The organism is bacterium (genome assembly GCA_024228115.1).
Classification (GTDB): Bacteria; Myxococcota_A; UBA9160; order UBA9160; family UBA6930.
The window spans coordinates 1-57,671 of sequence record JAAETT010000177.1; the positions used below are offsets into that span (position 1 = coordinate 1).

The 57,671-nt window shown below is 67.7% G+C and carries 5 protein-coding genes (1 of these 5 running past the window's edge); all 5 read right to left on the reverse strand.

What is annotated here, in order from left to right:
- Positions 1-538, reverse strand: a 538-nt coding sequence (locus GY937_09100) for a tryptophan 7-halogenase (protein MCP5056866.1), incomplete at its 3' end; no start/stop codon positions are given.
- A 58-nt stretch (positions 539-596) separates the two neighbouring features.
- On the reverse strand, positions 597-50,957 hold the full coding sequence (locus GY937_09105; protein MCP5056867.1) for an LEPR-XLL domain-containing protein: 50,361 nt from the start codon (positions 50,955-50,957) through the stop codon (positions 597-599).
- Between the two features lie 453 nt (positions 50,958-51,410).
- The gene (locus GY937_09110; GenBank protein MCP5056868.1) at positions 51,411-52,088 is read right to left on the reverse strand and encodes a hypothetical protein; all 678 of its coding nucleotides are present in this window, start codon (positions 52,086-52,088) and stop codon (positions 51,411-51,413) included.
- Between the two features lie 180 nt (positions 52,089-52,268).
- Positions 52,269-56,150: a hypothetical protein gene (locus GY937_09115; protein MCP5056869.1), complete on the reverse strand. Its 3,882-nt coding sequence runs from the start codon at positions 56,148-56,150 to the stop codon at positions 52,269-52,271.
- Between the two features lie 1,004 nt (positions 56,151-57,154).
- On the reverse strand, positions 57,155-57,671 hold the 3' portion of the coding sequence (locus GY937_09120; protein MCP5056870.1) for a PEP-CTERM sorting domain-containing protein. 191 nt of this gene lie beyond the right edge of the window; only the last 517 of its 708 coding nucleotides appear in the window; its start codon lies beyond the right edge, outside the window — the gene reads right to left on this strand; its stop codon occupies positions 57,155-57,157.

Genomic DNA, 57,671 nt, shown 5'->3' on the forward strand with positions numbered 1-57,671 from the left:
CGGGTGGGGGGGCCCCGCGGGGGGCGGGGGGGCCCCCCGCGGCCCGGGCGCGGGGCGGGGGGGCGGAGGGAGGGGCGGGGGCCCCTGGGGGGGGGGGGGCGGGGCCCCCCCCCCCCCCCCCCCGGGGGGGCATGGGCCCACGCCCCGCCTCACAGAGGGCCACCTGCAGGGAGAAGTCCGTGAAGCGGCGGGCCTCCCCGGAATCGGCGCGCTGGCGGACCCAGTGGTGGAAGAAGTCGACCTCGTCGATCGCACCGCCGATCCGGCCGAAGGGATGCCAGAAGCCCACCGGCGAGGAATCCACGGTCCACCCGTCGAAGCGAATGGCCAGTTTGAACGTCGCGTCGCAGGCTTCGAGCCAGCTCCGCTCGTCGATTCCCAACGCACGAAGGGCCCGGACGAGCGTCGGGACGGACGCTTCGCCGACGCCGATCGTGGGCACGCCGGGAGACTCGACCAACGTGATGTCGTGCCGATCCCCGCCGAGGTGACGGCGAAGCAGGCTGGCGGTCAGCCAGCCGGCCGTCCCTCCGCCCACGATGAGGATCCGGCGGATCCGTTTGTCTGCGAGGCTATGAAGTCAAGGCCTTCGGCCCTTAGTGCAGCCAGCGCTTCCACCAGCGGGTTCCTCGGTCGTCCTCGCCGTGATCGCGCCCGCTCCCGTTCGATCGTTCTCGGTCGCCCGCGCGGTCGACCACCTGCGGGCGGTCGTCGTCAAAGGGCTTGCGCGGGTCCTGCGGCGCATTCGTCTCCTCGCGGCTCCAGAAGCGGCGCGGATCGGCCGCCACCGCCTCCAGGGTCGCGCCGGCCGGCAGGATCGCCCCGTCCGGAACGACCGTGCGCGGACCGATGCGGACCCCGTCACCCACCTGCGCGCCCGCGCCGATGACGGCACCGCGTCCCACGTGGACGTCGGCACCCAGCGAGGCACCCTCGCCGACCTTGGCGCCCGACTCGACGCGAACACGGTCGCCGAGCATCGCAGATGCCGAGACGTCGGCCGTCCTTGCGATCTTGACGGCCTCTCCGCGAATCGGCGCCGCCGGGGTCGCGTCCGCGGGCTGCGGCTCCGGCAACGCGGGACTGGGGATCAGCCGAGCGCCCGCGGCCAAGGCCGGGTCGAACCCGGTCAATCCGTCGTGCTCGAAGCCGATGATGTGGGCGAGCTCGTGGGTAACCACGGTCAGCAGGTCGATGCCTGCCACTTCGAAACCATCCGCAGTCTCGACGTCGAATTCACCGTCGTCCGCGGGCGTTTCGTCGATCCACCAGCCGTGGCCAGCCGCATCGATGTCGATCTCGACGAGCTGCGAAGAAGCCTGGCCGAGCAGCAGCCCCGGTAGATCGACGATCTCGAACCGAACCTCGCTGAGCTCGGCGACGGCGTCTTCGCCGAAGTTCTCGGCCAACCGCGCGATCGCTTCCTCGACCACCGGCGCCAACGCGGTGGGCTCCAGCGAGCCAACCGACGGGCTGTCCGACTGCGGCGCAGAAGCCGCGAGCAGCGGGGAAGGCAACGGCACCGCGGGCGGCGCGACATCCCCCGCCCGAACCTCGGCGAGCAACAGGTTGAAGTCGTCGATGTCGACGTCCCCGTCTCCATCGAGATCGCTGCCGATGCCGCTGTCCTGACGGTTTCGCAAGTCTGTCGTGAAGAGCGCGAAGTCGGCCTCGCCGACGAGCGCGTCGTCGTTCAGGTCCGCGAACACGTCACCGATCGTCGACGCCAAGGTCGCCGTCTCGCCTTGGACGGCGGCCAGCGCATCCTCGACCCAGACGCGCGCGGGGCGATCGTCGGCCGCAGGCGGCGTCGCCTCCGTCGGGTCCAGGAAGGAGAACTCCTCGAGCGAGGTCTCGGACGCAAAGGCGTCGAAGAAGGCGCGCAGCCCGACGAGACCGATGCCCTGGTCTTGCTCACGCGCGACGTCGAGGGCGTTGCCGAGCAGCAAGTCGACGCCGCCACCGCCCTCGAGAATGTCCCTTCCGGTGCCACCAATCAAGGTGTCGATGTCGTCGCCACCCAGCAGGATGTCGGCTCCGCCCTCGCCGTTCAGCAAGTCGTCCCCGGCCTCGCCGGCCAGCAGGTCGTCTCCCTCGCCGCCATTGATCGTGTCCGCTCCCGCACCGCCGAGGATCAGATCGCGGTTCTCTCCGCCGAGCAGTTCATCGGCGCCAGCGCCGCCGTCGAGGAGGTTCGTGCCCGACCCTCCATCGAGGGCATCCGCGCCCTCCCCGCCCAGCAGCAGGTCGTCGCCCGCGCCGCCGTTGACGACATCGGCGCCGAGGCCGCCGATCAGGATGTCGGCACCGGTTCCGCCCACCAGGAGGTCTGCGCCGAGGTCGCCGAAGGCGAACACCGAGCGTGTCGCGTCGCTGGCGTCGACGACGTCGGCGCCCGCGCCGGCCCCGATCCGCAGGTCCTCGATCCGCGCGTCGTGGAAGATCGACTGCAGCACACCCTCGGCCTGGTTCACCGCGACGACTCCATCGTTGATGGCGAACCGCTCCGCACGGTGCGTGCCGAGTACCGTCAGCGAGTCTGCGCTGCCGGCATCGTCGGACACCTCGATCGCTGCCTCCACGCTTCCGTCCCGCGAGAGCTGGACGAGGTACGCGTCGTCGCCGCCGAGACCTCGGAGGGTCACGGTGTCCACCGCGCCGGCCGCATCGGTCGTCGTCAGCGACGGGAGCTCCCGTACCTCGATCGTGTCCGCACCGGAGGTACCGACGAGTTCGACCTCGCCGGCGAGGGCGTCGGGGGCGAACGTGATCGACGTCGAGGTCAGCGTGCTGCGCGGCGCCGTGAGCGATCCCCCCAGGTCGATCTGCGAACCGGAGATCTCGACCGAGCCGAGGGTCAGCTCCCTTGCCCAGAGCGCGTCGGCACCGGCCCCGTCGATCAGCAGCGACGCCGTCCCCGTGGACGGATCGTATTCGATGACGCTCCCGGCCCCGAAGGACAGCCCGCCGAGCGTGTTGTCCGACGCGGTCGCGAGAAGCAGCCGGCCATCCGAATAGGCGTGAACGGCCGTCACGTCGTCCGCGGTTCCGAGCAAGTCCTGCGAGAAGAACAGCGACGTCGCTCCCGTGCTGGAGTCGAGTTCGAAGACGTCGCCCGCCCGGTAGGTCTCGCCGTCGATCGTCGCGGTCTGATCCAGCGACAACAGCGGATTGCCGTTCGCCAGGATCGTGACCGCGTCGAGATTGGCGGTCGTCCCGAGCACGAACTGCGTCGAGAAGAACGGCGACGCAACCAACGTCTCGGGGTCGAACCTGAAGATGTCGCCCGGCTGTACCGTGAGCCCCTGGAGTGTCGCCTCCGTCTCGGTCGACATCAGGAAGGTGCCGTTCTCGAGGCGGTGGAAGGCATCGATGTCTTCGTCGTTGCCCGGCCCGAACAGCGATTCCTCAAAGAGCAGTCCGCCCTGCCCCGTGCCCGGGTCGATCAGCGCGACGTCCCCGTCTGCCGCGAACACGAGCCCGACGGGCCCGACCTCGCTGCGGGAAACGGCGACACCCGGGAAGCGGTCCAGTGCGGCCTCCTCGGAGGCCGTGATGTCGCCGTCGAGCTGCAGCGTCGTGTCCGCCGTGATCGTCAGCGAGTCCCCGGCTTCGAGAGAGGTGCCTTCCGCGAAGGTCGCCGAACCGACGTCGATCGACAGCGACTCGTCTGCGCGGAGGCTCACTCCATCCGTGACCGACGCATTCCCTGTGACGCTCCACTCGAGGTTCGAGGCTGCTGTCGCGCTCGAGTCTCCGGACGCGATCGCCGAACTCGCCCCGGTGACCGACACGTCTTCACCGGCGAGCTCGAAGCCATCGACGAGGAAGAACAGTCCACCATCCACGTCGACGTTGACGTCCCCTCCGACGGAGACCAGGCTGCCGAGCCCTTCGTCACCGCCGTCCAGCACGACCCCTTGCGCGTCGATCCGGATGCTCGCACGGGCCGGCGCAGAGACGGCATCGAAGAACGAGCCCTCGACCAACTCCGTGAGCTCCGACGTCGCCGGATTCCACTCGAGAATGGCACCGCTGTCGATGATCGCGACGCCCGGATCCAGATAGCGTGCGGAACTAACAAAGAGAAGCCGACCGTCCTCGTAGGCGTGTACAGCGTCGATGGAGCCTTCGCCGATCAGCTCGTACCTTGACGCGTTCGCGATCGCGTCCTCCGCGAAGAACAGCGAGGCCGTACCGGTCACGATGTCGTACTCGAACACGTCACCCGCCTGGAAGACCTGGCCATCGATCGTGCCGTCGAGCTGTGACGAGATCAGCAGATTCCCGCTCGGGGCGACGCTGACCGCGTTGACGCCGAAGGTGTCACCGATCTCACCGAGCAAGAGCGCCGTGTCGTCGTTCGGGTCGTAGAGCACGACGGCCCGGCGATTCACCGTCAGCCCACCGATCGTCACGAGGTTGTTGGCGCTCGAACCGCTGAACGAGAGGACGTATCGGCCGTCGGGCAGCAGGTGGAAGGCGTCGAGCCCACGGTTGAAGCCCAGCGTCCCGGGGTCGAAGAGCAGCGACGCGGAGTCCGCGACCGGGTCGTAGAAGACGGCCTGGTCGTCGTTGAACAAGAGCCCGCCGAGCGTCGCCGTACCCGCACCGGCAATCGACAACGCGAGGCCCGGGTCCATCTCGACCGCTTCGGCGAGAAGGGTCGCCCCTCCATCCACCACCACGCCGACCGAGGCCGAGATCTCGATGTTGGGCGCGGTGATCGCGGCCCCCTCGTCGAACCCTACGTTGGCCCCGTCGATCGAGACCGATGCGCTCTCGAGGGAACCACCGACCACTCGCAGATCGTCGCCCGCCGCGTAGTCGGTTCGCCAAGCGACATCGAGCGTCGAACCCTCGATCGTGAGGTCGATGTCCGCATCGAGCCGGATCGCGACGGCGTCGACCGCGGTGTTCGTGACCGAGAGGTCGTCGTCCTGCGCTTGGATCTCGATCAGCCGGGCTTGAAGCGCGCTGTCGGCCACGTCGACCGGACCGGCCGGTGCGGTGACCGTGAGCCTGTCCCCGACGGTCACGCTCGCGCCGTCCATCGAAACGCCCACGCCCGACGGGCCGACCAGGCTCGTGATCGCGAGAGAATCGGACGCCTCGATCGCCGAGCCCGTTCCGAATTCGACGAAGGCTCCCTGAACCGTCAGCGATCCCTCGGTCGTGACTGCTGCGCCATCCGTGACCGACACGTCACCGGACACCGACAGGGTCAGGTCCCCTACGATGTCGAGTCGCGTCTGCTCGCCACCGATCGTGATGTTGTCCACGGTCAGCGACGCGTCGTCGGCCGAGACCTGGAAGCCATCGAGGATCGAAAGGTCGCCGCCTCCCGACGCCACGAGGCTGACGTCCGCGCCGAGTACCCGGAGATCGCCCTCCCCCGACAGCGTGATGTCGCCCGCCGTGGCCTCGAAGTCCGCATCGATCGCGCGCAGGGAACCGCCGAACGAGACGTTCTGTCCCGTCAGCGCGACGCGGCTCGCGTTCGGGCTCAGCGACAGCGCCCCCCACGACCCGGTGATCAGACCCGCATCCAGCACCAGGTTGCCGACCCCGGTGGAGGGATCCCAGCGCACGACCGCGCCGGTGCTCCAGCTGACGCCCGGAAGCGCGCCGTTGCCGATGGTCGTCATCAGCAGGCTGCCGTCGTCGAGCGCGTGGAGCCCGAAGATGTTCGAGAACTGATCGCGCGTGAAGGTCTCGCGCGCGAAGTACTTGCTGACCTCGCCCGTCGTCGGGTTCCACTCGAAGGCGTCGCCCCCGAGGAAGCGAATGCCGTCGATGTTCGACGTCAGCCTCGACGACATGACCAGGTTGCCGTTCGGCAGCATCGTGACCGCGTCCACGTCCTGGTTCTCGAAGTCGCTGAACAGGTCCTGGTCGAAGACCAGCGTCGCCGTATCGGTGCGCGGATCGTACGACACGACGTCGCCGTTGCGGAAGTCGAGGCCCCCGAGGGTCGCGTCCTCAGTCGTCGAGAGCAGGTAGGTCCCGTCACCGACTTCGTGGAACGCATCGATGTTCTCGCCGAGGTCGGCGAATGCCTGTTCGCGGAACAGGATCGAGCTCTCGCCCGTCACGTCGTCGTGCAGGATCACGTCACCCGCCCCGTAGGGGAGCGTGCCGATCGTGCCGGCGGTGGAGGCGGACAGCGCAAAGCCGTCGCCGTCCCCGCGCCAGGTCGAGCCTTCCTCGACGCTGACATCGCCACTCGACGTGATCTCCACGTCGCCCACCGCGACGTCGGCGGTGGCCAGCACCTGGACACCCGCCGCCGTGAGATCGAGCGTGCCTCCGGCGAAGCCCTCGGTCGCCACCACCTCGCCGGTGACGTCGAGAATGATGGTTTGCGCCTCGATGCCGTCCGAGCTGTCACCTGCGAGTGCCGTCGTCACTCCGCCGACCCCGAGGTCCCCGGCGCGGTACACGTGGAAGACGCCCTCCGAGCCACCTTCCAGGTGGTCCACGTCGATCAGGAACGCCTCGCCGGCGGTGCCGATGCCGTCCCGCGCGTACAAGGCGGCGGCCTCGCCCCGAATCTGGGCGCTCCCCCCTCGGTTCAGGATCCGACCCGACGAAGCGTTCAGCACGATCGCGTGGAGGACCGCGTCCGTATCGACGCCATCCGCAACCGCCTCCGCGACGCTGAGGTCCTGAGTACTCGCGCCGCCGTCGGCCGCGACTTCGTTGACATAGCCACTTGCGAGTGCAGTTCGGAGCGTCACCGCCCCCTCGCCGGAGTAGCCACTGTCGAGATCGAGCGGGTTCACCACCCCGCCGATGCCGCCGGCCCCGGCCGTCCCTGCGATCAACGTGATGTCGTTGCCGACGACGTCGGCGGCGGGAAGGCTCGGATCGGTTCCGGCCGTCTGGCCGCTGGCGACCGGATCTTCGGGATCCACCGCATCCGCGCCGTCGAGGATGAACAGCGCCGACTCGAGCCACACGTCCCCGGTTCGAGACAGGATCGTGTCGACGAGCAGGTTCGCCGAAGTGCCGACGAGCACGACGTCGCCGTTCGCGACCGCCGTGACCCCGCCGAACTCGATGAGCTCCAACGGGTTGTCGACGCTGCCAATCGAACCGCTCTCAGCGACCAGCACGGCGCCGGAGCTCTGCAGATTGGTGAAGTCGTGATCGAGCCCGTCGACGATGGACCCACCCGTGGGCGCGGTCAGATGGACGACGCCACCGGAGTAGATCGTCCCGATCTCGAGATCACCAGTCGGTGTGGTCAGATGGATGTCGCCGCGGGCGCGCGCGTTCACCAGGCCCGACTGCGGGTCGACGATGAAGGGAGCGAGCGCCGTGCCGATCGAGCCGTTGGCGGCTTCGAGCACGAGCTCCCCGGTCGTCAGCGTTCCGGTCAACGCGAGGTCCCCATCGACCTTCACCCGGACGCTGTCCGTCCCGGCGTCGATGCCGGCCAAGGTCACGTCGTCCTCGGAGCCGAGGTCGACGCGTCCGTCGGCGGTGATCGTGACCTCGCCACTCGCTCGGATGTCGAAGTCCTCGGCGAGCTGGATCCGCACCGTTTCGATCTGGCCGATCTGGGAACTCGGATCGACGATTGCGGGGCTCAGCGAGACGCCCGTCGCGCTCTCCGGCACCAGGTCCGTCGCCACCGTGATGGACGTCCCGTCGATGGCGACGATCTCCAGCGCTTCGCCCGCCGTGTCGTTGAACGACGTGCCTTGGATCTCGAGGAAGCCGCCGACGGCGAACCCGCTGCCGAGCGTCGCACCCGACACCTCGAGGGTGCGCAGATCGGTCACGAGCACCTGGATCGCCGCGCCGGTCACGCCGTCGAACGCGATGTAGGTCACGTCTTCGCGCTCCGCCTGTGCCAGCACACCCCTCTGCTCTTCGGTCAGGGTGATCGGGTCCACCGGACTCGTGTCGATGTCGAACGCGGCTTGCTGTGAGCCGATGCCGGCGCCGTCCACGTCGATCGTCACGTCGACGCCGACGACGTTCGGATCCTCGATGTCGACCGTCGTGTCACTGGTCGCGAGCAACAGGCCCGCGCTGTACGTGGTCAACAGCTCGTCCGCGGTCCACTCCCGCGTTCCGCTCTCGAGGGCGGCAGATTCCTCGGCGGTGAGCGTGTAGGTGAAGTCCGGATCGAAGCTGTCCCCGAAGCTCCCGTAGAAGGCATGCAGCGCGTGGTAGGCCAGCGTCTCGGCCGCCTCGAGGTCCTCGACCTCGGTCTGCGAGAAGCCGAGGGCGAGCAGGTCGGTCACGGTCGCGTCCGGGAAGGAGAGGACGTGATCCGGGTCGTAGACGTTGACGCGATAGACGAGCTCGTCGCCGACGGAGAGTCCGGCTGCCGGCAGCGCGTCGCCGACGAGGCCATCGACGGCATCGAAGGTCAGCAGCTCGCCCGTCGACACGACCGTGAGGCCGTGGTCGCCAGCGATCTCGCTCGCACGGAGCTCGAAGGCTTCGCCCCCGATGCGGTCCGACACCTCGATCGTCGACCCGTCGCTCGAGACCACGAACAGCGTCGCGCCGTCTTCGAGGTCCGCGGGTTCGACGCGACTGATGGGGGTGGCGCCGGTCTCGGCCACGAAGGCCACGAGATCGCCCGTCTCGAGCCCCGCACCCTCGAGCACGATCGTGTCCGCAGCCGGGTCCAGGTCCGCTCCCGGGTCGAACAGCGTCACGGGCAGGAGCGTCTCGGTCCCGACCAGGTTCAGCAGCGCGAGGCGATCGGAGCCGACCGTGTCCACCGCCAGCGAGAACTGGTCCGTTCCGACGTCGCGGGCGTAGTAGATCACGCCGCTGTCGAGGCCGACGCCACCTCCCGAATCGCCGCCCCCGTACGCGAGGGCCTCGCCTTCGCTGAAGCCGTGGTCTTCGAGCGTCACGACGCCGAACGAATCGAGTAGCGCGACCGCGTCCAGGTCCTCGTCCGCCCCGTCGAAGGATGACCCGTCGAACACGAGGATTGCCGTCGCGGTCCCGTCGGCGTCATAGGCGACCACGTCGCTGCTGCCGAACGAGAGACCGCCCAACGTGGTGTCGTCGAGGCCTTCGACGGTCAGCAGCAGCAGTTCCGTGTCCCCCACGGTCAGCACCGACACGCCGTTCACGTTGCGGTCCTGATCGGTGTTGACCGCGGGATCGCTCCCGAAGAGGTCCTCGTCGAACAAGATCGTTGCGGATGCCGGGGAGCGGTCCCACCGCGCCACGTCGCCATCGCGGATCGTCGCCGACGAGAACTCCAACTCGCCGAGCTCATTGAACCCGATTCGGACGGCGCTCCCGGCGAGCTCGCCGAGCGTGTCGTCCAGAGTCCCGCGCACCTGGTCGTAGAACTCGTTCAGCGTGTACGTCGTCTGAGGGATGTCCAGACTGCGGCCCGCTCCGGCGGCGAAGACCGAGAAGCCAGCATTCGGCGTCACCTGGATCTTGTGATTCTCCTTCACGAAGGCGTCGAAGATCGCTCCCCACCCGTCGATGATCGCGTCAGCGCCGGCCGGACCGCCCTCGAGCCGGGCCTCGATGCCGGTTTGCGTGAAGTCGAGCTGAATCCGAAGCCCGAGGTCGCCCGCCAGGAGAGCCTGGTTGATCTGCCCCTCGATCAGTTCGGCCATCTGCTGGCCATCGTTGACGGTGTCGCGGAAGATCGCGTTGCCGATCGTGAACCCGGACACGCCGAGGCGGCTCGCGGCGAGTTCGATCTCATCGCGCAGGTTGATCACGCCCGTCCCGCCCGTTAGGCCGGTGAACTCGAGGTCTTCGTCGGGCACCAGGTCGAGCAACTCGAAGCCCGCGAAGGTGTGCAGGGAGACCACCCAGATTCCTGTGTTGATCTGCCCGACGCTGGCGGTGATCGTGTCGTCGGCAGAGAACAGAACCGAGCCGTCCGCACTCGTGTGGAACGCATCGATGTTCCAGAGGCCGCTCCCCGCGAAGCGGATTTCGGCTGTTCCGGCCGACGGGTCGTAGGCCACGATGTCGTCGGGTCCGAACGAGAGCCCCGCCAGGGTCGCGTCGCCGTCGGTCGAGAGCAGGATCGTGCCGTCGTCTTCGACGAACACCGCGTCGACCTGAGCGCTGCCCGACAGCAGCGACGTGTCGAAGAGCCGCTCATTGGACTCGGCGCTCTGATTGACCTCTCGCAGACCGCCGGTCGCGACCGAGGTGTCCCCGAAGAGGGTCGCGGCGTCGGTGGTCGACAGCGCCAGGACGTTGGACAGCTCGATGTCGCCGCTGGCGAAGGACGACCCATCCGCGATCACCGCGAAGCCCTGCCCACCGCTCGCGTCACGGCCGTCGACCTCGAGGAACTCGTCCGCCTCGAAGCGCACCTGGTCCTCGGCGAACTGGACCGCGCCGCCGTCACCCACCGAGACGACGAAGGTCGTCGCCGGATCGATCGGGTCACGGGCGTTCAGCACGTCGATCCCGTCGTAGGGCTGGGTGTCGCGCAGGTTCCAGTAGCGCCGATACTCCGCCTCACGCACGGACGCGAACTGCTCCTTCAGCGCGGCGACCTTGTCGTCCACGTCGTCGCCCGTGAGCTGCAGATCGGCCCAGAGCCCACCCTCCAGGTCGGCCAGCGTTCGGTCGTCCACACGCTCAACCGCGTTGACGTCGATCAGGCTGCCGCCGCCGGCCACGCTGATGCCGACGTTCCCGCCGGCGACGATCTCGCTCACCGGGAAGTCGAACCCGCCGGAAGAGGAGTCGTAGTCGAGGAAGACGTCGCCCGCCGCGAAGACCTCGAGCGGTGCCATCTGCTCGAATCCGGCGACGCCGTCGCCCGCATCGCCGTCGATCGTCACGGGAAGCTCTGCGCTTCCGACACCGCCCCCCTCGGCCACGATCAGCAACCGATCGAGAGCGCGCACCGAATCCGCCTCACCGCTCCCGACGAAGCCTCCCGCAGTCGAGACTTCCACGGCGCCGAGCACGGACGAGGCCTGGTCGAGCTCGATCGTGCCGTCGCTCACGTTGGTGAGGAAGACGTCGCCACCCTGGGCGCCAGCCTCGAGGCGCCCGCCGTCGCTGACGAGCGTTTGGAGGGGCTGCTCCTCCGTGCCGATTCCGCCGACGGTTTCGTCGACGCCGAAGAGGCGGACGTGATCGCCACCGACGCTGACATCGGGAGACGCGGTGATCGTCTCGCCCACCACGTGGGTCACGCCGTCGGGATTCCGAATGCCGCCCAGCAGGTTGACGGAGCCCTGGCCGGACTGAATCGACACGTACTCTTCGGCCTCCGGATCGACGGCACCGAAGAACGTGATCCCGATCGGGCGGTCGGCCTCGATGCTGTGCGTGTGGAGGTTCTGCGTCGTCTGGCGAGTTTCGTAGGTCGACGTGTAGGTCGTCGAGATTCCGAAGGGGTCGTTGTCCGTCTGCGACGACGAGACCAGCACGGCTTCGCCGGTCGTCTCGACCGACCGCGTGTTGAACGCGTAGCCGCCCGTCACGTCCGGGTCGAGCACGAAGTAAGGCGCAGTATCGGTCGGCGTGCCGACGGTCAGCACCGTCTCGTCGCCCTGGGTCGTGATCTCCGAGGGGTCCGGCTCGGCGATGTCGAGCCAGTTCTCCGTCGTCTCCTGGGTCAGCGTGAAGACCGAGCCGGTCTCGACGGCGACGGACCAGTTGTAGCGCCAGCCCTCGGCCGGCTGATAGTCGAGCGTCCCGGAGCTCGACTCGGCCAGCGTGACCGGGTAGATCCGATTGTGCTCCGTCCCTTCAGGCACCTGGAAGAACAACTGGTTGCCCGCCAGCGCGTCGGCTTCCGTCGCAGCCAGTTGGAAATCCTGGTAGAGAAGGGAGCCGGGGAGCGGGGGAAGAATGATCGCCCAGAGGATCGTTCCGTCCTCGATCGGCGTGCCATCTGCGTAGCGGAACGGTTCGTTGCCGTCCGAGTCGAACACCACCGCCGAGGAAACAGACACGTCATTACCCAGTCCATGGCCAGAGTGGCTTTCGAAGGTCCCGGTCAGGGGATCGTAGAGATGCTCTGTGGTGCCGTCTCCGTTGCCGATGATCGACCTGGGACTTGCGTCGGCGGCGAACAACGACTCCCGCACGCTGCCGTCCGGGAGCCGGGAGAAGGTCGTGACCGACACGTTCTGGACGTCGATATCGAGCTCGCCGTCCGAGCCGAAGTACACGTCGACCCGAGCGCCGTTCGCGGCGCCCACTGCAGCTGCGATGGAATCCCGGACGTGGGCCCGATATCCCTCCCAGCTAAAGGTCCCCGCCTTGACGGTGAGGGGTGTGATCACGCCCTGTTGCACGATCGTGAGGTCGACATCCTCCGTGAGCGTCACGTTGATTCGCTCGGTGAGGACCTCCGACACCCAGTCTTCCAGGAGGACGCGCCGCGCGAAGCTGAGCGAGGGGCCATTCAAGGAGATCTTGAGGTCGATGCCCTCTCGATCGAAGTCCAAGTCCGCCCCTCCATCGATCGTGTACAGGGGGTCCTCCGGGAAGCCCGGATCGACGTAGGAGTTGAAGCTGTTTCTGAGTTGGGCGAGAAGGCCTGTTCCCTCGCTGGCAGTTCCCGCGTTGACCGACCACTTCAACGGGACCGGGGGCTCGAGCGGCATTCCGCTCTGGTCGAACTCCTGGACGATTCGCGCGTCGGCAAGACGCGCACCGATATCGAAGTTGTTCCCGAAATTCACGCGGCGCACGACGCCGTCCGCCAGGTCGATCAAGTCGTCGATCCCGTCGAACGAGAACGTGGTCTTGGCCTTGAGGGCGTTCTCGTCTCCGAACTGGCCGGAGATGCTCTCCCCGAGAGCGGGGTCGCGGAACCGGACCACCCCCACACCGGGGTTGGACAGGTCGATCTCGCCCACCGTAACGTCGAAGGTGGTCGAGTTCACGATGTCGACGATCGGGTAGCCACCGAGCACCCGCACTTCGCCGTTGCCCGTATTCAGCACCCGGCCATCGATCTCGACGAGTCCGCCCGTGCTCCGGATGTCGCCGATCAGCCAGCTGTTCGCGCCCGCGTCGAAGCCGACCGAGACGCCGTCGACCACGGTCGGGCCGTTCGTCAGGATCTGGCTGCGCAGCCCCGTCGTCAGATCGAGGTCGTACCGCTCACGCCCGCTCTCGATGATGCCGTTGAGGTTCAGGTATTCCGCGCGGATGAAGATCTGGCTGGCGCGAATCGCCGTCGCCTCGGACGGCTCCTCGGCCAGCACGTTCGCGATGGTTTCGGCCGCCGCCGGCGCCGTGACGCCGGGGAGTCCGTCGAGCGCGGACCGCTCGGAGGCCGTGAGGGCCCGGTTCGTATGGGAGCCCGCGAGTCCGCCCGGGAAGGCAGCCCGTACCGCATCCTTGACCGAGTCCGCGTAGCTGAGGCCGAACGAGGCATTGAGCTCGGAGTTGGTATCGGCCCCACCCAGAAGGGTGTTGGCGAAGGTCTGCCACGCGGTCTGTTCTGCCGACGTGCCTTCGGCCACCGCTCCGATCGGGGTGATGTCCGCGAGTTCCATCCCGCTGACGATCTGGAACGAGGGCCCGGCCGTCGCCGCGGCCCACGGCTCGAAACCGACGCCATCGATATCGAACTCGGTAACCCCATCCACGATCAATCGACCGCCCGCGGTGATCGTCAGGCTGGCCGACGAGATCGTGCCCTCGACGATGATGTCGCCGGTGCCCTGAGACGCGGTCTCGAGCGTCACATCGGCCGACACCGCATCGATGCCCTGCCCGCCATCCTGCGCGCCCAGGATCGTCAGGTCCGGCCACGTGTAGCGCGTGCCGTTGGCGACGTTGTAGATCGCGACGTCGAGCGTGTTCTCGATGACGATCTGCGGCACGTCGGTCGCGGTGTTCGGAATCGTGTCGAAGTCCGCTGTCACCGTGGTGTCGTCGAGCGTGACGCCACCCGAGGTCTCGTTGCGGATCGAGATCGCGTCGTTGCTCTCGACCGGCAGCGCGTTGAAGAAGAGGCCCCCATTGGTCGGCGGGATGGTCATCCCGGCGATCTCCAGGAACGCCGGGGTCTCGTTCGTGACCGTGATACTCGCATCTCCGGGCGCGTCCCAGACACCGGAGCCGACCAGGTCGCCGGTCCGCACCAGCACCGGCCCGGCCTCGGCCGTCAACGCGCCGATTCGCGCGATCAGTACGTCGACGGTGACGGGAAGGCGGTCGCCGTTGCCCGCGATCGGGGCCCCCAACAGCTGCTCGACGCCGAGTTCGGTCTCGAGGCGCTCGATCTCTCGCAGATAGAAGTCGCGGAGCTGGATATCGCCCCCCCCGACGGTCGCCAGCCGGGACCTGGCGTCGTTCAACTCGCCCACCAGCAGGGACGTGTAGTCGCCGCTGGAATTCGACAGGAAGGAGCTGTCGCCGAGCGTGTGCGCGTCGCGCTTGGACGCATCGAGGGTGAACTGAAGGCGGCCGTCGACCGACTGCACCTCGACCGTGCTCGCCCCGAGAATCGCATCGATCGCTGTCTGCACGTGGGCCACCAGCAAGGCCTCGGTGGCGAAGCTGCCGGATACGACTTCGATCGTCGAAGAGGTGCCATCGTAGATCAGCTCGAAGATCACGTCCGTCAGCAGTTCGCTACCGCTGACGACCGCGTTGAGGGCGCCCTCGGCGACGCCGTCGCTGTAGACCCAGCCCGTGACGCCCAGGCCACCCGCATCGGGCGACGTCGTGTCCCAGCCGGTCAGCTCGACCCGCTTGAAGCGCTCGGTGCCGGTCCGCACCGTGCCGTCCATCCGAACGATGCCGACCGTGTCGTTGTCGACGTTGCCCCGGGCGATGCTGGCCGCTCCGTTGAACTCCCCGCTCAACGAGAAGCCTCCCGCCGTCTGCTCGGCGTTCGCGTACGCGTCGTGCAGCGCCGTCTTGTCCGCCCAGAGGCGAGCGACGCCGGCGCTCTGCACGAGCGCGTCCGCGGCGACTTCGATGAAGTTCGTCGCGGTCAGCGTGGCGGTCGCATTCAGGTTCTCGCTCGAAATGAGGCTACCGGAGAAGCCGTCGTGCCGAGCATCGACAGACAGGTCATCCAGGCCGAAGGCTCGATCTGTGCCCGCCAGCAGCGAGACGTCGCCGCGCGCCGACAGCACCGCGCCCTGCCCCACCACGATCTCGTTGTCGGGCGTCAGCGTCGCAGTGACGGTTCCGTTCACCGGAGTCGCACCGCCATACGTCTCGGTGCTCGACGTGACGTCGAGCGCGCCGTCGGTCCGTGCCTCGAGGACCAGCTGGCCGGGGCTCACCAACGTCGCGTCCTCCGCGATGTCGATGCGCGCCGTGACGTCGTCGGCCTCGACCGAGGTGGTCGTGTCATTGACCGCGACACCGCCGCCGGTGCCCAGCACCACCGAACTCTGGACATCGATCTCGTTCTGGACGTTCAGCGTAAAGACGTCGTCGTCGCTGACGGCGCCAATCACTTCCAGCACCGCGTCGGCACCCACCTCGATCACGGAGTCGAGTTCCAGCGTCGTCGAGGTATCAACCCCCCCGCCGGTCAGCGCTCCGCCGCTCGCAGCCCAGAAATTCGCCCGGACTGCACCGACGCCATCCGAAACCGGATCGAGCTGCGGCTGCGTCAACCGATTGGTGGCATCGAGATCGATGTTGCGGGCCTCGATCGTCGACCCGTCGCCGATCTTCGTGCGCACGGTCGGCCGGATCGTGTGCTGGATCGTCGCTCCGCCGCCACTCAAGAAGCCACCGGCGATCGCGCGCGTCCGCGAGTTGAACTCGGTCTCCTGCGTCGATTCAACGTCGAGCTGGCCGTCACCGCTCCCAGCCGTCGTCCCGGAGACCAGGTCGATGTCGACGTTGTGGCCGATTTCGGCGCTCGTCACGGTGGTGAAGTCGAACTCGGGCTCCGCGGCGGCGATCCCGCCGAGGATGCCTCCGGCCGCGATCAGCGCTTCCATCTCGCCGGTGTGGTTGCCGTCTGCGTTGACCGTGACGTTGTCCGCGACGACCGTCACCGCACCGGGCGTTCCCGACGCCACGTCCTCTAGATCCGCACCCAGCCGAGCACGGGTGACGGTATCGACTTCGACCGTGCCCAGGACCCGCCCGACGCCCAAGGCGATCCCGATGCCGATCCCATCCGGGTTCGCAGACAGGGTGGCCGTGTTCGTGGCATCGACGAGCACATCGCCGTCGATCGTCAGTTCCGGGCCGGGCTCCACCGCCGCGACGACTTCGCCACGGTCTCGCGCGTCGGCCGAGGTGCCGACCAAGCCCAGCAGGCCGCCGCCGGAGCTCGCAAAGGCGTTGGATTCCGCTGACAGCTCGTTGGCCGCCGCCGTCTGGGCCCCTTGGACCGTCAGCGAGGATCCGGTGACATCGCCGGACACACCCGCGAAAACCGTCGCATCGAGATTTGCGTCGGAAAGGGATGCGCCGATCGCGAGACCGACCGCCACCGACGCACCGTACGCTTCGGCCACCGCACGCGGAGACACTGCGGTCGCGAGCACCGAGACGTCCCCGCCGGTGACGTCGCCGCCCACCAGGCTTGCGGTCACCGTGGGATTGACCGTGGCTCGCGGCCGCGCCGCGTTCAGCGACGCACCGACGCCGCCGGTCGCGGCCCAGGCATCCGCGTCTCCATGGATGTCGGCTTCGGCCTCGATCACCACGTCGCCGCCGGCCACCAGCGTCGCATCGTCGACGATGGCCTCGGAGCTGCCCCCGGCATCGACGAACGCGAACATCGCGCCGACGCCCAGTCCGAGCCCCACGGCACCGCCGTCGGTCTCGGCCTCCGCGCGGGCCGCGGACTGCGACCGCACCGTCACCGAGCCAGCCGTTGCCGTGATCGTCGGAGAGACGCTCGACGTCGAGGCGTCCCCGATCAGCGCGCTGACGTCGGCGTTGGCCGTGGTCTCGGACCAACCACCCGCCGCGGCGAGCGCGAGCGCCCCGGAACCACCGATCGCCTCCGCGCGAGTGGCCTCCGTGACGACCGTGCCGTCGACGAGCACGTTATGCAGCGCTTCGACCAGGATGTCACCCGTGGAGGTCAGCACGGACGCATCGGCAATGGATGCCCGCACCGTGGGCGTGTTTCGCGACAGCGCCACACTCGCGCCGAGCGCCGCGGTACCCGCAACCGCGATGCCGACCGAGAAGGCCTCGGGGTCCGCCTCGCTCCGGGCTCGCACCAGCAGGTCACCCGTCGCGTCGATGTCGGCGCCGCTGTCGATCGTCGCGGTGACCGTCGGCGTGAACTCCGCGACCGCCCCCGCGCCGGTGAGTGCGAACAATCCCGGCCCGCCAGAGCCCATCTGCGCTTCGACCTGGTCGAAGTCGCCGACCGAGGCGGCCTCGACCGTCACGTCGCGGACGGCGCTGTCCTGACCAAAGTCCGTGTCACCGAAGGTGGCCGTCGTCGACCCGGCGAGGAAACCGGCGCCGTACGAGACGCCGACCGCACCGAGCAGGCCGAGGTTCGCCCCGACGGCCTGGGCTCGGTCGATCGTCCGATCGGCCTGCGCCCGCAACGTCAGATCACCACCGCCGAGGTCCAACGTCGCGCCATCGCCGATCGTCGCGGCCTGGGAACTGCGATCGTTCACGACGGCGATCACCGCGCCACCGGCCGTGCCGGCCGCCTGCCCCTGGAAGGCCAGGGAGTACAGCGTCGACTCGTACAAGGCCTCGACGACCAGCGCCTCCCCGGCACCGCCGCTCAGCGTGACGGTCGCACCGGCCCCGACGAAGGCATCGACCGAGTTGCGCAGCGTGCCGATCGCGACACTTCCGCCCGCGGCGATCACACCCACGCCGACCTGGCCGGAGATCTGATAGACGTCCGCGACGTCGACGGCTCGCACGTTCAGGCTCGCACCGGAGCTGACCGAGGCGCCCGACCCGACGAAGGCGGTCGTGCCCTGGACCGCGCCATCGCTGGCCAGGGCGCTCGCCGACGAACCCGACGGCACCTGCAGCAGGCCGTCGCGCAGGCCGTCGGTCAGACTCCCGAGGAAGCTCTCCGTGTCCGTCGATCCGAGGGCCGCGTAGTCATCGATATTGCCGGCCAGGGTGCTCCCGGCACTCGTGGCCTCGCTGTACTCGGAGGACAGCGCATCGGCCGTCACCACGGTTTCTTCCGATGAGTCCGCCGTGTTTCCATCCTCGTCGCGCTGCTCGATCTCGATCGACGAATCGAGTCCGGACCCGATCAACCACACCGAGACGGCGCCGGTGATCGTCCCGATGCCGGCGCCGAAGCTCACCGCGTAGCTCTCGACCACCTCGTCGGACAACGCCAGCACATCGACGTCGTTGAGAGCCGCCACGTCGCCGAGAATCGACGCGTTCGTGTCATTGCGGATGAGGCCGACGTCCACGGCTCCGGCGACGGAGACGAGGCCACCCGCACCGCCTCCGGCGGCGCCCAGGGCCTGAACCTCGTTGGCCGCAACGACGCGGACCTTCTGATCGGAGGCCGCACGGGTCCCGTTGTCCGCCCGCCGGTTGACGCGCGCGTTCGCTTCGATGGATGCGGTCGTGTCCGAGTCGATTTCTTCGTAGGTCCAACCGCCCGCGAGCCCGAAGTAGATGCCGCCGTTGGCCGTCGCGCCGATCTGGAACAGCTCCTCGCTCGAGGTCGCCTGCACCGCGACGCCCGCGAAGTCGGCATCCGTCTGATAGATCGAACCGTCTGCGCCGTGGTTGGTCAGGGTTCTGCCTGCCGTATCGCGCTCACCGGAGAGGACGTTGGTGAGGCCCGTCGACTGGCCGAGTGCATCGACCGTCGCGTAGTCCCCGATGAAGGCCTGTGTGTCCTTCTCGATCTCGGCGTAGGCCCAGCCGATCCCCAGGCCCCCGTACTTGCCACCCGAAACGCCGCCGCCAAGCGCCCAGTGCTCGGTCGCATCGTCGGCGTGCACGAGCACGTTGCCACCGGCGAAGACCAGCGCACCGTCCTGGACGGCCTGGCCCTCGAGCGCCGTGGCGTCATCGCCGATGAAGGCCTTCGTCGACGTGGTCAGGAACGCGAGCGTGCCAGAACCACCGCCGCCGCCGGCTCCGCCCCCCGCGAGGGTGGCACCGACCATCACGTGGTCTTCGATCGCACGGGCCGAGACGACGACATCCTGCTCGGCGTAAACCTGCGCTCCGTCATCGATGTAGGCCTCGGTCGTCGCGTCGAGCAGGCTCGTGTCGATCGCGATCGCCGCACCCAGGCTCTTCTGCGCGGTCGCGGCCGCGACCGCGGCACCCAGGCCTTGGCGGAAAAAGTCGTTCCCGGCTGCAACGAGCACGCTCTGCGCGTCCCCCGCAGTCGCCGAGCCATCGTCGTCCGGATCCTCGTTGATGATCGCGTCCTCGGCGACCCGGGCCGAGGTCAACGTCGTGAAGTCCGTCACCACGCCACCCACCGCGGCCGCGAAGAGCCCCTCCTGCGCCGTCGACACGGTCGCCGACATACCCATGACGGCGAGGTCGTCCATGTTGATCGCGGTGACCGCGACACCCTGGATGGCCGTCGTTTCCACCGCGGACTGGCGTTTCTGGGTCAGCGACTCCTCATCCGCCTCGCTCGCGTTCGAGGTGTTCTGCGGTGTCAGATCGACATCGTCGAAATCGCCCGGCGCACCGATGTCGAAGGTGGCGAGGTCGGGGATCTGGTCGCGATCTTCGACATCCACGGCGACATCGGAGGCGAGCTCCGTATCGACGAAGCTGACGTCGAATTCGCCCGTCGCGACGGAGACGCCGCTGCGCGTCGCGAGCCCGACGACCTTCGCGTTCTCGCCGACGACGGCTTCGGTCACTTTGCGGAACTGACCCGCGGTGATCCCAATCCCGATGCCCGAGCCGTTGTCCGAGTAGGCCACGTTGCCGGCGAGGAAGTCCAGTTCGGTGTCGTCGACCGCAGACACGATGACGTTGCCCTGGGCGACCAGGGAGGCACCGCCAGCAGGTGTCGTCGCTCCGGCGATCAGCGCCTGCGTCTCGATCCCACCTTGGAAGAAGGTCGCATTGCCGAGGAAATTCCCCGAGAGGCCCAGCCCCCCTGATGACCCGCCGCCAACGTCGGCCGACGCACCGATGGATACGGCGACTGCGAATAGATCTTCGCGGGAATCGGCCTGAACTTCGATGTTGTTGTCAGCCTCGAGGTCGGCTCCTGCACCGACGATCGCCTGCGTGACCTTGTCGAGCACGACGCCACCGACGCCAACGACGCCCGCTGCGCCCTGCTTGCTGCGCGCGACCGAGACGCCACCCACGACGGACGTCATCGTCGTTGCGCTCGCAGCGAGCAAGGTCAGACTCGCGTCCGAGACCAGCAGGTCACCATCGCTGGCGGCAATCTGGGCGTTCTCACCGACTTCGGCCACCGTGACCTCGGTCAGGATGCTGCCCCCGAGCTGAAGCGAGGCGGCCGAATCGCCGAAGGCGCCCGTGAAGGCGATCGGGAACATCTCCTCGAATGAGGTCGCGACGATCGCGACCCCGGTGACGCTGGCGGTCAGCTTGTTGCCATCGCCGTCCTTCTGTCCGGTGAAGACCGAGCTCGAACCTTGCTCACCCTTCGCGGTGATCTGGGCGAAGTCACCCACGGTCGCGCGGGTGTCATCCACGCGATCCAACCACGCGACGGCGAAGCCAAGCGCGATGGAGTCGCTATTCGCAAGCGCGGCGTTCCCGTCGATGACGTCGAAGTCGAAGTCGCTGTCGGCGGCGATCACGACGTTCCCTTCGGCCGTGACCTTCGCGGCGCCCGCCGCCGAGGTGGCGTCGTCACCGATGTACGACTGTGTGTCGACGTCGATGTCGTAGAGCCCCGCGGAGCCGACGAACGTGATCTCGTCCCCCGAATATCCGCCCGCGATCGCGAAGCCGGACACGCCGAGTTGCGAGAAGGCCCCGACTCCGACATGCACACCGGCGTTCACCGTCACGCCATCATCGATGAAGGCCGTGACGTCCTGGTCGACCCGAAGGATGTCGAAGGCGCCCGCCACGGATGCGTTGTCGGACGAGATCGCCAGCGAACCTGCGATCTTGAGCGACTCGATCTCGCTCTTGCTCTCGACCGACACGCTGCCACCAGCATTCACTGTGGCATTGGAGATCGCCGCGGTCGCCCCGGAACCCTCAATGGAGTCGTCGAAGCTCTCAGAGAAACGACCACTCGTCTTGCCCGAGATCCCCGAGGTGAAGAGGTCGACGATCGCGCTGAACGCGGCAGGGCTCGCCTCGCCGAACTCGGTCGCGACGGCTGCGACCGCTTCGTCGCTGGCGTCTGCCGCCGAGAAGGTGTCGTCAAAATCATCGCTCTCCAGCGCTGCGTCGGTGCCGGTGAAGCTGATGGCGCCGCCGATTCCCCAAGCGGTCGCGGACCCCGCGAAGGCGAGCTGAGCCGAAGCCGTGCTGTCTCCGAGCTCGACGGCACCTCCGACAGCCACGCTGTCGATCTCCGTCAACGAGAGCGCCGCAACGTCCACGTCGCCCCGGGCCGAAACGTCTCCTTGAAGGATCGCCGTGACATCGTTCTTCGACGTGCCCACGTCGGCGGCTCCCGCCAAGGTCGACCCTCGCCCGAAAGCCAGGGTGCCCGCGAAGGTGAAGGCCTGGAGGTCGTTCGCCGCGTAGACCGCAACGCCCTGGTCTGCATGGGCTGCGGTAGCGTTCTCGGAGCCTTGATGGATCGATGCGGAATCGGCGACCCGTGCGACCGTGTCCGAGTCGATGAAGTCGTAGGTGACACCGCCGGCCAGCGTCTTGTTGTCTGGGTTGTTCGCACCGAAGGTGGCTGCCCCCGCGAACGACACGACGATCAGCTCTTCGCTTGACGTCGCCTGCACCGCGAGCCCCCGGAAGGCGTCGCGCGCCGTGAACGGGGTGTCATCTCCGTTTCGCAACGTGCTCGTCTGACCTTGATCGACGGATCCGTCGGCCACACCGACGAGCGTGGAGCCCTTCCCCCACGCATCGATCCGGGCGTTCGCTCCGACCAGGGCCTGGGTGTTCTTCTCCACCTGGACGATGGAGAGCCCGACCCCTGCGGCCACCTGATCGAAGGTCTGCGGACCGAAACCGACCGCGGTCGCAAGGGCGCCGGAGACGTCGAAGATCTCGGTGTCTGCGTTCGCCGACACCAGGACGTTTCCGGCTGCGCTGACCACGGCGCCGGACGCGGCATCGGCCGCATCGTCCCCGATGAAGGCTGAAGTCGTGCTGTCGATCTGCGCGTACGAAGCTGCGCCTCCGAGAGCGCCGATCTTCTTGATGTCAACGAGAGCCTCCAGGGCTTCCAGGGAACCGGTTTGCGGCGCTTGCGAGCCGTTCACGGTCACGGCAAGCGCCGCTCCGATCGACAGGACGTCCTCCTGCGCGTTGGCATGGACGACCACGTCCCCCTCGGCCGTGACCGACACGCCGTCATCAATGTACGCCTCGGTTTCTGCATCGAAGAGAGTGACCTCGGCCGAGAACGCGCCCGCTGCCTTCTGACTTCCACCGACACCCGCGGCGACACCGAGCTTGGCGAAGTCGTTTCCGGACGCGACGAGCACCGAGCCGTCGCCGCCGTCGGTCGGCAGACCGCTGAACAGTCGACCGCCGTCTCGCACGGCATTGATCGCGCCCGCACTGCCCGACAGCGTCCCGGTCGAACTCGTGAAGCCGACGCCGGTGCCCTCGTCCACAGCGAGGATGTCGCCCTCCGAGAATCCGTTTGCGACGAGCACATCGTCCAGGACGACCTGCAGCTGCGCGAGCAGTGCGGACAGGTCCGCGTTGTCGACCGTCTCGAGCGGGTCGATCGACACGTCGAGTGCTACCCCGTCGAGCGTCAGCGTGAAGTCGATCGGCCCCGCGCCGGTCGCGGCGAAGACCTCGGCCCCCTCGTCGACGTGGGCCGACGTGCGCACATCGTGGTAGGTCGCCGTGCCGGAAAGATCCCCGGCGCCCTTCTGCGCAAACGCCCCCGCCACGCCGACGATGGCCACGTCGTCACGATTGACTGAGGTGACGGCGACGCCCTTGAGTGCGGCGGTCGTGAAGTCCGACTGGCGTTGCTGCGTCAGGGAATCGTCGACGAGTTCGTCCGAACTCGAGTCGTCGTCCGGTGTCAGATCGACACCGGTGAAGGCACCGGGTGTGCCGACGTCGAAGAGCTCGAACGAGTCGTGGGCATCCAGCAGGGTCGCCTCGTCGTCGCCGGACACGGAGGGGTCGGTCATCGCTTCGGCGTCGCCGAAGGTGACCGCGACCTCGCCCGTCGGAGCCGCGATGGCATCGCGCTCCGCATCGGCCGTCACCAAGGCGAAGCCGCCGATGAAGGACTCCGTCGTCTTGAAGAATGCGGCGCCCCCGAGGCCGATGCCGGCCGCATAGCTTCCGCCGTCCGAAGCGAAGGCCCCGCTCAGACTGCCGGCGAAGACATCGAGCTCGGTGCGCTGCTCGGCGGCGATCAACACGCTTCCTTCGGCGTGCACCCGCGCACCCTGGGCCGCGCTCTCAGCCGCCTCGACGAAGGCCCGCGTGGTCAGGTCGCCCCACAGGAACGCCCCGCTGCCCTCGACCGCCAGGGTCCGCTTGTCGTCGTCGCCGCTGTCCGGGAGCCTGATGAGTCCGTAGTCCTCCTCGAGCTCCAGGTCGAGAACGTCGTCGTCGGGGTTGTCCTGGCCGAAGTTGGCCGCGATTCCGACGGCGGCCACGATGACCGCGATCTGCTCATCGGAATCGGCACGGACCTCGACGTTTTCGTCCGCACGCACGAAGGCTCCGGCGCCGACCCGCGCCTCGGTCGTCTTGGTCAACGCAGCGCCACCCAGACCGGCGCCGTAAGACTTCGTATCGCCTTGTGAGAACAGCGACGCGATGTCGACGGCCCCCACCACGGTGGCGAGCCGGGTGTCGTCTGTCGCGAGAACGCTCACGCTCCCTCGAGCACCCGTGGCGCCGAGCGCTCGAACCGTCGCACCGCGCGCAATCGTGGCGAAGGTGTCGTCGAGGAGCACGATCCCGCTCAGGGCACCGTTCTCGGAGATCGCGATGTCGAACAGACCCGCATTCGAACTCGCGACGACCGAGACGCCCACGATCTCGGCCGTGCCGCGGTCGTCGCCGCTCTTCTCACCGGTGAGGACCACGCTCGTGCCGGCCGCGGCGGCGGCCGTCACGTCTGCGTTTTCACCGATGAAGGCCGAGACGGCGTCGTTGCGCGAGACGACGACCCCCGCCACACCGAAACTGGTACCGCCTCCGGACTTGGAGATCGCCACGGCGCCGTCGATGCTCTCGAACTCGAAGTCGCTGTCGGCCGCGATCACCACGTTGCCGCCCGCATCGACCGTTGCGCCGCCACTCTGCGTGACGCCGGCCAGATCGTCGTAGGAGCCGTCATTGCCGATGTAGGCGTTCGTCGCCTGGTCGACGTCAAAGACGCTGCCCGAGGCTGCGGCGTTCAAGGTCTTGCCGGAGCCGCTCGAGTAGGTGGCGGCCGCGGCGAGGGTCAAGACCTCGACGCGATTCAGCGCAACGACATCGACGTCCCCGGTCGCGGAGACCCAAGCACCGTCTTCGATCGCAGCGGTCGCCTCGTGTTCGACGAGCGCCACCGTCCCCGCCAGGCCCGCGGCCGTACCGCCGGTAAAGCTCAACGCGCCCGCGGCCGACACGCGAACCGAGTCGCCAATGGCGCGCAGCCGAACGTCCTGGTCCTCAGCGGCCCCGGCCGCCTGATTGACCTGCGCACCGTCTTCGATCGTGGCCTCGGTGGTCTCGCGGCTCCAGTCGAAGGTACTGCTGGCCCAGAGACCGAAATTCCCGCTGTTGAGCGTAGTGCCGGTGATCGAGCCCCCTGCGGCGACCGCGTAGGTCTGGCCGAGAGTCGTGGCGTCGAGAATCACGCCCTTGCCGCCGAAGGCTTCGCCGTCGAAGCCCGAAACCGCGGTCGGCCCGCCCGCATCGGACCAGCCGGCCCCCTGCGCGAGACCCGAGACGCTCGCGCCGGCTTCGACCTTGGCGCGGGTCGTTCGGCTCACGACGGTCGCGGTCGCCGCCGCACCCGCTGCGCTCCTCTCCGCGGCCCCGAGGCCGCCCGCCACGGTCACCAGCAGAAGATCGTCCTCGGCGTTGATCACAACGGTATCGCTGGCGAGCACCGAGGCACCGCTGCGGACCGTCGCGTCCACGTCCACGTCGTAGACCAGGTAGCCGAGCTGACCGACCAACACGGTGGCTGCATCGCTCGCGTGGGGGCCGAGGCCGAAGGCGAAGTCGACGTTGATCCAATCCATCTCGTGGAGCGCGGCGATGATGACATCGTCGCCGCTGGTCACGACGGCCCCTTCGTCGACGTAGGCTGCAACATCGGCGGTGGCGTCGACGTAGGTGGCGGCAGCGCCGACACCGAGCTTCGATTCCCTCGCGGCGACCGCGATGCCGCCCATCACGCCGAGCGTGAAGGCGTCGTGGTCCGCGATGACCTTGACGTCGCCCGAGGTCGTGATGACCGCGCCGTCTCCGAGGAAGGCCTCCGTCCGAACCCGGCGCACGCTGTATTCCGCTGCACCGGCTACAGCGGGCCCCTTCTTGGCGCCCGTGCCGCTTGCCCCGAAGCTCCACAGGTCCGCGGTCGAGCCGGCCCGAACGTCGAGCGCCTCGACGTCCAGCGTCGCGTCGTCGACGTAGGCGAGCACGACCTGGTCGTGGTCGTTCTTGATGAAGGTTCCGCCGATCCCCGTGTGGTTCGCCGCGACCCACGCGCCGCCGCCCGCGACCGCGAGAGTCTCGCTGTCTGCGTGAACGTCGACCTTGCCGTCGATGGTCGAGCCATCGCCGAGGTTCGAGATGTACGCCCGCACCTCGGTGTGCAGATCGTTCCACACCGCGTCGCCCGAAATCGCCACGCCGAACTCGGTCTGCTGCTGGACACCGCCGTTGCCGCTTCGTCGGAGCGCATTGATCGCCGACGCCGACCCGGAGAGCAGGCCCGAAGCATCGCCGGCGCCCCCGCCGGACCCTTGCGCACCCGAGACGTTCTCGGCGCTTTGCTCGAAGGCACTCTGGTTGTAGTTCTGGCTGTTGACGCCCTTTCGGTCCTGGGCGCCGATCGTGCCGGCCAGCGCGACGGCGATGACCTGTTCACTGGCCTCGGCGTCGACCCGCAGATCGTCGCCGACGACGAGCTGGCCAGTTGCCGTTTCGGAGACGGCGACGATGTCGCCAGCCGCGAAGCCCGCCGCGGAAAGGCCCGCGTCGAGCTGCTGCTGGACATAGACGACCAGTTCGGCGCCAGTCTCGAGATCGGCCATCTCCGCCGGGTCCAGCAGGACCTGGACGCTCGTGTCGGACAACGACAACGTCAGCGTCGCGGGCTCGAACGCACCGAGGGCTGCACCGAGACGATCCTCGAGGGCCGTCCTGACGTCGAAGGTATCGGCGAGCACGATGCCGCCGGCGGCGACGAAGCTCACGCTCCCGCTGTCCAGCGAGATCGTCACGTCCCCGGTGTTCAGACCCGCGCCTGTCAGCGCGGCGGAGATCGCGCTCTGGAGCTGCGCTTCGAGCTCCGCCTCGGAACGGTTGTTCCAGGTCTCCGAGGGCTCCAAGGACACGCTCACGTCGCCACCCTGGACCGTGAGAACGAAGCTCAGGGTGTCGCCGCCCAGGACGCCAGATTCCATGCGCGCGGCCAGCGCTGCGTTCGCCGCCTCCTCCCCGCTGACCGAGCGGGGTCGCGCGTTGATCTCGAGCTGCCCCGAGGCCCCCGAGACGACGACGTCACCCTCCTCGAGCCCTGCCTCGGTCGTCGCGCGGTCGAAGGCAGTCTGGAGGTCCGCCACGAGGTCGTCGAGACTCTCGTTGTCGGACGTATCGGCGGGGTCGACGAACGCGAGGAGCTCGACGTCCTGCCATGTGAACGGCAGTGCGAGCGGTCCCGTCGTGAAGCCGGTCCCACTCGCATCGAGGCGTTCATTGAGGACCAGATCGGCGATTCCGGTGTCCTGAAGAAGCCGCGCACTGCCCTCGGGCAAGGCGACGAACAACTCGTCGAGATCGCTGACTCCGATCTCGATCTCGCCCGCCACGAAGCCAGCGGCGACCAGTGCGGTGTCGACGACCCCCTGCACGTCGGCGGCCAGTTCTTCGAGCGTGGTGTTTCCGGCCAGCGATGACGGGAGCATCGTCACGCCGATCGCAACGCCGTCCAACGTCACCTCGAACGCGACCGCGGTTTCGAGTTCGGTGAGCACGGACGCCCCGGCTTCCGCAGCCCGGATCGCGTCAAGCGCAGCCGCCGCGGCGACCGCGTCGAGCGTACGCGTGCTTCCCGCAGGCAGACCGAAGACCACCTGGTCTCCATCGCTGCTGAACTCGATGTCTCCCGCCGCGAATCCGTTCGCGACGAGCAGGTCATCGACCACCAACTGGAGGGTGGCAGCCCGCGTAGGGGCATTCGCCGAGGCGCTCAGCGGGGTGCCGCTGAAATCGACCGCGAAGCTGACGCCATCGAGGGTGAGACTGAAGCTTGGAGCGAACGCCTGGCGCCGCTCGTCGACCAGCTCGACCGCCTCGTCACCTCCCCCGAGTGCGGGCGACGAGCTCGCGGCGGCGAACCCGACGGTGCCGAGCAGATTCGTCACGGCGATGTCGCCGGCATCGAATCCGGCGGCCTCGAGCGAGGTGTCGACCGCCGCTTGCAACGTCTCGACGAGCTCGTCGGGCGAGCCATGCGCGACCGTATCCACCACCGGCACCGTGACCGAAATGGCGGTCTCGTCCACGACGAACTCGAAGGTGGGGTCGCTCGGCGCCAGGTCGAAGGGACTGAGCGTGCCGAGGGAGCGGAAGGCCGGGCCCAGATTCGGACCCGCCAAGGCCTGGTCGAGCGCCTCCTCGGCCTCCGCATCGAGATCGAGCACGTCACTACTGCCGCTCGGCAGCTGGAAGTCGACTCCGTGCTGATGCGCCTCGCCGACGAAGGCTCGGACCTCGTTGTCGAGGAGGGTGTACGACACCGCACCGCCGACGCCGAGGCGCTTCGCCTTGAGCAGCGTCCCCGCTCCCGTCGCGACGAAGACCTCGCCGCCTGCCAGCGTGTCGACATCCCCACCCGCGGTCACGAAGGCATCGTCGTCGACGTAGGCCACCGCATCGAGATCGAGGTCTTGGATGTTGACGGCGCCGCTCACGCCGGCCGACACGGCCGATTGAGCCTGCGCAACATTGATCAACCACGAGAAGGTGTCCGCTGCGACGCGGACCTCGTCGGCGGCTGTCACGACGGCGCCCTGGTCGATGAAGGCCGTCGCATCGTTGTCGTAGTAGACGACGTTCGCACTGCCGCCGGCGCCGAAGCCGGCCGGGCGGCCCCCCAGCGCCACCAGGTCCGCGATGGAGGCTTGCCCGCCGACGTTGAGCGTTTCGAGCCTTGCGACGGCCTCGACGTTGACGTCCTGAAGGGCCGGCTCGGACAGGCCCGCTTGGAACACCGCGTCCTGATTGACCTGCGCGCCTTCGGCGATCCACGCGGTGGCGTGGTTGCCGTAGTCGAGGATCTGCACCCCGCCGCCGACCTGCAGCCCGTTCTGCTTGCCCGTGTTCGCGATCGAGTAGACCGTCGAGTTGACGAACGTGCTCAAGAAGAAGTCCGGCAGGGCAAGGACGAAGATCGCGTCGATGATGAGATCGCTGGTGGTAAAATTCCGCTCCGCGATCTCGGTCTCGTCTTCGATGCGATCCGCGCCGGTCGCGGTCGCGCCTCCGTTGTCGACCGGCTCGAGCGGGACGCCGAAGAACAGGCGGTCGGAGAAATCGATCTGATGCGGCTGTCGCGCATCGGCGACGACGTTGAGCTGCCGCGCGACGTCTACGTCGGCGGCGCCGATGACGGCTTCGGCATCGTTGAACATGTCGGCGAAGGTGAGCGCTCCACCGATCGCGACGCGCGGGCCGGACGCCGCACCCGCGGAATCCATCAGCATGTTGTCTTCCGAGAGCGCGAGCACATCGGCGTTCCGCGCCTGAATGACCGCCCCGTCGCCCACGATCGCCCTCGCGCGGAAGCGGGAGTCGACGGCGAGGACGCTCGCGCCGATCGCGATACCCCGGAAGATGGAGGCCACCTTCGTCAGACCTCGCTCGAAGAGAGTCTCCTTCGCTTTCTTGGTCTTGCCCTTGGCCTCGCCGCTGGCTTGGCTGCTCGTCCCACCCGTCCCCGTGGTGCCCGCCGCGCCGCCCGCGAAGCGTTCGGATTCCGAGAGCTGGCGCGCGTCGACGACGAAGTCTTCGGTGACGATGACCGTGCCGAACACCTCCGCATCGGCACTGTGATCCAACGCGCCGATCGTGAGCCCGATCTGCGAGCTGGAGATGCTGGTCTTCAACGCGCCGATCCCACCGGTCGTTGCGAACAGGTCGTCATGGAGGTTCTGCGAGAGCACCGTGGCCTGACGAGCGTTGATCTGTGCCCCGTCGGCGACCTGGGCCAGGTTCGAGACGACCGACTCGTAGTCGACGAACGCAAGGCCGAGACTCGCTTTGGCTCTCTTGAGCGGCGGGAGCACGGCCGCGCGAACGCCGAGGACACCCGGTTGAGAGGTCAGCGACTCGGACTGCAGGAAGACCTCGCCGCCAGCTGTGACGACGGCCCCGTCTGCCAAGAGCGCCTGCACCATCGATTGGGCGTGGTGCAGGGTCACAGCCGTCGACAGGTTGAAGCGGCCCCGCACGAACAACAGGCTGAGCGCGTTGGACTCGTACAGCTGATCCGCCCGAACGCTGACGTCCTCGCCGGCTTCGATCGTCGAATTCTCGATGAAGGCCAAGACCCCGACGACCGCACTGGTATCGCCCCGCACCGGCAGATCGGCATCCGTCGCCGGGTCGCCCGTCGAGGTCAGGGGCTCGTCGGCCTGGATCGCCCGCAGCACCTCGATCGTGTCGCGGTTGATCTGCGGGATGAACGCGAAGAGCTGCTGCATCGCGAACGCGATCGAACCGATCGCCGCCTCGATGTACTCCGTCGTATCCAGATACAGCGGATCGCTGCTTTCATCCTCGTCGATGACCTGGAGGAACGCGAGCTCGTCCTCCCTGAACGCGCGCCCGATCTCCCACGCAGAGACGGCGCCGGTGATCCCCAGTTTCGCACTGCTGGTCGCGATCGGAACCGAGAACACGTCGATGCTCGACAGCGCGACCACCTCCACGTCGCCCTTGGCGGCAACGTCGGCGTCGCGGATGAAGGCACCGGTGTCGTTGCGAACGCTGCCGAAGTCGAGGGCGCCGGACAGTGCGACCGAGCCCTTGAACTCGAGGCCTCCGGCGAAGCTCAAGGCATCGAGCTCGTTGACGGCGCTGACCGCGACGGTCTGGTCATCCCCGGCCCCGTCGGCGCCGTTGATCGTGGCGTCCTCGATGTACGCCAAGGTGTTCGCGTCGAAGACCGCGACGTTCGCCGCACCGACCACACCGAAGTTGAAGCCCCTCGCACCGCTCACGGCGAGCGCAGTGTGGCTCTCCTGCGAGACCGCCTGCACGCCCACACCGTGGATGACCTCGAGTGCCAGGAACTCGGTCTCGGAGTTCGTGAACTCGAAGAAGACCGATTCGTTGTCCGGGCCAGGACCCGTCGCGGTGACGGCGATGCCCGAGTTGAAGCCATCGGCGACCAGGTCTTCGGCACTCGGCAGGTCGACCTGCCCCAACTCGCGGATCCCATCGCCGATCTCGTCGCTCAGCCAGAGAAGGAGGTTGTCCGTGTTGCCGATCACACTGAAGGGCCCTTGGATATTCTCCCAACCGGTGAAGCTGTTATCGGCGTCGGCGGCGTCGCGCTCCTCTTGGATGGCGTCGATCGCGAGCTGCGCGACGGCGAGATCGAGCGGCGCCTGAATGTCCCCGACCAGCGTTGCCGTCGAGTCGTACGAGGGCGCCTCCTCGCCCGAGAAGGGACTCGCCTCGAACGGGGCGACGAAGACGTTGTCGAGGGTGTCCGCGGCGTCGACGGCGAACGAGGCGATCTCCCCGCCATACGCGAAGGAGAGCGGAATTGCTTCGACGCGCGACGTGCTCACCGCGGCGACGGCCGTGCTCGCAGCGGCGGCCCCGCTCAACGACCAGGTCGCAGGGGCATCCGAACGGAGCGCGAACGCGATGCCGCCGCTGGCGTCCGCCGATACCACGACGTCGCCCTCCTCGAAACCCGCGGTCTCGAGCACGGCGTTCAGGGCCGCCTGAAGGTCTCCTGCCAGATCCGCGACCGTCTCGTTCTGTACGGTGTCCTGGACAGCGATCGTGAAGCTCAGACCCTGGGGCGTGGCACCCCCGATCGAAATGCCCAGATCGTCGATGGTCACGGAGGAGTCGCGCCACTCCTCGAGGATGGGCGTCGTGAGGTCCACCGCGGCGCTGCTGATGGGCGACGCGACCTCGAGTCGGATCACGTGGACAAGGCTTGCAAGGGTCACGGATCCCGAGGCTTCCCCCAAGTCCAGGAACTGGGCGTCCAGATCGTCCTGAAGCGCCGTGAGCAGTGCGGCATCGTCAAGGGTGCGGTCCGCAGAGATCGTCAACTCGACGTCGCCGGTTTGGCCGGACACGAACGCGGAGACGACGGCCTCGAACTCGCCGTTGGACCCCATACGGACCTCGTCGATCGACGCCGACACGACCCCGTTGCCGAACCCGCTCACGTCGAGGGCGTCACCCAGGGCCGCGACCGTGACGACACCGCTCGGCAGATCGTTGGCCAGCAAGGCCGCGTCCAGGGCCTCCTGGATCGCCGCCTGCTGCCCATCGGGATGCCCCAGGCTGACCGAAAGGGGGAGCTCGAGCGTCTGGTCCTGCTCCCCGTCGAAGACTTCGAGGTCGAAGGTGATGTCGAGCAATGCGGAGAGCTGCTCGTTTCCGTCGTCACCGACCAGGACCGTGCGCCGTCTCGCAATCTCACCTTCGGCCTCGGCCGCATCGACGGTCCATGGCTCGGTGCCGCCGGTGGGGTCGGCCCCCACGAACAGGATGCGCCCCTCCGGACTCAGCTCGACTTGGATCCCGCCCGTCGTCTGCTGCTCTGCCGTGAGCGCCGCGTCGACGGCTGCCTGAAGATCCAGAACGAGGTCGGCTGCACTTGCATTGTCGTCCGTCTCATCCGGGTGGATCTCGACGAGCAGGCTCTGCTCGGTGTCTGATCCAGGCAGGGTGTAGGAGAGCAGCAGAGGGACCGAATCCGATCGCAACGAGGAAGCCCGATCGAAGATCACATCGCCGGCCCGGAGACCCTCCGCGTCCGACGCGGCGGCGTCGAGAGCGCGCTGGAAATCCTCCGCGAGGTCGCCAACGGTCGTATTCCCATCGGTGTCCTCGGCGGAGATCGTGACGTCGAGTTCCACCGTGGATCCAGCGCGAGTCACCTCCAGCGTCAGCTCGATGTCGGCATCGAGCTCGGGCCCCCGGATCGACGACAACGACTCGACGCCGTCGATCAGGACCACCTGCTCCACGGGGGCTTCGGCGGCCTCGAAGACGAACGGGTTCGCGCCGGTGCCGAGGATCGGGCGGCTGACGACCACATCGCCCGCTTCGAGCTCACGCGTCTGCAGGGTTACGCTCGTGCCGTCGAGCTCGGCGTCGAGCGCCGACTGCACCTGGGCGGCCAGCTCGTCCAGCGTCGTGTTGCCCTCCGTGTCGGCGGCGGCGACGGTCACAGACCATTCGGTGGACGTCTCCCCCACCACCACCACGAACTCGAGGTCTAGATCCTCAGAGAGTTCCGCCGTGAGCCCCGGCGCAGAGAACCCGGTCGAACCGTCGGCCACGCCCGTGACCGAGTCGACGGGTCCTGCCGACGACGCGTCGAGCAGGAGCGTGTTGCCGTCGATCGTCGCCACGACGTCGCCGGTGGCGAGCTCGGCGCTGTCGACCACGACGATCTCGCCCGCGACGGCGGCATCGACGGCCTGCTGGAAATCCGCGACCAGATCGGCCGTCGTCGTGTTGTCGCTGGTCGCTGAGGGCGTGACCGTGACGGGGAGGACCAAGGTCTGTCCCCGGTACGTCAGCTCCAGCGAGAACGTGACGTCCTCAGTCAGAACGACCTGGCTCGCCGCGGACTCCAGTGCATCGAGGGCCGCGTTGCCCTCGACGACGGCGATCTCCTCGATGCGCGGCCCGGGCGCGACGCCAAAGCGACGGGCGCCGAGCTGGGCCCCGACGGCTCCGTCCTCGTCGATGTTGCTGTAGAGCGAGCCGTCCCCCGGGCTGAAGGTCAGGTCGCCCGCCGCGTCCCGGCCGACCACGATCTCGCCCGCGTTCCCGCCGCGCGCCCTGGTCGCCCGGTCGACGCCTGCTTGGACGTCCTCCCTCAGGGCCTCGAGCGACGGGTTGTCGTCGGTTGCACGGGGAGACACGACGACGAAGAGCGTCACGGCGCCATCGTTCTCGTGGTCCGCGACGAGGTTGAACACCAGGGGCATGACCAGCTGCGCCTGCGCGTTGGCGATGATGTTCTCGGCGGACGCCGTGTCGAGGGAGTTGCCGGCGATGACCGCGACGCCGTCCCCCTCGTTCGCGAGTGCATCGACGACCGAGCCGTCGTCGATGTAGGCCTGGGTGTCCTTCAGGATCCCGGTCAGGTTCAGACTCGCGTTGGCACTCGCGGTGACCCCGGACCCGAAGAGGTCCTTGCGAAGCGCACCGGCTCCCGAGAAGACGTCGGTATCACTCGCGTCCTGCGCGTTCACCAACACCGAGCCGTCTGCCATCACCGTCGAGGCGCCGGTGATGGCTGCCGTCGTGACGTTGTTGATCGTCATCAGCGGGATCGAGCCGTAGACGTTCAGCTCGATCAGGCTCAGGCCCCCGAGCGACACCTCGAACCCGAAGGCCCCCAGCTTCAAGGACTCGGTAGCCGTGGCGCCGACGATGACGTCCTGGCCCGCCTGGACCGTCGCATCCTCGATCAACGCGGTCGTCGTGTTCTCGACGGCCGACACGCCGAATGACGCACCTACGTCCGCCTGCACCAGGGACAGCGCGGTGAAACCGCCCACGCCGACTCCGGTGACACCCGAGTGGTAGTGGTCGCTCCCGGCCACCACGATCACATCCTGATCGGCGCTCGCTGCATCATCGGTGCGCGAGTTGACGTCGGCGCCCGAGATGAACGCGCGGGTCACGTTGCGGGCGGTGTCCAGCGTTCCCGACGCCTGCAGGTCCACCCCCACCGCGAGATCGGCGTCGATCGCCCCCGCCAGGGCGTTCGACTCGATGTCGTCGCGATTCGAGGCCCCCACCGCGACGCCTCGCATCGCGACCGAGACCGGAGCGGCGCTACGGTCGTGGCTGAAGGCGAGGTCGAGCTCGGCGCTGGCTCCGAGCGATTCCCCGGCTGCCGGGCTCACCTCCGGGAGGGCCACCTCGCCGGTCTTAGGATCGTCAGCGTCCCCGTCGATCTCGAAGAAGCCGGCGATCACGTCGATCGCCGGCCCGTTGCCTTCCGCATCGACGAGGGTTCCGTCGTCCGCGATGCTCGCATCGGTCCGCTTTTCGAGCAGTGTGCCGGTGGCCGAGACGCCGAACGTCTCCAGGCCGGCCGCGCTGAACAGATCACCCGCCTTCAGATCCGCGATCGTCTGGGCGTCGGCTTGCACCGCGACGTTGCCTTCCGAATAGACGTCGGATTGCTCCCCGATGCGCGCGCGCGTCGTCACCCTGATCTGGTAGGCACTCGCGGCACCGGCCACGGCGATCACACCGGTGGCACCGGATGCGGTGGCCGAGCGAATCCATTCCTCACTGTCCGCGGAAACGATGACGTCTTGTTCGGCCTCGATCCGAGAAGCACCGCCCACGAAGGCCTGGGATGACTTGTTGAGGAATCCGAGATCCAGGGCAGCGCCGAGCCCGAGCCCGCCGCTTCCCAGCGCGCCCGCGGCGTTGTCGAGAACCGTCGCGTCCCACGCGAAGATCCGGACACTCGCCGCCGGGTCGGCCGCATCATCCCGCACGTCGATCACGGACGCATCGTCGACGAACGCACGAGTCGCCGTCGTGATGTCGCTGAAGGTGGTGCTGCCGCCTAGGCCGACCGCCCCCGTGCCCACGACGACTGCATCGTCGCCTTCGGAACCCGCGACGTCCGGCCTGAAGTCGACCCGCGAGAGCGCCTCCACCGAGACGCCCGAACGCACGGCCGTCTCCTCACTGCGTTCCGCGGTCTCGGGGAAACCGTCCGGCGAGTCCGCCAGCCGTCCGGTGCGAATCCCGACCGCCCCGGCCCCGAGCGCCGTCACGCTCGAGCCGGTGATGTACGCGTTGCTGTCGTTCGTCTGGAAGAGCAGCGCACCCGACACACCGACGCCGATCGTGCCGCCATAGGCCAGCGCACCCGCCGCGGCCGTGATCGCGGTGTCCGCGTCGGCCCGGACCGCGACGCTTCCCCCAGCGATCACCTCGACGCCGTCGAAGTAGGCCTGGGTCGCCTGCGTCACGAAGAAGAGCGACAGCGCACCCGCAACCGCGAGGTCCGTCGCGACTTCTTCGTCGGACCCTTCGTTGCCGAGCGTGTTTTCGGTCACGCCACCGCCCGTGGTCGAATCCAGCTGGGTCGCCGAAACCGCCTCGGCGACGACATGGCCGCCCACGTCGACCTCGGTCCCCTGATCGAAGAACGCGGACACGTCCTTGTCGATCAACTCGAGATCGACGCCGGCTCCGATCCCGATATCGGCCGCGTCGGCGAACCCGCCAGCTGCCGCCACGATCGTCGTATCGTGATCGGCTCGCGTCACCACGCTGGCAGTGCTCGCGGCCCCGTCACCATCGCCGACTTCCGCCCCGCGAAGGTACGACTCGACGCTGCTGCCATTCGCCAGCAGCGGAACGTCCTGGCCGATCGTGTTCACGACGACCGAGGCCGCGATCGTCAGGTCGTCGCCGGTGGCCTCGCCCGCGGCGTAGCTGAGAACTTGATCTCGCACGTCCGTATCGAGATGCAGCGCGTGCCGGGTCGCGATGTCGAGTTCGCCGCCGTCCGGGGCGGCGCCGACCAGGAAGGCGTCCAGGTCGTCCTGGACGTCGTCGAGCAGATCTTGCATCGACACGTTGCCGATGGTCTCCGCAGGCGAGAGCGGAACCAGCAGCGTCGTCGCTCGATCCGAGACGAAGTCGACCGGCACCGTGAACTCGAGCAGCGAGGAGAGCTGCGTCCCGTCGTCGCTCAGGTGCTCCTGGATCGCCTGGCCGGTCGAGACGCCGAAGGAGAACGAGACCAGATCCGAGTCCGCGTCGGAATCGACGTAGAAGAGGGTATCGAGGAACGTGAAACTCGTATCGACGGACGCCCCGGCCTCGATGGCTTGACGGGCCTCGTCATTGATCCTGACGTTGACCTCGCCCGAGTCGTGCCCCACCGCAACCAGGCCTTCGTTGAGAGCGTCCTGGAGGTCGTCGCGCATGTCGGCGAGAGACGTGTTGTCCAGGGTATCGGCGGGGTCCACCGTGAACGGGACCTCGAGCGTCCGAACGAACCCTCCGAGGAAGTCCGACAGGTTGGTCCCGCCTTCCGAGAAGACCCCGAAGTCGAACTCCGAGAGTTCGAGGACGAACTCGACCGGCGCCCCGTCCAGCACGGCGCCGTTGCGCGCGTCGGAGATCGTGTCCCCGGCGTCCCCGCGTGCGTCGACCTGCACTGCTGCGGCCCCGGAGCCGAACACGATCTCCCCATCCGTGACGCTGACGACGATATCGCCAGCGAGGATGATGCCACCCCGGTCGGCGATGGCCTCGTCCACCGCACCCTGCAAATCCGAAGCGAGGTCGGCGAGCGTCGTATTGTCGTCGGTCGCGAGGTTGTCGACGACGACACGCAGGTCACTCTCGGCTCCCTGCTGCACGGTCGCGTCCAGCGAAAAGACCTGGCGCGGTGTAAGGAAACGGTCCTCGGTGAGATGAGCCTGGATCTCCGCTGCGAAGGCGACGAGTTCGTTTCTTTCGACCTCCAGCCTCGAGGTCGACTCGGGGGGTACGAATTGAACCGGGGCCACCAGGCTGAGTACGACAGCCGCTGCCCCGGCCTCTTCCAGGGGGAGCGAGACGTCGACGAAGTAGGGCACCACATAGGTCAGCGCGACGTCATCGTTGAGAGCGTCGAAGAGAACCCGTTCGACCTCGTTCCGGTAGGTGAGTTCGAGATCGCTCTCGTCGTAGCCTGCGGCGGTGAGGCCCGCGAGGAGCGCGGCCTGCAGGTCGTCTTCGAGGTCCCCTGGGGACAGGTTGTCGTAGGTGTCTGCCGGGTCGAAGGTGAACGAGAGCTGCACCGCCTCGTCATCGTCGGTGGCGTCCAGGGTCAGAGTGATGGGCTCGGCATCGATCGTGTAGCCGTCCCCGACCAGGGAAGCTTCGAGCGCCGAGGCGGCCGTGCCGTCCGGATCCACGTCGCGGAAGATCGAGAACTGGGAACCAGGCTCGAAGATGACGGGGGCGTCGCCGCTGGTCCCGGCGGCCTCGATCACGGCACCATCGACATAGGTGCGGGTGTCGTGGCTGATGTTCGAGTTCGCGAGCGAGGCCCCCACCGAGGCGGTGGTGCCGGACGCCGCAGCACCGGCGATCTCGAACAAGTCCACGACGTCTTCGGCGCGCACGCGGATGCGCTCGCTGGTCGTGACCGTCGCACCTTCCGCGACGAAGGCCTCGACGGTGTGCGAAGGAGAGACCGATGAGACCGACCCCGAGATCCCGAGCGCCGGAAGTCCCGCGCCGACGACGACGTCGAGCTGACCTTCGCCGTCCAGATCTCCGACGGCGAGGCTGGTGGTGTACAACATCTCCGGCGCGAACTCGCGACCCGACGCGAAGGACCCGCTGCCGTCGCCGAAGTAGACGCGCGTCTCGTCAGACCGCTCCGCGTTGGCAGCGAGAAGGTCCAGCGCACCATCACCATCGAGATCGGCCAGAACGACATCGACCGTCGAGTCGGCGTCACTGCCGATGTCGGAGGGACGAGTCCACAGATGACGCGCCACGTCCTCTCGGACGCGGGCGTCGGCCACGACGGCCTCGGCCGCCGCCGTGTCGCCGAGAACCCGGGTGCTCCCCGCCGGCAACGCGAAACCGATGCGGCCCGCCCCGTCCACCGACACGACGATCGCGCCAGCCGGGAACGAAGGGACCTCGTCGTTCAACGCGGCATCGACGGCGGCCTGGAGGTCGGCCACCAGCGCCGCCACATCCGCGTTGCCCACGGTCGCCTCAGCATCGACCTCGACATCGAGGATCTGGCCGTCGAGCTCCAACGTGAATTCGATTCGACCCAGGAACTCGTCGGCCCTTCGCAGCTCGGACAAGCGCTGGAACAGCGACTGCGTCTCGGCCCCGCTCGCGACGACCGTCAGAACCCCAGCATCAAGTCCGCGGGCGACGGACTCGGCATCCAGCGCCGCTTGGAGATCCTCCTGAAGGTCGAACACCCCCTGGTTGTCGGAGCTCGCGTCCGCCGTCAGTGTCACGTCCCAGGCCTGGGCCTGGACCTCTCCCGTGACGGTGACGGTCAGCGAGACGCTGAGATCGGAACCTAGAACCCCCGAGCCGGCGGCGGCGTCGAGTGCCGCCTGGGAGGCCACGGCGACGGTCACGGCATCGATCGTGGTGGGCCGGGCGGCGAACCGCACGACGCCGCCGGATCCGACGCTCGCGACGGCGTCACCCGCCTCGAAGCCCGCCTCCACCAACGCGTCATCGAGCGCGGCTTGCAATTGCGTTTCGAGATCGGCGGTGGAGGCGTTGTCCGACGTCTGGGTCGTGTCGACCGACACGAGAACGAACTCGCTCTCGCCGGCTCGGTCGACCTCCAGCGAGAAGACCGACCCGCTCAGGCTCGGGGAATTGTCTGGCCTCCCGTCCGCTCTGCCGGCAACAGCGTCGAGAGCCGTGGTCACGGCGCGTGAGGCGTCGACATCCAGGAAGACGTCGGAGTCCCCGACGCTGAAGGCGATGGAATCCGAAAGCAGCAGGTAGGCCGTGAGATCTCCGGCCGCGTAGCCCGCAGCGACGAGCGACGTGTCGAGCGCGGTCTGGAGGGCGGTGGTCAACCCTTCGAAGGTGACGTCCTCGAGATCGCTGCTCCCGAGCTCGATGCTGAGCTCGACGGCCTCGCCGGCTGCGGTGCGGGCCTCGAGCACGAACCCGAATGATGGCTTCAGCGCGAAACCGTCGACCTCGGCGGAGAGGAGCAGGCCCGCGCGACTTCCGTCGTCGACGAGGTCGAAGGTGCTCGGGGTCTTCTCGACCTCGATTTCATTGTCGATCGTCGACGCGAACTGGATCTGGCCCTGCGCGTCCAGACTCGCCGTCACGGCGCCGGCCGCCAGACCCGCCTCGTCCAGCTCCGCGGCCAGCGCAGCCTGAACATCCGCGAGCAGGTCCGCGCCCAACTCGTTGTCGAGAGTCTCGTGGAGCCGGAGCCCGGAGAGGACCTGCGTCGTCTCGACGGTGCCCAACCCGGTGGCATTCCCGATGTCTTCGCCGATGCGGAAGTTGAAGCCGTCGGCGCCGACGCGATTGCGAAGGAGTTCGTTGGCGGAGCCATCGTTGCCGAGAACCAGATCCGCGTCACCGTCGGCATCGACGTCACCCAGCGCCAACGCGCGCGTCGCGCTGGCGAGATCGACTCGCGGCAGGTCGATCGCTTCGGTGTAACGACCCGCGCCGTCGTTCAGATAGAAGCGCGTCGCCTGGCCAGCGGCGAACCCGCTCGTCAGATCGGAGAGGTCGACCCGCTCGAAGTCGAGATCCGGCTCGCCGATCAGATCGTTCGCGACCAAGTCGGAGAGTCCCGCCAGCCCCGACGCGACGACCTTCTCCAGCGACAGGTTCTCGATGATCAGGTCGCCCAGATCCACGAGGCCGGCCACGATGAACTCGCGCAGCTCGACGACACCAGCCTCGAGCCACGCCCCCAAGGCCGGAACCGGATCCGAGAAGTCATCGCGATCGATGAGCCCCGCACCCACCAGCTCCGCCAGCCGTACGATCGGCGCTGCCTCCGGGAGAGAGCCATGCTGGTGAGCCGCCGGCTCCTCATCGTCGTGGCCACCCACGAGATCCACGAGCAGGACTTGATCCGCCAGGGTCTGCGCGAGTCCGGCCTCCTGAAGCTCGAGCAGCGTCGTCAGGCCGGCATCCTGCAGATCCTGGGCCGTCAGCGAAACGAGCAGCAGGTTGTCGACACCGACCAGGTCGTTGACGATCAGATCCGTCAGATCCGTGAGCCCCGCATCGATCACATCGCCCACCGAGACCGATGACACCAGATCGAAATCGAAGCGAGAGACCAGATCGGCGTCGAGCAGGGACTCGAGCCCGAGCGAGATCGCCTGAATCAGCTCCTGGACGCCGATCACAGTCTCTTCGGCGAAGTCGAGCACGGTGACGACCGCGTCGTCCACCAAGCCCGACAGGTCCAATCCGAGATTCGCGACGAAGGCATCCAGGTCTCCGTCCGCGTCGATGTCCTCGAGGCTGATCGCGGTCGAAAGGTCCGCTTCGGTCCCGAGATTCAGTGCGAGTCCGAAGACCCCGTCCTCGTTCAGGTAGATCTGGTTGCGACCGAGCAGATTCGAAACGGCGAGGTCGAGGTCTCCGTCGCCGTCGACATCTCCGAGCGCTATGTCCGTCGTGAGGCTCTCATCGACCGGCACGATCAAGCTGAGATCGGTATCGGCGCGAAGCTGGCCGACCTCTAGCGCCGCCGCATCTCGGCCCGTATCCGTCGACAGGCCCGCATCGACCCAATACGCGCCCATGCGCGTTGCGACCTCGGCTTCGCTCAGCTGAAGCGCCTCGGTCGCGGTGATCAGCCCTGCCGTCACGACGTCTGTGACGGAGACGAGCTCTGCCTCGAGCAACGCCAGATTGACTGCCGTCTCGAGATCCTCGAGCAGATCGGCAGCGGTCACGTTGTCCCGCATCACATCCGATGCCACGGTCACGTCGAGCGTTTGCGAGCCGGCCGCCGTCGCGACATCCAGCGCGAAGCTGAACTCGGAATCGAGCACGAAATCGCCTTCGAAGGCGCCGAGCACGCTGAACTGCGCGCCGATGACGTCCGCCGTCGCATCAGCGGATTCGAGCGCCTCGAACACGCGCGTCCCCGTTCGTGAGGCCACGGACAGCTCGAACGGTCGGAGGGAATCCCGCGCCTCGGCCACCTCGAAATTCTCGACGTCGCCGGCGAAGCGCAGCCCCGTGATGTCTTCGAAGCCCCCGAGACCCGCCACGAGTTTGACGCTCTGGGTCGCGTCGGTGAAGACGTCCTGCACGGAGATGGAGACTGTGCCCTGCGGAAAGCCTGCTGCGACGAGCGCCGCGTCGATGGCGTGTTGGAGGTCGGCCTCCAGATCGGCCACGCCGAGATCGAGCTCCCGACCTCGCAAGTTCGCAGGACCCCCCTTTGGCGGGAGTCCGCGATTGTCGAAGGTGTCCGTGGGATCGATCTCGACCGAGACGACGACCTCGTCGCCGTCGAGCGTCGTCAACACCAGCGGCAGCGTGAACGAGCCCACCAAGGTGGCCCCGTCTCGCTCGGACGCAACAGCCGAAGCGGCCTCGTCGTTCGCATCGACCGAGGTGAGGAGGCTCGAGGTGCCAACGGAGAACTGAATCGGGCGGGTCGACACGTCGACCTCGCCTTCGTGCGCGAAATCGAGGCGGCCTTCGGTCGCGTACACCTCGGAAGAAACGACGACACCGTCTGCGTCCGCGACGACGTCGAAGTCCACGGGATCCACCCCCCGAACGAGCAGCTCGGCGTCCAGCACGGCACGGACATCGTCGACCAGGTCGGCCGCGCTGCTGTTGTCGGCCGTGTCCTCGGCCCGAACCCGAAGACGCAGCTCGCCGGTCCGCGCGCTGCTGCCGACCGTCTGTCCTTCGACGAAACCACCGATCTCGAAGGGTGCGAACGCAGGCACCGGGTCGTAGTCGAAGACGTCGTCGAGCACGGCGTCCGCAGCCTCTGCCACATCTTCCAGCACTTCGGAAAGCGCGGTCTCGTTCGCCTGCTGGTAGAAGCGGTTCGCCTGCCCGAGGTTTCCCGAAATCACGTCGAGACGACCGTCGCCATCGATGTCTCCGACCGCGATCGACGTCGTTGCGTCGGGAATGACACCGCCGACGCCGCCTCCGAGGAAGCCGATCTCCTGACCGCTCTCGAAGAAGCTCGGCCCGTCCTCGCCATCGGCATCGACGGTCTCGTTCAGGTAGAGGCGGTTGAATTGGAGGAAGTTGCCCGCGATCAGATCCTGATCGCCATCGCCGTCGATGTCCGCAAGCGCGAGCGACGTCGTGAGCGTGTCTTCGGGAGCGATGACCTCGGAACGCCGCCCCACGTCGAACGAGAGGGCCTCATTCGTGTCGAACGCCGCGTCGATCGCGCCTGTCGGAAGCCCAGCGGCGGCCAGCGCATCGTCCAGCTGCGCTTCGAGATAGGCTTCGAGTTCGTCTGCGGTCGTGAAGCCCAGGGTCGCCGAGCGGTCGATCGTGACGGTCAACTCGGTCAGCGCACCCTGTGGATCGACCACGCCGATCGTGACGTCCGCAGGATCCGTGAGCTGCAGACCATCCGCCGACAACCGCGCCTCGACCTGTTCGGCCGCGACCCGTCCCACGTCGGCCGTCTCGAAGGGCCCATTGAAGACTGGCGAGAAGCGGATCACATCGGTCCACGCCGGAATCGGCTCTTCCCTATCCTCCGCGGGGGTCACGTACTGGGAGGGAGCATCCACTGCGAAACCGACGACCAGACTGCCCGCGGCGTACCCGCGGGCCACCAATGCCGCATCGATGGCCGCCTGGAGATCGGCGACGACGTCGAGTCCATCTTCGTTATCGGCGAAGTCGGCGGCGTCGAGAGACACCTCGAAGGTCAGATCTCCTTCCGTCGGGCTCGTCGCCACGATCTCGAAGCTCAGGCCGGCCACCAGCTCGAAGCCGTCCCGCATCGATTCCACGAGCGAGGCCGCCGAGCCGTCTGTGTCCACCGCATCGAAGCGGAAGGCGTCGAAGCCTTCCCCTGCGTTGTACAGCAGATTGCGCTGGGTCTCGCTTTCGGCCTCGGCCGCGGAGGCCGAAACCGAGAGAACGAAGTCGTCACTCGTCGCGTCGATCCGGACGTCGCCACCCGCCGTCAGCTCCGCTCCGGAGGCCACGTACGCGCGCACCCGGTTGTCGATGATCCCCAGGTCGACCGCCGCGCCGAGCGAGAGCAAGCCGTCGTCGACATCGACATCACCGCCGGCGACCGAGAAGATCTCACTGCGGTGCTCGGCGATCGCGTCGACCTGGCCCGTCGCGCGAACGACAGTGCCTTCGCCGAAGAACGCCTCGCCGGAGTTCCCGATCAGGTTCAGGTTCGCGGCTCCAGCAGCGGCACTGCTGAACGCGGCTTCCGTGCCGCTGTCGGTGGAGGCGACCACGTCGAGATCCGACAGCGCACGCAACGACAGATCGCCATCGGCGGCCTCGAGGTCGGCATGCTTCGTGAAGGCGCGGGTCGCCTTGCGCATCCGGTTCATCGCGAACGAGCCGCCGATCCCGACGTGCTCGGCGAAGACCACGGCCCCCGCGCCAGCGACTAGCAGCGTCTCGTCGACGGCGTCGACGCGAATGGCATCCGCGACGACCTTCTGGCTGTCGCGAACGAAGGCCTGCGTGTCGCCGGTCAGGTTGTTGATCGCGACATCGGCCGAGAACCCGAAACCGAAGGCCAACGGCCCGCTGACGGTCCCGAAGCCGTCACCCGGTGCCGCCATCAGGTTCAGGTATTCCCGGGACGGATCATCGGCAGCGACCTCGCCGCCGGCGTTCGCGCCGGAGACCGACACCGACCAGAGCTCGGCGTCCGCATGCGCATCCAGGGTCAGGGCCCCCGCCGCACGAACGGACCCCGTCTCGCCCCCCGTCCCCTCGAAGATCAGATCGCCGATGAACGCGCGGGTCGTCGCGTCGACGTCGGTGACGGCCACCGAGGCACCGACGCCTGCGGTCTCGCCCACCGCGACACCGCCCGCCGTCGTCACGAAACGTGACGCGTCCTCGGCCACGACGGTCACGTCGCCAAGCGAGGTCACCCGTGCGCGGTCTTCGATCCACGCGAGCGCTTCCTGTCTGGAGGAAACGATCGAGATCGACCCCGCCAGGGCGATCTCGCCAGCCTCGCTGCCGGCTTGCGTCAGCGCGAGGACCTCGGAGAGGACCTTCGCGTCGACCACGATCTCCGCGCCGATCAGATCGACCCGATCGTCGATCCACGCCAGGGAGCGGTTGCCGAGGAAGACCCCGTTGAAGTACCCGCCGAAACTCCCTTCCGTTCCGCCGGCCGCGGCACTGACGGTGGCCCCGTCGATGCCCGCGAGGTTCACCATCTCGACGGTGGCATCGCTCGCAACCCGGACGGTGCCGACCCGCGGAAGCGCCCCGCTCCCGGGCGTCAGGTCTGCCTGGACGGCAGCGACTGCAGTCGACCCCGGCACGAACCGGAAACGCCCGGCCCCGGCCTCGACGCCAATCGCGTCTGCCAGCCCGCCATGCTGCTGAGCGAAGGCATCGGAGATCGCGGTAGCGAGCCGCGAGGCGAACTGCCCGAAGGTCTCAACGCCGTCGAAGAAGTCCTGGGCCAGAAAGAGGTCGACCTCTAGCACGGCGCCAGCGGCCTCCGGAGGGAAGCTCGGGTGGTCGACGATTACATCGATCCGGAAGCCCCGCCCATCGGGGTTGGGTGCGAACTCGAACCCGCCAGCGGTCAACGCGTCCGCGATTCCGGCGGCGGCGTTCGGCAGGTCGATGTCGACGATCGTCGTTCCCGCTCCGAAGGCCGACGTGAACGGAGTGGCGTCGGCCACAACGAAGGAGAACAGATCGGAGAGGACCTCGACGTCGCCCCCCGCCAACCCGGCATCGACCAACGCGGCATCGACGAGGCCCTGCAGTTCGCCGCGCACACCGGCCAGGCTGGCGCCTCCGCTGCCATCGCGGAGGATCTCGAACTCGACCGCGTCGCCGCCCGCGGCCGGTGATACCTCGAGACCGATCGCGCTGGCGCGCTGATTGATCTGGGCACCGGGCGCGATCGTCGCCGCCGCTACGTTGTCGAGCGAGAGCACGTTGACGCCGCCGGCGACGCCAACCGCCGCGCGATCGTCGAGACCTGCGGCCGACTCGACGAAAGTCGTCGCGCCGAGATCACCGTCGCCGAGCTGGGCTTGGAGGAACGAACCCAGCGGGTCGAGCGCGGCGTCGAGTTCGTCGGTGACGATCTCTCCGGTGCGATAGGCATCATCGATCTGATCGGTGCCCGCCGACAAACCCACGCCCGGCAGATCGAGCTCTGGAACGAAGCTCTCGAGGATTGGACGAGGCACCTCCGCGGCCGCCTCGACATCGAGCGCCGTCCCCGCGTCGATGTAGGCGGCATGCCCCACCGAACTCGTCGCTTGGTTGTCGAAGCGGGACCACGCTACCGCGCCGCCCAGCGAGCCGAGGTCGGCGTTGCCGGCTCGCGCGCCAGCGGAGACCTGAATCGGGTCGGTCGCCGTGGCCCCGACCGCCACCGTGCCCGCGGCCACGATGTCCGCGCCGCCGCCGATCAGCGCGGCCGCGTGGTTCTCGCCACCGGCCAGACTCTGCGCGGAACCGAGATTGATGCCGACGTCGAACGCACCGTCGAGGTCGAGCGGCTCGACGCGATCGATCGCCTCGACCGCATCGCCGACGACCTCGACCTCGTCCACGACGTCGACCAACGACTCGAGATCGATGGAATTGAGGAAATCGATGACCGCATTTACCGCGGGTTCGGCGATCGCGATCGCATCGATGCCTTCGTCCACCGCGCCGAAGCTGCGGGTCAGATTCTCGACGTTGATCGAGTCCGCGGCGATCGTGACATCACCCGGGGAACGCACCGTGCCAGCGAAGAAGGCCTCGACGATCGAATCGTAGTCACTGACAGCAACGGTCGAGCCGTAGCCCGCGCCGCCGCCGCCCGCGTAGCCTCCCGAGAGGGCTTGCGTGCGGAAGGTATTCGAACCCGTCGCCTCGGCGAACAGATTCGCGGCCTCGAACGAGGCGCCGGGCTTCACATCCAAGCGGGCCGCAGTGCGACCCTTGCCGTAGGCCACCGAGACGTTTGCGGCGTCTCCGCTCTCGCCGATCAGCGCAGAGTCCTGGCGATGATTCGCGACTCGCGCGGCCGCGGCGCCGTCCGCGTCGACCGCGGCGAAGCTACCTGCCGTCCCGTTGACGAATTGGATCGCTCCCTCGGCACCTTCCTGGACCGTGATCGCGTCGGCCACGCCGACCGCCAGGTCGACGGCGGCCTGAAGGTCGGCGATCAGGTCGGAGCTCTCGGCGTTGTCCAGCGTGGTGGTCGGGTCGACCTCGACCGAGAAGGTCTGAGCGTCGGCCACCAGGTCGAACGCGAAGGCGATGCTGCCCACACGCACCTCGACGTCGACCAGATTCGTGGCCGAGGCGATCGTCGAGACGTCCCCGGCCGCTTCGACCGCGGCGCCCGCGTGAACGTGGATCTCTGCGGTCGGCGTCGAACTCCCGTAGGAGACGCCCAGGAATCGACCGTTGGTCGTCAGGTCGGCGGACGAATCGGCGTCGGCCCGAATCACGACGTCGCCGTCCGCTCGAATCCGTGCTCCCTCGCGCACCGTCACGCGTGACAGCGAGGCCGACGAGATCGCCGCCGCGGCGCTCGACAACTCGAACAAACGACCCTCGTCGATGTCGAACTCCAGCTGCGCATCGAGCTGCGAATCGGGATCCCCGGACGTGTCCGCGAGCTTCGCGATCGACGCGGCCGTCGCGACGGTGACGTTCCCGCCGTAGAGCTGGGAGCCCGCGCCGAGGTCGATCAGCGAGGCCGTCAGATCGGTCAGGCCGAGCTGGAAGAAGTCGCCGTCCAGCGTCCACGTGAGATCGTCATCGCGCTCGGCCCGAAGCTCGAGGTCGCCGTCCGCGAACGCCCCATCGCCGTCGGCGCGAACCACGACGCCCGCTCCGAGCTGGATCGTCGGTGCGGCGAGCAGAATCTCACCCGAGGCACCGGTCGACCCCCCCAGCGCGTCCTCGAGGCGGCTGGAGATCGAGACCCCTTCGGCGACGAAGATGCCCTCGGTCGCCTGCAGCGTGAGGTCTCCGACGCCCAGCCCCCCCAGATCGCCGACGATCGTGAGACGGCCCTGGACGGACAGGTCGAGGGTGTCACGCGTGGCGTCGCCATCACCGGAGACGGTGCCGAGGACGAAGTCGCCGGTCTCGACCCGGACCACGTCGCCGCTCAGCACCAGGTCGACGCCGTCGCCGAGGTCGGCGGGGATCAGCAGGTCGAAGCTCGTGGAGAGGTCCGGATACACGAACTCCGGAACGACGCCTCCCGCGACCTTGTTGGGGTCGGTGGTCGCGTCGTCGCCCAGGTCCGGGAACGCGAGATCCGCGTTCTCCCAATCTCGGAAGAGCGAGCGGAACGCGGGCCGCAAGAGATCGCTCTCCCACAGCGCGAAGTTCCCGCCGCCCTGTTCGAAGGCGAGATCGGACCAGGCCCCGCTCTCGACGTACCCGTCGACGTCGTTCGCGAAGGCGAAATCGGCATCGCGCGAGAGCTCGACGAGAGTCGCCTCCCCTGTCTCCAGGGATACGATCCGGACGGGCCCCGCGACGACGAAGCCATCCCCGGCGTTGCTGATCTCGACCGCCAGCGAGCCCGTTGAGACGTCGAAACTGCCTAGGCTCTGGAAGGTAAGCTCGACCGTGCCGGTGTCGGAGACCGGGACGTCCACCCGTTCACCGACGGGGAAGAAGCGCTGACTGATCGACGCGGTGCCCACCTCGGTGGTGCCGTCCAAGACGCGGTAGGGCACATCGGTCGCCGGGTCGATCTCGCCCCGCGTCGCCCAGGTGACTTGAACGTCGTACGCACCGGCTGACAGACCGTCGAACGTGACCCGGGTCGTGGAGCTTCCATCGCCCGGGGCGGCGAAGCGGTACTTCGCCGTCGTCGACGTCAGGTTGTCTTCGCGCCACACGTGATCGCGGTCGATCGACGTGAGCCAGGGGCTCTCGTCGGCGGGGCGTTGCTCCCGCCCCCCCTCCGACAGGGCCTCGAGAACGTTCGTCGACACGGTCTCGCCCGGGCGCTGAACGGTGGCCGTGAACACGTTCCCGCCGTGCGCGCCGTGGAGATTCAGCAGGCCGAAATCGTAGGACGGGAGGTCGACCCCTCCCGCGCCCGGCAACGTGATCGCCCCGTCGCCGTCGACATCGATCCCCAGAATCGACCCGCCGCCATCGGCCAGCCCGACCAGGTTGGTCATCAACCGGCTCAGTTCGCCTTCGACCTCGCCGCCACCGAGCGGGTCGGCTTCGTGCAAGAGCACGAGCTTGGCGAGCGTGACCGAGTTCCGGTACCCGGCGAACCGGTCCTTGTCGAACTCGACGTTGTCGTTGAGTCGCCCGGCGGCGTCGTCGTGGAACGCCAGACCCAGACCGGGGTTCTCCGCGACGATCTGCTCGAGTTCGTCGAGGCCGCTCTGCACGTCGGTCCCGGTGAGGGCGTCGAGGGTGTCGACGACCGGGCCCACCACGTCGTCGAAGGGAACCGCTCGCGACGCTCCTTCGATGCCGAGGATTTCGTCGAGACGCTCGCGATCTCCCTCCTCGAAGATCGGCAGGGTCACGCCACCGATCGTGATTTGCGCGAGGTCGAGCTTGGACGGAAGGTTGTCCCAGAGCAGCTCGAACACGTCGATGTCGACACCGAACTTCTCCCGCACCTGGTCCTTCAGGAAGTCATCGACGAACTGAGTGAGGTCGCCGAGCGCCTGGTCCACCGGGCGCAACGCCACGCCGATGGGCGCCAGAATTTCGTCGGTGACCAGATCGGAGAAGTCGGCCAACGTTCCTCGGACGGCCGCGAAGTCTCGCGGCACCCCGAACGCCGGCAGCAGGTAGTTGTCGATGAACGAGTCGTCGTTGTTCCCGTCGCCGTCGAGATCGTCGAGTTGCGCTCGAAGGGTCTGGAGCAGAGAGACCCGGCTCTCGATCTCGACGCGCGGGCGATCCAGCTCGGAGCCCAGCTCTTCGCCCTTGAGGTTCTCGAGATCTCGCGCGGCCCCGGGGTCAAAGAGTGCCCGCGCCGTCGCCAGCCCGAACTGCCCCCAGTTCTCGATGGTCGATCCCACGCTGTCCGACCACTCGTGCAAGTAAGCGGACAGCAGGTCTTCTTCCGAAGGGTCGTTGGACGGGTCGCCGTCGAGAGCCAACAACGAGAGATCGAAGAACGACTCATCAGGACGCGGGCTGGCGGCGGAGGCGGCCTCCCCGACCACCTGTTCCAGTTCGAACAGGGTATCGAGAAGCGGTCCCCGCGAGCCATCCGGATTGTCCGATGTGACCGACGGATCATTCGAGAAAGGCTTGGTGAGCGCCTCGTAGATGAAGCGGACCGGGGCATCGAACTCGATCCCAGGTGTCGCGTCGTCGGAGATGTCGCCGTCGACGAGCAGCGACCGCGCCCCATTCGCGTCGAAACCGGGGCTTGCGTCGGCGATGTAGGCCTCGATGAGGAGGTGCCGAATCACATTGCTCTGGGCGAGCTCATCCGTCAGAAGAGCGCCGACGGCAGGGAACGCACCCTCGGCGAATTCGTTGACGAGCGTGTGCGCCCACACGTCGGCCGACACGTGGCTGAGGAAGCCATACGACCAGGCGAGAATTTGGGACCGCTCGGCGTCGCTCCAGGCCGGATCCGTCTGGGCCGCCCACGCTGAATCCAGTACGCGTTGGCCCCAGACGCCCGTGTCCACGGGGTGCACCAGGGACTGGCCGAAGAGCATGTCGGGGAAGGCGTCCGGTCCCGTCGACCCGGCGTAGTAGAAGCTCGGATAGTCCCGGAGCGCACTGAGCACTAGCGGGTGGAGTTCGTACGCCTGGCCTTCGAGGGTGATGAGACCATCGTCGAGAATGTCCGCCCGGACGTCTTCGGCGATCTGGAAGTGCGTGTACGGCTTGAAGGCCACCTCGTCGAGGGGGCCTTCGTGCTCCACGGCGTGCTCGGCATGAGACTCGCCACCGATGATATGGCCGAGTTCGTGGCCGACCACCGCGGCCAACGCGCCGCCATACGACGCCGCATCCTCGAGGAAGATCCGGGACACGTCGGGGCCGAAGCCTGCGTACGAAGACCCATCCCGCCCGCCTTCGAGCAGCTCGTTGAGCGCCTCCGAGAACACGAAGGCATCGTCGGAGCGATCGGCATTGCCGACATCGATGGTCTCGGCGAGCCCGAGGAAGAAGCCGTACTGCGCGAACGCTGCGCCGTCTCCACCGACGTAGACGGTGGAGTAGTCGAGTCCCTCCTCGGGACCCTCGGCCGTGAAGACCACCGAACTGGAATCGAACAGTCCCTCCAAGGTGTCGATCATCGCAGCGAGGATCGCGTCCTCTTGCCCGCGCAAGCTCTCGGGCGCGGCGAACGGAGCGACCTCGATGTCCGAGACCGTGACGGGTCCCTCGTAGACCGCGTCGTCGGCCCCGTCGAAGTCGAGGAAGACGACCTGGGGCGCGTCGGCATCCGGCCCCGCCTCTTCACGCGCGTCGGACGCCGCATTGTGGGAATGGTCGACGACGTGCCCCTCCGCGAGCACGTCGTGGAGGCTGCCGATGAGATCCGCGTTTCCCACAGGCGCGTAGAGGTGCTCGGCCGGGGCCTCCACAGGGTCGACCGGTAGGTCCGACGGGTCGAGGGGCGCCACCACGGCGGCGGCGGGCTCCAAGCCCGCCCGGACGACGTCGAGCACAGGATCCGCCGAGAGCAGGATCCGCGGCTCGAGCGCTTCGAGGCCAACGCGCGGACGACGGCCGTGATGGTCCTTGCGTCGACGGGCGGCAAGACGCCGCCGTGCGTGCCGGTTCAGAATCGAGAAAGCGCGTTTCATACAGGGGTGCCCCTAGACACACAGGAAGTGGTTACGCCCCATGTTGATACAGGGCACACCCCCCGAAGCCGATCATTTTCAAACCAACGGGGCGCCCTCTGGGGGCGGTAGCGCGGCGATGCCTCGGGCGCGTCACGGACCGCAGTGAGGAACGCGATTCGGCGCGCCTCGGGGAACCCCGTGAGCTCCCGAGGGCGCTGCGGCGCCCGCCGCGACGGCCGAATGCAAGGCGCCGCCGCCTTCCGCGGTCGTCGAGAAGGTCCGCGAAAACACCCGCAGGGATCTGAATTCTCAGACCCACCTGGCGCGCCCGACCGGCAGGACGCCGAACCGCGCGCCGGGCCCGGCCCCACCGGACCGGGAGAGCGCGTTAGACACGCCGGCCCCGGCCCCACCGGACGGGGGAACTCGGGAGACACTTCGCCCCCGGCCCCACCGGACCGGGAGAGCGCGCTAGACGCGCCGGCGGCGGCCTCGCAGGTGCCAGCAGCACAGCGCGAAGGAACAGATCAACCCGGCGATCGTGGGCTCCGGGACCGGGAGAAGAGCGAGGCGAACGTCATCCACGTTGTAGAAGAAGTCGGGAATCAACCCCACATTGGGCGTCGTCAGGGAGGCCGTCGCGAAGGTGGCGTCGGGGTCGACGATGCCGAGGAAGAGGACGTCCGCTCCCGAGGCAAGGCTCGCCTCGATCTCGGAAACATCGAGGGTCGCGGTCCCGCCCCCCGCCGTGAGCGAAATGTCTCCGTCGACGAGGAACCCGCCGGACACGTCCGCGCTCAGGATGAACAGACCGATCGCGTTCGAGGCTGCGAACGCCATGGAGAACTCGTTGCCGTCTGCCAACAGATCGAAGTCGTCCGTGCCGAGGAAGTTCGGCGCCGACGTCGTGTCGAAGGCATCGGTGACGACCAGCTCCTCGCCGCCTGCAAACGCGTAGGAGAAGGTGATCCCGTCCGCGCTCCCCCCCGAAGCGATCACGCCCGTCGCTTCGGCATCGAAATCCGCCACCGACTCAGCGAGGCCTACGGCGGCCTGCCACGAGGCGAGGTTCGTAAACGTCATCGGGATGGCGTGGGCGGCGGGCGCCACCAACAGGAAGGCCACGATCGCCTCAAGGGCACGTCTCAACACAGGATTCTTCCTTCGCGACTCTCACCCGGGCGGGCGGAAATCTTCCAGAACACGATGGCCGTGAGCGGTCTCTGAGACTCTCTCGTCGAACAGGCTCCGTCTCGCATTCTCTTTTTTGGCCCGCCTCCACGCGTTTGGACTTCTCAAAGATGGAATGGCCGCGGATCGAATCCGCAATCAGCGGTTCCGCCGGCGCAGGCGAAGCCGACGAACCAGGGGAACGAGCAGGACCAGCTCGATGCCGATGCCGCAGACGGATCCGCTAGCCGGAAGCTGCTGAATGGCATCCAGCGCGAACTCGACGAGCCGTGCGGACGTCTGCGCATTCACCTGCCCCGCGGCGCCTCCCAAGAGGTCCGCAAAGCGCTGGAGATCCTGCTTCTCCCGTTCGAACTGACCGAGCCGGTGCCACCTTTGTGCCCGACTCAGGGACAGCTGGAGGGTCGTCGCGACCGACTCGGGAATGTCGCCCTCAGTGGTGGCCCGCTCGAGGTTCGCGACCAAGCTCTCGGAGGTGGCGTGCACCTCGAACTCGCACGGAACCTGATCTGCGTTGGCCACCTCATCCTCTGCGTCGACGAGCACGGTACGGGTCCCGGGAAGCAACTCGTACGCGTCGAGCGAACTCCCGGCGGGAGCGGCTGCCGTGCCTCCCGTCGCCAGGAACCCGTCGACCTGCCCCTCGGCGGAGGCGACTCCAGCCCCATCGCCATCGTCTGCCGAGTAGGAGACGCTGACCTGAGTGTCCGTATCGAAGGTCCCGCCGGAGCCACCGCCACAGGACACGGTCGGAGCCGTCGTATCCAACGTCGCGGTCTGCATGGTCGCAGTGACGTCCGCGATGGGGTGGCACGGGTCGCCGGACCGATACTCGACCACGAAGTCGCCATCGACGCCGACGAGACTGAACGTCTCGCCCTGTTCGGCCGCGGCGAAACTGCCCGGCGTGTCGCCGGAGGCATACACGCGGAGCTCCAGCGCGAGATCTTCGTCGGCAAAGCCCTGGCCCGCCGGGGTGTCGACGGCGCTCAGCGTGAGCTGATTCCCGGCGGCGACGAAGAGGTTCGCACCGACGAAGCTGGACCCGCTGACCGCGAGGTTGGCAGCCGGCGCGCTCGGGTCGTTCGACGGATCAGCAGAGGTGTCATCGTTCAGATCCGGGAACGTCTCGTCGCCGTTCTCCCAATCGATGAACAACTCGCGGAACGCCGGCCGGAGCACACAGCTTTCGAAGAGCGGCATGTTTCCGTTCCCGCCGTTCAGCAGGGCCTCTCGGGGACAAGGCCCGTCGCCGACACCGCAGGTGGGATCCTGATCGACGTGATCCGCTTCCTGCGTGCAGAACGGTGCACCGGACGGGCAGCAGTCGATGTCGTCCTCCAGGTCACAGAAGCGCGGGGCCCCGTCCTTCCGCCAGTGGTGGTCGCCGTCGATGGATCGCAGCCAGGTGTCGACCTCGCCGTAGGCAGGATCGAAGCCCGACAGGTCGACCGTACCGAGACCGTTGACCATCACGTTCGCCGGCACGGTGCCGTCGGCGTAGGTCGCGATCGTGCGCCCGGTCATGTCACCGAGCAACCGATTCAGTTCGCTGCCGCCAAGGAGCAGGAGCTTCGAAAGCGTCACCGTATTGGTCAGCGGCCCTGCTTCATCCTCGAGCAGATCGCTCGCTGCGACCGCATCTGCGGCGCCGTCGCCGAACGCGACTTCAGCCTCGTCCTTCAGCGGACCGCAGCCGTCCTCGAAATTGGGATCCGGGGGCGGCTCGTGGTGCGTCATCTGCGGGAGAACCAGGTTGAGGACGAAGTCGTCCAGCCGGTCGTCTTCCTCCACCGGATCGGGGGTCATCAAGGACGGCGGGAACAACGTGATGTCGCCTCCCGACGGGACCGCGGCGGGGAAGTCGAACGATCCAACGCCCTCGGGCGTATCGTCGTCCAGGCAGATGTACTGCGGTGCGTTGTACAGGAACTCGTCCAGCGCTTCGACATCGATGCCGAAGACTTCCTTGAAGACCAGGATGTACAGGTCGGAGAACCAGATCTGGACGTCGGCTACGGTGCTCACGAGCGGATTGAGCGGGCCCCTCAAGCTGCTGACCAACGTCAACGTCAGGTCGCCAACGAAGTCAAAAAGGATGACCTGGAGGTCGACGATGTCATCCGGGAAGCCCAGCATCTTGGGGATGTCCGACGCGAGAAACGGGTCGAGCTGAGCGCTCGTCACGGCACCCAAACCGATTCCGGCTTCGCAGGTCACGCACAGCGTGCTGGTGTCGTCACCCCCCTCGGCGGGGTTGCACAAGTTGGCGCAGCCGCCGCTGATCGGAACCCCGCTCGCGCCCTGGACACCGGGGGTGTTCTGAATGAAGTCGCGGCGGGCCTGAGGATCGAACAGACCGCGGGTCGTGGCGAGCCCGACGCCCTCAGGCCACCCACGCAGGCCCTGGTCGATGTCGTCGATCCAGGCGTCGATGTAGAGCTTCAACAGGAGTTCTCGGGCGACCTCGAGCGATTGCTGTGCCAGAAGGACGGCCGTCTGGGCATCCGCAACGATCGTGTTGTCTGTCAGGAACGAACCGATCGCGCTGATCTCAGCGGGTGTCGGCGGAATGCTCAACGAGGGCAGCGAGTCGAAGCTCACGGAGGAGAAAACGCTCTGCGCCGACGCCGCGGCAACCGAGACACTCAGATCACCGAGGCTCAACACGCACGCAAGCGGATCGCTCACGACATCGATGCTCACCTCGGCCGGAGGGAAGCACTCCCCGTTCGAGACGGTGCCACCCACGTCTGTGCAGAGATTGCACAGGTTCTGGAACTGGAAGTCGCACTGCACGGAGGCATCCCCGGAACAGAACTCCCCGCCACCCAGGAGCGCCGGTAGCGTGATGCAGGCTTCGACGGTTTCAGTCGTGACGGCGCACTGCGTGTTCACGGCAGCCACATCGGTCTCGATGTCGGCCAGAATTCCCTCTGCAGCAGCCACGATCGCGTCGTCGGCCTGGAAGTCGTCGACGAGGTCAGTCAGGTCGTCGACCTGACTGAGGTCCCCGTTCAAGCCGTCTCGATAGCTTGCCAGGTCGGCGCGCAGATCGAGGAAGAAGCCGATCAGAGGGCCTCGGCCGTCCAGCGGCGTCGCCGCGCTCGGGTCGATCAACGTCCGGTAGATGAAGTCCGACGGAGCCGCGAACGAGATCGCCGGAGAGCTGTCGTCGGAGAAGTCACAGGGCCCGGCGGAGCAGTCCGAATCGCTGGTGCACATCGCGCCGTCCGCGCAGAGGCCAACGAGTTGGCATGACGAATTGCAGTCGGAGTCTTCGGTGCACGAGACCGATGTGCACTGGTTGTCGGTGCACGAGCCACTGCAGTCCGCGTCCGACGCACAAGTGGAGCCAGCATCCGTGCAGAGACCGCGGTCTGAGTTGCCGTCGAACCCGGGGGTGGCATCCCCGACGTATCCCTCGGCGATGGTGTGACGAATCGCGATGCCGGCGTCGTCGTCACGCGACAGCACGTCCGCCACGCCGGGAAAGGCTCCGCGGGCGAAGTCATTGACCATCGTATGGCCCCACATGTCACCCGCAGCATGGGTCAGGAAGCCGTACGCGAAGGCGAGGGCCTGCTCTTTCTGCTCCGCCGTCAAGGGATTGCCGTCCGCGTCGACGGCGGCGCCATCCTGATCCGCCCACGCGCTGCTGAGCACGTGCTGGAGCCATTCGCCGGTGAGCTCCGGGTGAATCGTCGACTGCCCGTAGGTCAGGTCCGGGAAGCCATCGGGCCCGATCACACCGGCGTTGTAGTAGGCCGGCCAGCTTCGCAACGCCGTAACGAGTGCCGGGTCGAGGGCGTAGTGGTTGCCGTTGACCTCGACGTCGCCGCCGCCCTCGTTGGTCCCACCTGAGGCACACGCGACGGGGTCGTCGCAAGAGATGGCATCATCGTAGGCCTGAAAGGCGGTCGTATTGTGGGTATACGGCTTCCATGCCCCGGAGGGACTGGCGACGAGCAGAGCGGCCAGCACGGTGAGGGGCAACAACCCGGAGCGTAGACTTGTCATGGAGGATCTTTCGTGCGAATGAGGGACGGCGAACGGGCACGGAAACGGTCAGGTGAAAACGGGGCGGAACTATTCGGAACCGCGAACGAGCCGATACTACTTGGGGGGGGTTACCCCACTCAACGAAAAACCCCCCCTCGAGGCGAGTTTTCGCCGATCTAACACTGACCAGCTGCCACGAAGCGGTGCTCGAGACCACTATGCGCGATCGAACCAGCGGCTCCCGCCCCCGCGAACGACTGAAGCCTGCCCGAGGACCGAACGCGCCGAAGCAGCGCGAGCGAGACGATGGACCGCCGCCGACACAGGGAGACTGGAGGACCCCGTGGAGGCCCGGCTGCACGAGCCCCAGGAAATGCCGAGGGCGCGCGTCCGAATCCGGGTCAGGTTTCAAGTAGGGATGGGGCGCAGGGACAGCGGAGTCCCCTGAGCGTAGGTCCTCGGCCACTGTCGCTTCTTCGTGGCTGGCAGGTCAATCGCCGATTTCTCTCAGGACTCCGGTGACTTGAGGTCGCGCGCAAGCGTGGCCGCCCCCCGGGTTCCGGACAGCCCGCAGCGTGGCCTCTCGCAGATAGGCACGCGGCTCGACGCCGCACAGCTTCGCCGATTCGATCAGCGAGTAGAAGAGCGCCGCCGCCCGGGTGCCCCGCTCTGACCGACTCCCGTAGTGATTCTCCCTGCCGACGGCGACGCCGCCCAGGGCGCGCCCTGCTCGCGCCGGCGAGCTGCGTAACGGCAGACGTCATCGCGCACCTCGCGCGGAAGGCGGGGTCGCACGCTGCCCGTGGTGGTCTCGGTGATCAGATCTCGGATCTGGTGGGCGGTCGCCATCGAGCTTTCGAGCGATGGCAACCATGGCGAGCTTTCGGGGCTTGCCGGCGGCGACGAGGCGCTCGTAGACCTCGGCCATGACCACCTACGGTCCTCGTAGCCTGGGATTCCCCCGAAATCTGTCAGAACGGGACCTTGTCGGACCTCGAAACCCCGATTGAACCGCTTATCCGCTACTTGCGTGCGCGAGCGGCCGCCGTGAGTACGCCCAGCCCGAGAAGCAGCAGGGAACCCGTCCCGGGCTCGGGCACGGGTGTGAAGGCGATCGCACTGATGAGCCCGTGGTAGTTGTCGAGGCCCGAGATCGCCGAGCCGCCATCGAGGGTCGGGAAGGGGTCGCCCGGATTCGTTGTGATTGAAATCGTGATGGTACCCGCGATGGGACTCACGTTGCTGAAGAGCATCTCGGTACCGGCGCTGAACCCGTCCGCGAAAGCTTCGAAGTCGTCGGACTCGCCCCCGTCACTGAACAGGCCGTGGATCGTGTAGTCGGCGATCTGCCCTTGCTGTGTGGAGTTGCCGGCCCGTGAAGCATAGAGCGTGAAATCATAGGCAGAGGCGGTCAGACCCGAGAGGATGATGGTCTCCGTCGTGCCAGACCCATTCGAGCCCGACACGAAGAAGTAGTCCTCTGCGGCGTCCAGGGCGTACGCGCCCTGGTTGTCGCCCGGGTTCCCCGAATCGAAGATT

Excerpts from the sequence above, each read along its gene's own strand:
- GY937_09105 (MCP5056867.1), bottom strand. The coding sequence starts at position 50,957 with ATGAAACGCGCTTTCTCGATTCTGAACCGGCACGCACGGCGGCGTCTT.
- GY937_09115 (MCP5056869.1), bottom strand. The coding sequence starts at position 56,150 with ATGACAAGTCTACGCTCCGGGTTGTTGCCCCTCACCGTGCTGGCCGCT.